The sequence below is a fragment of the Streptomyces sp. NPDC020845 genome (genome assembly GCF_044334165.1).
Taxonomy (GTDB): Bacteria; Actinomycetota; Actinomycetes; order Streptomycetales; family Streptomycetaceae; genus Streptomyces.
Genome location: NZ_JBIRSJ010000010.1, coordinates 339061 through 395754, shown reverse-complemented (window position 1 = coordinate 395754; position 56694 = coordinate 339061). Strand labels below are relative to the sequence as shown.

Below are 56694 nucleotides of genomic sequence, written 5' to 3'. Positions count from 1 at the left end.
CGCTCGATCTGACGGGACACGGCCGCGGCGACGTATGCGGACAGCCCGGACGGCCCGCTGCGTGCGCGAGCGGCTTCGGCGATGTCTCGCGGCATCGTGATCGAGTACTTTTGAGTAGGCTCGCTCATGCTCTCTATGCTACCGCGCATGCTCCTGGCTGAGCCGAGTCCCCGCTCCACGGGCGCCTTCGACGGGGAGAAGCTGCCCGGTGAGCAGCCGACCCGCGTCACGGCTTCTTCGGCTTGCCGTCCGCGTACAGCCAGACGTCGAAGAGGTCCTTGAGGTCCTTGCCCGACTTCTTCTCGCACAGCGCGATGAACTGCGCGGTGTCGACGTTGCCGTGGCGGTGGTCCCGGGTCCAGGCGCGCAGGATGGCGAAGAAGGTCTTGTCCCCGACGGCCTCGCGCACCTTGTGCAGCACCATCGCCCCGCGGCCGTAGACGGGCGGGTCCGAGACCCGGCCGGCGCTGGGCGGGGCGGCGGGCGGGAAGTCCCAGATGCCCTCGCTCTCGTCGTCCGTGCCGTCGTAGAAGTCGTCGAAGATCTCCTGGGCGGTGCGGCCGGCACCGTCATGGCCTTCCTCCCACAGCCACTCCGCGTAGGTGGCGAACCCCTCGTTGAGCCACATGTCCTTCCAGGTCCGGGGCGTCACGGAGTTGCCGAACCACTGGTGGGCGAGTTCGTGCACGATCAGCGGCTCGCTGGGCGGGGACGGGTAGAGCGGTTTGGTCTGGGTCTCCAGGGCGTAGCCGAGGTCGGGCAGGTCGGCGACGATCGCGCCGGTGGAGGAGAAGGGGTACGGGCCGAAGGTCCGGGTCTCCCAGTCGATGACGTCGGTGACCTGGTCGGGGACGTCGGCGGCCCGGTCGGCCAGTTCGGGTTCTACGGCGACGTACTGGGGGAGCGTGCCGTCGGTGGTCGTGGTGTGGATGTCGAAGTCGTCGATGGCGACGGTGGCCAGATAGCTCGCCATGGGCTCGCCGGTGTGCCAGCGGAAGGTGGTGTGGTCGCCGTGTTCGCTGCGCTGCGTCAACTCGCCGTTGGATACGGCGGTGTAGCCCTGGGGGACGGTGATGGTGATGTCGTACGCGGCCTTGTCGGAGGGGTGGTGGTTCCCCGGGAACCAGGCCATGGAGCCGGTGGGTTCGCCGACCGCCACGGCCCCGTCGGCCGACTTGATCCAGCCCTCCTCCGAGCCGTCCGGGTCCGTGATGGTCTTCGGCTTGCCGTCGTAGACGACCGTGGTCTTGAACGTACGGCCCTTGGGGAGGGCGGCGGCGGGGGTGAGCGTCAGCTCCGTGCCGCTGCGCGCGGTCTTCGCGGGCCGGCCGTCGACCGTGGCCTCGCGCACCCGCAGTCCGGCGAGGTCCAGGTGGAAGGAGGTCAGGGCGCGGGTCGTACGGGCGGTGAGTTCGGCGGTGCCCTTGAGGCGGTGGGAGTCGGGGGCGTAGTCGAGGGTCAGACGGTAACGGGACACGTCGTAGCCGCCGTTGCCGAGCTTGGGGAAGAGCGGATCGCCGACCCCGGCGGTGCCGGGCCGTGCCCCGGAGACCCCGGGGACATGGTCGGCGGCGTCCTTGGCCCCCGCGCCACCGGTGCACGCGGCGCACAGCAGCAGGGCGAGGGCGGCGGGCAGTGGCCGCAGGGTGGGGCGAGTGCGCACGGCGGGCTCCTGTGGGGGACCGGCGGATGAACGGCGGTTGGCGGGCTACAGGGCTTCAGGGCTTCGGGGACACCGGGCTTCAGGGCTACAGGGTGATGAGGTGCGAACGGCGGTGTACGGGCGTGTACGGCTTTGCACGGTGGTGTCGCGGTGATGCACGGCGGTCTTACGGCGATGCAACGCTGCCTTACGGCGATGGTCAGGCGTTGATCGCCATTGATACCGACCTTATGCGTCGTTGTCGAAGTAAACGTCTCTGAGCTGCAGTTCACCACTTCCGGTGAAGCTCTGGCCCTCAGTTGCGGATGACAACCCTCGGTTGCGAAGCTGTTGCCGATTGTCAACCATTGGGAGCGCTCGTGGCCTTTGGTGATCAGCCCGCATATCTCCGAGTCGCCGACGACCTCCGGAAGAAGATCACCACCGGCGAGCTGCCACCGCACACCCGCCTCCCCTCCCAGGCCCGGATCCGCGAGGAGTACGGGGTCTCCGACACCGTCGCCCTCGAAGCGCGCAAGGTGCTGATGGCCGAGGGGCTGGTCGAGGGCCGATCCGGCTCCGGTACTTATGTGCGCGCGCGGCCCGTCCCGCGCCGTCTGGTCCGTACCGGCTTCCGTGACGGCGACCGGTCCAATCCGTTCCGTCAGGAGCAGGCCGACGACCGGATCATCGGCACCTGGGAGTCCAGCAGCGAGCGGGAGGAGGCCGGGCGCGAGACCGCGCTGCGGCTGTGTATCGCGCCCGGGGAGCGGGTCATGCGCACCCGGTATGTGTTCCGGGCCGCGGGGGACGCGGTGATGATCTCCACCTCCTGGGAGCCGCTTGCCCTCACCGGCCGCTCGCCCGTGATGCTGCCCGAGGAGGGGCCGCTGGCCGGGCGCGGTGTGGTCGAGCGGATGGCCGCGATCGACGTCGTGGTGGACAACGTGACGGAGGAGGTCTCCGCGCGGCCCGGCCGGGCGGAGGAGGTGCTGACGCTGGGCGGGGTGCCGGGCCACTCCGTACTCGTCATCTCGCGTACGTACTTCGCGGGCGGCCGCCCCGTGGAGACCGCCGATGTGGTGGTGCTGGCCGAGCGGTACCGCGTCGCGTACCACCTTCCGGTGCGGTGACGGGCCGGGCCCATCCGCCTGCGGGACGCGCCGTTCGCCGACGCGGGCGCCGCCGCAGACCATTCCTCGACTTCGCTATTCACAAAAGGATTTGAGCTGAATTTGAGCTCAGTGGAATTTGAGGTAGATTTGAGCTCCGTGCCTGCTACATGAAAAGCGGCACATCGTGCTCAACTCGCGTCACTCAGCCATCCGGGTTCATTCGCGGCAGCTGGGCACGAACTTTACGGAAGAGTCGCCTCTTCCCCGGTGAGTTACCGGCGATTACGGGCGGGATTAATAAGTCCCGTGCCCGGCTCGTAAAGATTCGGCGAAGGGTCCGCCAGACCCGCCTTGACTTATGCTTCTCATTGATTTTACCAGTGGTTGACCTGCGCTGATGCGCTCCAGAGTGCATCTGTTGGAGCCGGACCTCAAACTCAGCTCAAACCCGCGAGGCACCCCTTCAATTCGTATGTACGATGACGGCCGTTTGCATCAGGTACAGCTATGGGGGACGAAGGGAGTGTCAGGGACGTTGAGCAATGAACAAGGTTCCCACTCGCATTACAAAAGGTCGCTCGGAACGGTGTCGCTCACCGCGGTCGGCCTCGGTTCCATCATTGGCTCCGGCTGGCTCTTCGGTGCCGAGCGAGCCGCGTCACTGGCCGGCCCCGCCGCTATTCTCGCCTGGGTGATCGGCGCCGCGGTGGCCCTGACCATCGCCCTGACCTACTCCGAGCTCGGCTCGATGTTCCCCAAGGCCGGCGGCATGGTCCGGTACGGGCAGTACTCGCACGGCTCGCTCGCCGGCTATCTGGCCGCCTGGGCCAACTGGATCGCCATCGTCTCGGTGATCCCGGGTGAGGCCACCGCCTCCATCCAGTACATGAGCTCCTGGGACTTCGGCTGGGCGAAGCAGTTGTACGACGGGAAGGAGCTGACCGGCACCGGCGTCATCCTCGCCTCCGTCCTGCTGGTCTTCTACTTCTTCCTCAACTGGTTCGCGATCACCCTGTTCGCGAAGACCAACACCGCGATCACCGTCTTCAAGCTGGTCGTCCCGGCGCTGACCGCGGGCGCCCTGCTGCTGGCCCACTTCGACAGCGGCAACATCAGCGGCAACGGCGGCTTCACCCCCAACGGCTGGAGCTCGGTGTTCACCGCCGTCGCGGTCTCCGGCATCGTCTGGGCGTACAACGGCTTCCAGTCCCCGCTCAACATGGCGGGCGAGGCGCGCAACCCCGGCAAGTCCCTGCCCAAGGCCGTCATCAGCTCGATCCTCATCTCGCTGGTGATCTACGTCGCCCTGCAGGTCGCCTTCCTGGGCGCGGTCCCGGCCGCCGATCTGTCGCACGGCGGCTGGTCGAGCCTGTCCTTCAACTCCCCGCTCGCCGACCTGGCCACCGCCTGGGGCCTGAACTGGCTGGCGCTGCTGCTGTACGCGGACGCCTTCATCTCCCCGTCCGGCACCGGCATGATCTACGCGGCCACCACCTCCCGCATGATCCACGGCGTGCAGGAGAACGGCCATCTGCCCAAGGTCTTCGGCCGGGTCGACCCCAAGACCGGCATCCCGCGCCCGGCGCTGCTGCTCAACCTGGTGATCGCCTTCGCGTTCCTCGCGGTCTTCCGCGGCTGGGGCTCGCTCGCCGAGATCGTCTCCGTCGCGACCGTCATCTCGTACATCACCGGCCCGGTCGCCGTGATGTCGCTGCGCCGCCTCTCCCCGAACCTGCCGCGCCCGGTGAAGCTGCGTGCGATGCCGATCGTCGCGCCGGTCGCGATGGTCTTCGGCTCGCTCGTCCTGTACTGGGCCCGCTGGCCGCTGACCGGCAAGGTCATCTTCATCATGGCGATCGGTCTGCCGATCTGGGCCTGGTACGAGCTGCGCAAGCCGTGGGCCGAGCTGAAGCCCCACCTGATGGGGGGTGCCTGGATGGTGTCGTACCTGCTGGTCATGGCGACGGTCTCGTGGGCCGGCAGTAAGAAGTACGGCGGCCACGGCCATCTGGCCGACGGCTGGGACTTCGTGATCGTGGCCGTGATCGGTCTGGTCTTCTACGCCTGGGGCGTGGGCAGCGCCTGGCGCAACCCGTCCCTGGTGCAGGCCGAGCAGGAGCTGGCCGCCGAGGCCGCGGAGGCCGCGAATGAGGCCGCGGGCGAGGCGGACGACGACCGGCGCGAGAAGGCGACCGCGGGCGTCTGACACGGTGCGGGCCGGACGAGGTGCCGCCTTCGCGGGGCGACACCTCGACCGGCCACTCCGCCGATGACCGGCGGCTGGCCGGATGAGTACCTCGTTGTAAGAAGGCGTATCCGGTGCGTGAAGGTTGGGCGTAGGCTCGGGCATATGCGGATCGGGAATTCCTTACCGGAGTCACGGAGGCGTGCGCGGGGGCGCGCCAGATTGGAGGGGGCGGACCGATGAGTGACAGCAATGCCGTCCTGCCATGGCTCGTCATCCGCCAGGACGACAACGGCAATCGCTATCGCGTCGGCCGTTACGCCACCAAGACCGAGGCCCAGGAAGTGGCCGACCGGCTCGACTCGCAGAGCAAGGAGCAGCTCTACGTCGTCGAGCGGACCGCGGCCTCCCGACAGGCCCGCTGAGCGGCCCCCGGCCCTCGCTCCCGCCGCCTTTCACCGTCATCGCCCGCGCCGCATCCCGTGGGACTCCCGTAAGACCGTCCGGCAGTAGGGAGCGCGGGAGAAGGAGGGGGCACCCGCCAGGGCCTGGGGGGAGGGTCGAGGGGCAAGCATGGGCGTGCCCCGTGAGGAGAGCGCAGGGGGCACCTCCCGTGCGGAGCTACGGGGGAGCCGCCCATCGGCACGCGACGCCGCGGGCCTACTGCCGGACGGTCTAAGGTGCGGCACATGACGGTGCGCATGGTGGTGGGCGGAGCGGTGTTCGACCAGGGGCGGCTGCTGGCCGCGCGACGCAGCGCCCCGCCCGAGCTCGCCGGCCGCTGGGAGCTGCCCGGTGGCAAGGCGGAGCCGGGTGAGACGCCGCAGCAGACCCTCGTGCGCGAGCTGCGCGAGGAGCTGGGCGTCGAGGTGCGGCCGCTGGAGCGGCTGCCCGGCGAGTGGACCCTCAAGCCGGGGTACGTCCTGCAAGTGTGGACCGCGGAGCTGTGCTCCGGTGAGCCGCGCCCGCTGGAGGACCACGACGAGCTGCGCTGGCTGCCGCCCGACCGCGTGGACGAGGTCGACTGGCTGGACGAGGACCGTCCGGCGGTGGCCGAGGCGGTACGGCGGCTGCTGAGTGCGTAGGGCCTGCCCTGGCGGCCCGCCTCCGGTCCCGCGCTCATGTACCCGGCGAGACGGTCGACGATACCCCGCCCGGATATCGGGTATGTACTGATTAACCTCCCTGAATCCATGCATTCCGGCAGGGCTTGGACATGTCGGGGGAAGTGATCGGCGTGACGGACGGCGCAGGAGCGGCTGGTTCCGGGCCCGGCCGGCCCGGCTCCGCCGAGTGGGTCCTCCCCGCCGAGCCCGGTGCCGTCCGGGTGGTCCGTTCCCAGGTGCGCGAGGCGCTGGAGTGCTGGGGTCTTGCGCCGCTGGGCGATATGACGGTGTTGCTGGTGAGCGAGTTGGTCACCAATGCGCTGCGGCATGCCAGCGGCCCGATCGGCGTCCGCATGTACGCCCGTCGCGAACGCGCCGCGGGGGGCCCGGTCCTGCTGGTCGAGGTCTCCGACCCGCTCACCGATCCGCCGCGCGAGCGTGTGGCCACCCCGGAGGACGAGAGCGGCCGCGGCCTGCAGTTGGTGGCCCGCTCCGCGCTGCGCTGGGGCGCCCGGGCCGGCGCCACCGGGAAAACGGTGTGGTTCGAGCTGGCTCTGCCCGGTTAAGAGTGTGAGTGAGCGCTGATCTTGAGCGCTTGTCAAAAAGCCAGGACGGAACCTGAATGCGGGCTGAGATAGTGCTGTGATCGTGAAGACCGTACTCCGGATGGCCGAGGTGCTGGATACTCGCTATCTGAGAGCCGGTCGGAGCACCTGAGCCGGAGGGGACGGGCGCATGAGCGAGAAGCCAGCGGGGGCGGATATGCCCGAGGAGGCGGTTGGTTCGCAGATGTCGCCAAAGTCCCGTACATCCTCATCGTCGCGTTCGCCTATCGTGCCCGCCTTGCCTTCCTCGTCGTCATCTTCGTCTTCTGTATCCAGCTCGTCGTCTTTGCCCGTGCCATACCGATCGTCGGAATCCTCACTGTCCTCCGCCCCGTCGGTCTGGCAGAGCAGCCCGCCCGGCTCGATTTACGACTACATCCGGGTCGCCTCCTTCTCGCTGGGGCCCGACGGCCGGATCGCCCAGTGGAGCCGGCGCGCCACCGAGCTCCTTGGTCTGAGCCATGAAGAGGCCATCGGCAAGGACCCGGTGGAGGCGTTCGTACCGCCCGAGCTGCGTGAGGCAAGCCGCCGGACGGTCGCCGACATCCTCGACGGCAGGGAGTGGACCGGACTCGTCCCGTATCACAACCCGCAGGCGCCGCAGGCACATGGCATCGCCGAGGTCTATGTGATGCCGGCCGAGACCGAGCACGGTGAGCGGTCCGCGCTGTGTATCGCCGTGGATGTGACGGCTCTACGGGGGTTGGAGACCGACCTCGCCGCGTCGCAGGCCGTTTTCGGTCAATCTCCGCTCGGTTTCTTTCTCTTCGGCACCGATCTGCGCATGCTTCGCGTCAATGAGCGGTTTGCCACGGTTTTCGGCCGCCCCGCCGAGGCGTATCGCGGCGCCTCCGCGTACGACCTGCTGCCGCGCGGCGAGGCCGACCGGCTCGCCGCCGCCCTGCGCCAAGTCCTCGACAGCGGGCAGTCGCTGACCGATATGCCCATTGTGGGTACCGTGCCCGGCAACCCCGAGCGGCGCCGCTGGTCCATCTCGCTGTACCGGCTGCACAGCGGCTCGGGCCGGCCCATCGGCGTCGCCGGTCTTGCCACCGATGTCACCGGCCGTCGCCGCGCCGAACAGGAAGCCGCGGGCGTACGCCGCAACCTGGCGCTGCTCAATGAGGCGGGGGCCCGAATAGGTACCTCCCTCGACCTGGAGACCACCGCGCGCGAGCTGCTGGACGTGGCCGTACCGCAGTTCTGCGACCTGGCCTCCGTGGACCTCTACCAGGGGCTGCTCGTCGGCGACGAGACCCCGCCCGGACTGGCCGACGGCAGCGCCGAGCTGCGCCGGGTGGCCTTCGCCAGCGCCGTCTCGGCCGGGCCGGTCGGCTTCGGCGACAGCTATCTGTCCAGTGGCGGACCCGGTGGCGACGGAGCCGACGGCGCCACCAAGCCCGTCCAGGTCGGCGAGGTGCACCGCTACCCCTTCAACTCGCCCAGCGCCGTGGCCCTGCGAACCGCCCGCGCCCGCGTCATCCCCGGCCGGGACGGCGGCGAGAGCCTGGAGATGGGCACCATGCTCCAGTCCACCCTGGTGGTGCCGATGGTCGCGCGCGACACGGTCGTCGGCCTCGCCCAGTTCTCCCGCACCAAGGGCAGCGAGCCGTTCGGCGAGCGGGACACCGCCCTGGCCGTGGAGCTGGCCGCCCGCGCGGCCGTCTCCATCGACAACGCCCGCCTCTACCGCAGAGAGCACGAGCGTGCGCTGATACTCCAGCGCAGCCTGCTACCGCCCGGCGACCCGGAGGCCGCCGGGCTCGATATCGCCTGCCGCTATCTGCCGGGCAACACGGCGACCGAGGTGGGCGGCGACTGGTTCGACGTCATCGAACTGCCCGGCCACCGCACGGCCCTGGTGGTCGGCGATGTGATGGGCCGCGGTCTGCGCGCCGCCGTCGCCATGGGCGAGCTGCGCACCGCCGTACGGACCCTCGCCATGCTCGACCTGGAGCCCGCCGAGGTCCTGTCCGCGCTGGACGAGATCGCCGCCGGGCTCGGGGCGCCCGGCGGATCGCACGCCGGAGGCCGGGCGGGCTCGCGCGCCCTCGCCCGCGGCAAGGCCGCCGACGGCTCCTCCGACCTGTCTGGCCTGGCTGAGGTTTACCTGGCCACCTGCGTCTACGCCGTCTACGACCCGGTCACCCGTCGCTGTACGTTCGCCAACGCCGGTCACCCGCCCCCCGTCCTCGTCGAACCGGGCGAATCCGCCCTGCTGATGGAGGTCCCGCCCGGGATGCCGCTGGGCGTCGGCGGCGAACCGTTCGAGGAGATCGAGGTCGAACTCCCCGACGGGGCGCTGCTGGCCCTCTACACCGACGGCCTGGTCGAGTCCCGCGACCACACCCTCGACGAGGGGCTGCAGGCCCTGCGCGCGTCCCTCAACACCCCGGACAGCGTGGTGTCCCTGGAGGACGTCTGCGACCACGTGCTGTCCACCCTGGACACCCACCACGGCGAGGACGACATCGCCCTGCTGATGGCCAGGATGCAGGGTCTGTCGGCGGAGTCGGTCGGGGACTGGCAGCTGCCCAGCGAGCCCAAGTCGGTCGGCCGCGCCCGTGAACTGGCCCGGCAGCAGCTGGAGTCCTGGGGCATGGACGAACTGGTGGACACCACCGAGCTGCTGGTGAGCGAGCTGGTCACCAACGCCCTGCGGTACGGCGAGGGCGAGATCCGGCTGCGTCTGCTGCTGGACCGCACGCTGGTCTGCGAGGTCTGGGACAGCGGCCTGGTCCAGCCCCGGCGCCGCCGCGCCCGCGACACCGACGAGGGCGGGCGCGGGCTGCAGCTGGTCGGCCTGCTCAGCGCGGGCTGGGGCAGCCGGCGCACGCCGCACGGCAAGACGGTCTGGTTCGAGCTGGCGCTGCCCAACGGGCAGTCGTCCGGCCCGGACTCGGTGGAGGCGCTGCTGAGCATGTGGTGACGGGCCGGGCACCTCTTTTTGTGGCTCGGTTCTCCCCCAGCTACCGCTGGGAGGTGCCCCTGCCCGGGCCCGGCCCGTCCGCAAACAATCAGGACTCGCGGCGGCGGATCTTGTTGCCCAGCCAGACCAGCGGGTCGTACTTACGGTCCACCGCCCGCTCCTTGAGCGGGATCAGCGCATTGTCCGTGATCTTGATCCCCTCCGGGCAGACCTCGGTGCAGCACTTGGTGATGTTGCAGTAGCCCAGACCGTGCTCCTCCTGGGCCGTGCGCTTGCGGTCGAGACCGGTCTCTGCCGCCCCGTCCAGCGGATGCATATCCAGTTCGGCGACCCGCATCAGGAACCGGGGCCCGGCGAAGACCTGTTTGTTCTCCTCGAAGTCGCGCACCACATGACAGGTGTCCTGGCACAGGAAGCACTCGATGCACTTGCGGAACTCCTGGGACCGCCCCACGTCCTCCTGCCACATCCGGTACTCGCCCGGCCCCAGGCCCTCCGGCGGTACGAAGGACGGCACCTCGCGCGCCTTCTCGTAGTTGAACGACACATCGGTCACCAGGTCCCGTACGACCGGAAAGGCGCGCAGCGGGGTGATGGTGAGCGTCTCGTCGCGGCCGAAAACCGACATCCGGGTCATGCACATGAGCCGGGGCCGCCCGTTGATCTCGGCGCTGCAGGAGCCGCACTTGCCCGCCTTGCAGTTCCAGCGGACCGCCAGGTCCGGGGCCTGGGTCGCCTGGATCCGGTGGACGATGTCCAGAACGACCTCCCCCTCGTTGACCTCGACGTGGAAGTCCTTCAGACCGCCGCCTTCCACATCGCCCCGCCACACCTTGAAGTGGGCCTCGTACGCGCTCACTGGCTCAGCTCCTCGTCCGTCAGGTACTTCGCCAGCTCGTCCTTCTCGAACAGGCCGAGCAGATCGGGCCGGATGGGCGGGGTCAGGCGGCGCTCCAGCCGGATCTGGCCCTGGCGCGCGTCCGGCGCGGCCGGCTCGCCGGAGGGGTCGGCGAGTCGGCACACCAGGTTGACCGGCCGCCACTCGCGGTCCATCTCCGGATAGTCGTCGCGGGTGTGCCCGCCGCGGCTCTCGGTCCGCTCCAGCGCGGCGCGCGCCACGCACTCGCTGACCAGCAGCATGTTGCGCAGATCGATGGCCAGGTGCCAGCCCGGGTTGAACTGCCGGTGCCCCTCCACCCCGGCGCGCCGCGCCCGCACCCGCAGGGCGGCCAGGCGGTGCAGCGCCTCCTCCATCTCGCCGGCCTTCCTGATGATGCCGACCAGGTCGTTCATGGTCTGCTGGAGCTCCTGGTGGAGCGTGTACGGATTCTCGGCCGGAACCGTGGACTGAGGTGCCCGGCTCGAGGGGTCGCCGCCCTCCGCGCTGAACGGGCGCAGCGCCTCGGCCGCCGCCAGGTCGATCTGCGCGTCGTCCGGTGTCGGTCGCCGCTCCGCCGTGGCAGTCTCCGCGGCCGTCTCGTCCGCGTACCGGGCCGCGTGCAGCCCCGCGCGCCGGCCGAAGACCAGCAGGTCGGAGAGGGAGTTGCCGCCCAGCCGGTTGGAGCCGTGCATCCCGCCCGCGACCTCGCCGGCGGCGAACAGCCCTGGCACTCCGGTCGCGGCCGTGGTGTCCGGGTCGACGTCCACGCCGCCCATCACGTAGTGGCAGGTCGGGCCGACCTCCATGGGCTCGGCGGTGATGTCGACGTCCGCCAGCTCCTTGAACTGGTGGTGCATGGAGGGCAGCCGCCGCTTGATGACCTCGGCGGGCATCCGGGTGGAGACATCGAGGAAGACCCCGCCGTGCGGGGAGCCGCGGCCCGCCTTGACCTCGGAGTTGATGGCGCGGGCGACCTCGTCGCGGGGGAGCAGTTCGGGCGGGCGGCGGTTGTGGTCCGGGTCCTCGTACCAGCGGTCGCCCTCGTCCTCGGTCTGGGCGTACTTCTCCTTGAACACATCCGGGATGTAGTCGAACATGAAGCGCTTGCCCTCGCTGTTGCGCAGCACCCCGCCGTCGCCGCGCACCGACTCGGTCACCAGGATGCCCTTGACCGAGGGCGGCCAGACCATACCGGTCGGGTGGAACTGCACGAACTCCATGTTCACCAGCGGCGCCCCGGCCAGCAGCGCCAGTGCGTGGCCGTCGCCGGTGTACTCCCATGAGTTGGACGTCACCTTGAAGGATTTGCCGATGCCGCCGGTGGCCAGCACCACCGCGGGGGCCTCGATGGTGAAGAAGCGGCCGGACTCGCGCTCGTAGCCGAAGACCCCGGCGACCCGCTCGCCCGCCTCGTCCTTCAGGACACGGGTGACCGTGCACTCCTGGAAGACCTTCAGCCGCGCCTCGTAGTCGCCGAACTCGGCCTTGTCCTCCTGCTGCAGGGAGACGATCTTCTGCTGGAGGGTGCGGATCAGCTCCAGGCCGGTGCGGTCGCCGACATGGGCGAGGCGCGGATACTCATGGCCGCCGAAGTTCCGCTGGGAGATCTTTCCGTCGGCGGTGCGGTCGAAGAGCGCACCCCAGGTCTCCAGCTCCCAGACCCGGTCCGGGGCCTCCTGCGCGTGCAGCTCCGCCATCCGCCAGTGGTTGAGGAACTTTCCGCCGCGCATGGTGTCTCTGAAGTGCACCTGCCAGTTGTCACCCTCGTTGACATTGCCCATGCTGGCGGCGATGCCGCCCTCGGCCATCACGGTGTGGGCCTTGCCGAAGAGCGATTTGCAGATGACGGCGCAGCGCTTGCCCTGTTCGCGCGCTTCGATCGCGGCCCGTAGCCCGGCGCCGCCGGCGCCGATCACGACCACGTCCCACGACTGCCGTTCGACTTGGGTCATCTTGTTGGGCACCTCTCCTAGAAAAAGCGCGGGTCGTCGAAGGCGCCGCTGGCCACCAGATAGACGTAGAAGTCGGCCACGGCGACGCTCACCAGCGACGCCCAGGCCAGCTGCATATGGCGGGCGTTGAGCTTGCTGACCCAGCCCCATAGGCGGTAGCGCACCGGATGCCGGGAGAAGTGCTTGAGCCGGCCGCCGACGATATGCCGGCAGGAGTGGCAGGAGAGGGTGTACGCCCAGATCAGCGCGATGTTGACGAGCAGCACCAGGGTGCCGAGGCCCATATGGCCCCACCGGCCGTGCTCGTCGCGGAAGCCGAGCACCGTGTCGTAGCTGAGGATCCCGGCGACGATCACCGCGAAGTAGAAGAAGTAGCGGTGGATGTTCTGCAGGATCAGCGGGAAGCGGGTCTCGCCGGAGTACTTGGCGCGTGGCTCGGGGACCGCGCAGGCCGGGGGCGAGGCCCAGAAGCCCCGGTAATACGCCTTGCGGTAGTAGTAGCAGGTCAGCCGGAAGCCCAGCGGGAAGATCAGGATCAGCAGGGCGGGGGACAGGCCCCACCACGCGCCGAAGATCTCCCAGTTCGCGCCGCCCTTCATGGGCACGCAGTTCTGCGCGACGCAGGGCGAGTAGAACGGCGAGACATACGGCTCGGCGTAGTAGTCGTCTCCGGAGAAGGCCCGCCAGGTCGAGTAGACGACGAAGGCGAAAAGACCGGCGGCGGTCGCCGCGGGCGAGAGCCACCAGCGGTCGGTGCGCAGATGGCGGGCCGGGACGGCGGCGCGCGACGGCGCGTGTACGCCGTGCGTGGCGGGGTCTTTTCCGGAGGCCGTACGGGCCTGGGGGTCGGTGCCTGTGGCCAAAGGGGACTCCGTGGTGGAGTGTGCGGGTGGGTGATGGGGCGGCACTCACGCGGCGTGAGGGCGGGACACCTCGGGGAGAGCGCCATGCGTCAGCTGCCGGGTCGCCTCGTGGCGCGTCGCCCGCTGGGGCCTGGCGCCGGGTGCCGGGTCGCCCCGTGGGGCGGGTCCGCCTGGTGGGGCGGGTCCGCCTGGTGGGGCGGGGCGCCGGTTACGCCGCGTGCGCGCCTCAGGGCGCGTGGCGGTCGCGCGCGCCGAGCCCCTCGTCGTCGACGTCCAACCAGAGCGCGCTGTTGTACGGCGCGTCGGGGACCAGCACCATCTCGGGGCTCGACCGCTCGCCGGGGGTGGTCGCGCGCAGCAGGGCCAGGCTTTCGCGCAGATGGTCCGCGTCGGTACGGACGCGACGTATCTCCAGGCCCCCGGGGCCGACTGCCTGTTCCAGCCGGTGGACGGAGCGGACCAGATCGTCGAGACAGCGCTGGACGGCCGTCAAGTCGTCGTTCAAGGACATGACTTGCCCTCACTTCCGCGGTTGCGGTTGGCGACGCTCATGCGACAGCGAGTGTTACGCGTCATGGTCGCGGTTGGGAAGGGATCTGTCGGGATTGGCGCGGCCACCGGAGCGAAGGCACCTTCGCGCGCGGGGGTACGCGCCCACCGGATTGACCCGCTCGGGTGATCCTTTCCCCTCCATGGCCGTCTCGGCGTGCTGTTTCCTGAACCGTCGCTTTGAGTGAGGAGTATATGCGATGAGCGTCACAATATGCCAAATATGCACAATTCCGGCTCGCCCGGCCCGTCCGGCCGAGCAGGCCCACCCCGGAGGTACCGCGCCATGTCCATCGCCAAGCGCCGCCGTGTCGTGCTGCTCGCCGCGGGAGTGCTGCTGCCGCTGCCCTGGGCGAGCGGATGCAGCTCCGGCGGCGACGACAGCTCGCCCGCCGCCGCCCGACGGGACGTGGGCACGGCCGCCCGCGACCGGGTGGCCGATACGGGGACGCTGCGCTGGGCCCTGGACGCGGCGCCAGGGACGTTCAACGCCTTCCAGACCAACGCCGACAGCGGCACCCAGCGGATCGCCGGCGCCGTCCTGCCGTCCCTGTTCACCCTGGACGGCCAAGGCCGCCCGCAGCGCAACTCCGACTATCTCCAGGCCGCCGACGTGGTGGACCGCGAGCCCAAGCAGGTCGTGCGCTACAAGCTCAACCCGAAGGCCGTGTGGACCGACGGGCGCACGATCGGCGCCGAGGACTTCACCGCCCAGTGGAAGGCGCTGCGCGGTGCGGACGGCGCGTACTGGACGGCCCGCAACGCCGGGTACGACCGCATCGCCAAGGTCGAGCCCGGCGACGGGGAGCACGAGGTCGAGGTCACCTTCGCCAAGCCGTACGCGGACTGGCGCTCGCTGTTCACCCCGCTCTACCCGAAGAGCGTGATGAGCGACCCGACGGCCTTCAACGACGGGCGGCGCCGGGGGCTCGCGGTCAGCGCGGGACCGTTCATGATGCGCAGCATCACGGGTGGTACGAAGAGCGTCACGCTGGTGCGCAACCCCCGCTGGTGGGGTGACCGGGCCCGGCTCGACAAGCTGGTCTTCAAGGCCGTACCGGTCAAGGACAGGCCCGCCGCGCTGCTGGCCGGGAAGCTCGATCTGGCCGAGGTCGACCGGGCCATGGCCGAGCGGATCCAGGACGCGGCCGAGGTGCCCAAGAAGAAGGGCAAGACGGAGGGGAAGGCACAGAAGGCGGAGAACGGGAAGCGGGGGACGGACAAACAGGCGGCGGCCGAGCCGTCGGCCCAGCACGGGGCCGAGGCCGGGACGGACCTGGCGGCGGGCGGCCGGAACGCGGCCGACGCGATGCGCGCCTGGGCGGAGGAGAACTCCTCCAAGGAGGCGCGGGCCGAGAAGGCGGCCCTGCGCAGGCTTGTCGTGCGCAAGGCCCTGGAGCCCGCGTACACCCAGCTCGCCCTGAACGGCGCCAAGGGCCCGCTCGCCGACGAGCGGGTGCGCCGCGCCGTGGCCCGCGCGATCGACCGCAAGGACCTCGCGAAGCTGGTGCTGGGGCCCCTGGGGCTGCCCGCCAAGCCGCTCGGCAACCATCTGCTGATGGCCGGCCAGCAGGGCTACAAGGACCACAGCGGCGCCCTCGGCGGCAAGGACACCCACGCCGCCCAGGCCCTGCTCGCCGACGCCGGCTGGCGCGCCGCCCCGGCCTCGGCCCGGCAGAAGGCGCTCGGCGCCAAGACGGACGACCAGGGCCACGACGCCGCCCGGGACGGCGGGAAGCGCGACGGTGGCCGGGGCGCGGGCCCCGACGCGGGCGACGCGGGCCGCTCCGGGCGCGCCCCAGCGGCCGTGGTGCGCAAGCACGGCCAGCCGCTCGAGCTGCGCTTCGTGGTGCCGACCGGCGCCGGCACCGCCCCGCTGGGCAAGGTCAGCGCGCGCATCGCGCGGATGCTGGAGGCGATCGGCGTCCGCGCCAAGATCACCAAGGTTTCGGGCAGCGGCTACTTCAAGGACCACATCGCCTCCGGCAACTACGACCTCGCCCTCTACTCCTGGCCCGCCAGCGCCTACCCCGCCACCGACGCCCGCCCGATCTACGCCAAGCCGCAGCCCGCCGCCGACGGCTCGCTGGTCGTCGAGCAGAACTACACCCGGGTGGGCACGGACCAGATCGACCAGCTCTTCGACGAGGCCGTCGCCGAGCTTGACTCCGGCTCCTCCCGGACCCTGGTCAGCCGCGCGGACGCGCGGATCTGGGCGGCGGCCGGGTCCATCCCGCTCTACCAGCGCCCCCAACTGGTCGCGGCCGGAAAGACGGTGGTCAACGCGGGCGCCTTCGGCTTCGCCACCCCGCGCTACCAGGACATCGGCTTCCGCAAGTAACCCTCAGGACTGTCTCAACTCCCTTGTCCGGTACGCCGGTCGACGCGAAGTATGGTGCGTGATCACGACACCGGACACGCGGGGGAAGACGACATGAAGCGTGGATTGACCACGGCGGTCGCGGCCGTAGCGATCATGACGGGGGCCGCGGGCTGTACGTCGGGCGGCTCCGATGATGCCGCCCGCGGCGGCTCTCAGAACACTGCGGCCAAAGGGCAGAACATCGCGGCCCAAAAGGCGTGCGCCGACGGCACGTACACCTGGCTGAACGTCTCCCGGCGCCCGGCGGTGACCGATATGGCGGTCGCCACCAAGGTCAAGAGGGGCGGCAAGGTCAGTACCGATGGTGTCGAGACGGTGGCCCGCTACACCGTGTCCGTCCGGACACAGGGCGCGACCCTGCCCGAGAAGCAGTCGATCCGCAGTCTGGCCCAGCAGGCGAAGCCGGTCGTCCCCCTGGCCGACCGTATCGGGCAAACGACCGCGTACGACAAGGACAAGGACTCCTCCTACGGCGAGGCCGGCCTACCTGGCCGCTATGTCATGGCCCGCGCGTACGACCTGGTCGAGGCCGATTTCCGCTATGCCTGCGGGGACGAGACGGTCAGCTCCGGCCACGTGGTGACCTGGGACGACGCCGCAATCGAGATCATCCTGGCGTGCGGCGAGAAGCTGGACAAGAAGGCGAGCGGCGGCGCGCGCGAGGCCGCCAGGCTGGGCTGCCGCGAGGGCGACCGCGCGCGGGCCTGAGTCCGATCCCCCCCGGCCCGGGTACGGGCGGGGCGGGCGTTACCGCCCCGTCCACGTACCATGGGGTGAGGCCGTGGCGTGATCTGCCCGGCAGGCGGGCGTGCCGGACCCGGCGCGCCGCCATCCACGATTCCGGGAGAAGCGCCGCAGTGCCCACGCGCCACGACATCCGTAACGTTGCCATCGTCGCCCACGTCGACCACGGCAAGACGACCCTCGTCGATGCCATGCTCAAGCAGGCCGGCGCGTTCGCCGCCCACCAGCACGTGGACGACCGGGTCATGGACTCCAACGACCTGGAGCGCGAGAAGGGCATCACCATTCTCGCCAAGAACACCGCCGTCAAGTACCACCCGGCGGACGGCGGGGACCCCGTCACCATCAACATCATCGACACCCCCGGCCACGCCGACTTCGGCGGTGAGGTCGAGCGCGGTCTGTCCATGGTCGACGCGGTGGTGCTGCTGGTGGACGCCTCCGAGGGCCCGCTGCCGCAGACCCGCTTCGTGCTGCGCAAGGCGCTGCAGGCCAAGCTGCCGGTCATCCTGTGCATCAACAAGACCGACCGCCCGGACGCCCGGATCGACGAGGTCGTCAACGAGACGTACGACCTCTTCCTGGATCTGGACGCGACCGAGGAGCAGATCGAGTTCCCGATCGTCTACGCCTGCGCCCGCGACGGCGTGGCCTCGCTGAACAAGCCGGAGGACGGCACCGTCCCGGCCGACAGTGACAATCTGCAGCCGTTCTTCTCCACCCTCCTGGAGACGATCCCGGCCCCCGAGTACGACGCCAGCGCCCCCCTCCAGGCCCATGTCACCAACCTGGACGCGGACAACTTCCTCGGCCGTATCGCGCTGCTCCGCGTCGAGCAGGGCGAGCTGAAGAAGGGGCAGACCGTCGCCTGGATCAAGCGTGACGGCTCGGTCTCCAACGTCCGGATCACCGAGCTGCTGATGACCGAGGCGCTGACCCGTAAGCCCGCCGAGGTCGCCGGGCCCGGCGACATCTGCGCGGTCGCGGGCATCCCGGAGATCATGATCGGCGAGACCCTGGCCGACCCCGAGAACCCGATCGCCCTCCCGCTGATCACGGTCGACGAGCCGGCCATCTCGATGACCATCGGGACCAACACCTCGCCGCTGGTCGGCCGGGGCCCCGGCGGCAAGGGCGCGGACAAGTCGGCCGTGAAGGACCGCAAGGTCACCGCGCGCCTGGTCAAGGACCGCCTGGAGCGCGAGCTGATCGGCAATGTCTCGCTGCGCGTGCTGCCCACCGACCGCCCGGACGCCTGGGAGGTCCAGGGCCGGGGCGAGCTGGCGCTGGCGATCCTGGTGGAGACCATGCGCCGGGAGGGCTTCGAGCTGACCGTCGGCAAGCCGCAGGTGGTCACCCGGGAGATCGAGGGCAAGGTCCACGAGCCGATCGAGCGCATCACCATCGATGTGCCCGAGGAGCACATGGGTGCGGTCACTCAGCTCATGGGCACCCGCAAGGGCCGGATGGACAATATGTCCAACCACGGCTCCGGGTGGGTCCGTATGGAGTTCATCGTGCCCTCCCGCGGTCTCATCGGCTTCCGTACGGAATTCCTGACCCAGACCCGGGGCACCGGTATCGCGCACTCCATCCACGAGGGCCATGAGCCCTGGTTCGGCGAGCTCAAGACCCGTAACAACGGCTCGCTGGTGGCCGACCGCTCGGGCGTGGTGACCGCCTTCGCGATGACCAACCTCCAGGAGCGCGGCACGCTGTTCGTCTCCCCGGGCACCGAGGTGTACGAGGGCATGATCGTCGGCGAGAACTCCCGCTCCGACGACATGGACGTGAACATCACCAAGGAGAAGAAGCTCACCAATATGCGGTCCTCGACGGCGGATGTGACCGAGTCCCTGGTCCCGCCGCGGATGCTCTCGCTGGAGCAGTCCCTGGAGTTCTGCCGCGACGACGAGTGCGTCGAGGTGACCCCGGAGACGGTCCGTATCCGCAAGCTGGTGCTGGACCAGAAGGACCGCGCCAGGACGGCCGCCCGCGCGAAGCGCTAACGCAAAAGCACCAGCAAAAGTAATACCGGCCGATTACCTGGAGTAATCGGCCGGTAAGGCGTCCTGCATATGCCAACAGCCCGGAATTCCTGCCCATGGAGGGCGGGATCCGGGCTCTTGTCATGTCAGCAAGATGTCAGTCAAGCTCTTATTCGGCGATCATCGTCCGATTATCGGTGACTGCGCTCCGCATGATGTGTTAACAGTCCGTTTCGCGTGTGTCTGTCTGCGGCAGTTTTGTCCGGATTTCGAAGCTCCGCGCGTAGATCTCGTGACCAAAGCGAGACCCTTTAAGTGTGGTTTACGGGACTGTCGTGCTCAATTATGGGGTCCGTTGGGCTCGGGTCGATGGGTCACGCGCTGTGGGGAGCGCCGGCCTGCGAGCACACGGGGGGGTTCCGGTCCCTTTCGCTGTCAGGGGTGTCAGCGTGTCTCCGGCGGCCCCTTTTTTTCGTAGTGACAGTGGACTCCTGAGGAGGCAAACCCATGCGCGGTGCGATGAGCGCCAAGTGGGTCGCGATGGCGGCGGTTGTGGCGCTGGCCGCAACCGCCTGTGGCGGCGGCGACGACGGTGACAGCGGCAGCAAGGACATGAACAAGGGGACGGCGGACCCGAAGGGGATCCTGACCGCCCAGCTGAGCGAGCCGCAGAACCCGCTGCAGCCGGCGAACGCCAAGGAGAGCCAGGGCAGCCGCGTCATCCGCGCGGTGTTCTCCCAGCTGGTGGGCTATGAGCCGGGCACCGGCAAGCTCACCTACGTCAACGCCGAGTCCGTCACCCCGAACAAGGACTCCTCGGTCTGGACCGTCAAGCTCAAGCCGGGCTGGAAGTTCCACAACGGCGAGGCCGTGACCGCCCAGTCCTACGTGGACTCCTGGAACTGGTCGGCCAACGTCAAGAACAACCAGACCAACTCCAGCTGGTTCCAGGACATCAAGGGTTACGCGGATGTCCACCCGGACAAGGGTGACCCCAAGTCGGACAAGATGTCCGGCCTGAAGGTCATCAACGACAACGAGTTCAAGATCGAGCTGTCCAGCTCGGTCTCGTACTTCGCCTACAAGCTCGGCTACGACGTCTGGTCCCCGCTGCCCAAGGAGTTCTTCAAGGACCCCAAGGCCGCCGGTGAGCACCCGATCGGCAACGGTCCCTACAAGTTCGTCTCCTGGGACCACAAGAAGATGATCAAGGTCCGGTCGTTCGCCGGCTACCAGGGCCCGGACAAGCCCAAGAACGGCGGCATCGACTTCGTCAACTACACCACCGCCGACGCCGCCTACTCCGCCCTGCGCTCCGACACCCTCGACTGGATCGAGCAGATCCCCACCACCGCGCTCACCAACTACAAGAGCGACCTGGGCGCCCGCGCGATCGACCAGGAGTACTCGGCGGTCCAGTCGATCGTCCCGGCCTTCTACACCAAGCAGTTCAAGGACATCGACCCCAAGGTCATCCAGGGTCTGTCGATGGCGATCGACCGTGACACGATCACCAAGACCGTGCTGCACGGCTCGCGCACCCCGGCCGACAGCTATGTCGCCCGCGGCGTGCTCGGCTACAAGGCGGGCGCGCTCAAGGAGCAGGTCACCTACGACCCGAAGAAGGCCAAGGAACTGGTCAAGGAGGGTGGCGGCGTCCCGGGCAACAAGATCTCCATCCAGTACAACGCCGACCAGCCGCACAAGGAATGGGTCGACGCGGTCTGCAACAGCATCCGCAAGGCCCTCAGCATCGAGTGCGTGGGCGACTCCAAGCCGGACTTCCAGGCCGACCTGAACGCCCGTGACAAGCACCAGGTCAAGTCGATGTACCGCGGTGGCTGGGTGCTCGACTACCCGGTCAACTCCAACTTCATGCGTGACCTGTACGGCTCCACCGCCGCCGGTAACACCAGCGGCTACTCCAACAAGGAGTTCGACGAGCTCTCCTCGAAGGCCGACAAGGCCGCCACGCTGGACGAGACCGTCAAGCTGTACCAGCAGGCAGAGCAGGTCCTCGCCAAGGACATGCCGGCGATCCCGCTGTGGTTCTACAAGGTCAACAGCGGCCAGTCCAAGAACGTCCTCGGGAAGATCCCGTACGGCCAGGACGGTGACCCCATCTTCACCAACGTCCAGGTGAAGAAGAAGTAAGCATCGGGACCGCCGGCCGGTGTCGCCGCTCCCCCTCACCCCGGGGAGCGGCGACACCGGCTCGCAGGCGTCAAGGCCCCGCCCCTTGTCCCCCCACCCGGTGGCTGTAGACGAGACGAGGCCTTCGCCGCCCCCCAACGGCATGGAGGCATAATGGGGCGCTACGTCCTCAGACGACTGCTCCAGATGATCCCGGTGTTCATCGGGACAACTCTGTTGATTTTCCTTATGGTCCACGTTCTCCCCGGCGACCCCATCAGGGCGATGTGGGGCGACAAGGCCGCGGACCCCGCGCAGGTCGTGCAGCTGCGCCACAAGTTCGGACTCGACAAGCCCCTGTGGCGGCAGTACGTCGACTACATGGGCAACCTGTTCCAGGGCGACTTCGGTGAGACGTTCGGCGGCCGCCCGGTCCTCGACGAGATCACCCAGGCGTTCCCGGTGACCCTCCGCCTCGCGGGGGTGGCCCTCGCCATCGAGATGATCATCGGCATCGGGCTCGGCGCCTGGGCCGGGCTCAAGGCCGGCAAGGCCGTGGACACCGGCGTGCTGATCTTCACCCTCATCGTCATCGCGATGCCGGTGTTCGTCCTCGGCTACCTCGCCCGGTTCCTCTTCGCGGACGAACTCCAGTGGCTGCCGCCCAACGTCCAGGACTCCACCAACCTGGAGCAACTGCTGCTGCCAGGCTTCGTCCTCGGGATGCTGTCCATGGCGTATGTGGCCCGGCTGACCCGCACCACCTTCGCGGAGAACCTGCGCGCCGACTACATGCGCACCGCGCTCGCCAAGGGCCTGCCGCGCCGCCGTATCGTCGGCGTCCACCTGCTGCGCAACTCGCTCATTCCGGTGATCACCTTCCTCGGCACCGACGTGGGCAGCCTCGTCGGCGGCGCGGTCGTGACCGAGGGCATCTTCAACGTCCAGGGTGTCGGGAACCTGCTGTACACCGCTCTCGTGCAGCGCGAGGGCGTCACGATCGTCGGCATCGTCACTGTCCTCGTTCTCATCATCCTGTTGATCAACCTGCTGGTCGACCTGCTGTACGCGGTCCTGGACCCGAGGATCCGTTATGCCTGACGTGACCAAGACCAAGCCCGAGAAGGGCACGACGCTCGACGCCGCGCCCGCGCATACCCGCGCGGACGCCGTCCTGGCCGCCGGGCCCGCGCCTCAGGGCAAGCCGCGCTCCCTGTGGGGCGACGCCTGGTACGAGCTGCGCCACCGCCCGATGTTCTGGGTCTCGGCGGTCCTGCTGGTGCTGCTGCTCCTGATCGCCGCCTTCCCCGGTGTTTTCACCGGCGCCGACCCGCGCGACGGCGATCTGACCAAGCACTTCCTGACCAAGCCGGAGCTGACGCACTTCTTCCAGGCGGACTGGTTCGGCTACGACGGCCAGGGGCGTTCGATCTACGCGCGTGTCATCTACGGCACCCGCGCCTCGATCCTGGTCGGTGTCGGCACCACCCTCGCCGTCACGATCGTCGGCGGGGTGCTCGGCATGCTGGCGGGCTACTTCGGCGGGTGGATCGACACGATCATCTCCCGGGTCACCGACATCTTCTTCGGCCTGCCGTTCCTGCTCGGCACCATGGTCGTGATGAACGCCTTCACCGAGCGCAAGGTGTACGTCGTCATCGGCGCCCTGGCGTTCCTCGGCTGGACCACCATCGCACGCGTCACGCGCAGCTCGGTGATCACCGCCAAGCAGGCGGACTACGTGGTGGCGGCGCGCGCCCTCGGCGCCGGTACGCCCAGGATCCTGCTGCGCCATGTGCTGCCGAACGCGATCGCCCCGACGATCGTCGTCGCGACGATCGCCCTCGGTGCGTACATCTCCGCCGAGGCCACGCTGTCCTACCTGGGCCTGGGCCTCGCCGATCCGACGGTCTCCTGGGGCGTCGACATCTCGTCGGCCAAGGACGCCATCCGCGACAACCCGCATGTGATGCTGTTCCCGGCCGGGATGCTGAGCCTGACGGTCTTCGCGTTCATCATGCTCGGCGACGCGGTGCGCGACGCCCTCGACCCCAAGCTGCGCTGAGGAGGGCGTACGTGACCACCATCGAAAAGACCGCGAGCGCCCCCGCCGGGCAGCGTGAGGCCGACGACGGCACCCCGCTGCTGGAAGTCCGCGACCTGCATGTGGAGTTCCACACCCGGGACGGCATCGCCAAGGCCGTCAACGGCGTCAACTACAGCGTCAGCGCGGGCGAAACTCTGGCCGTGCTCGGCGAGTCCGGCTCGGGCAAGTCGGTGACCGCCCAGGCCATCATGGGCATCCTCGACATGCCGCCCGGGAAGATCCCGCAGGGCGAGATCCTGTTCCGCGGCGAGGACATGCTCACCATGTCCAACGAGGAGCGCCGCAAGATCCGCGGCCGGAGGATCGCCATGATCTTCCAGGACGCGCTCTCCTCGCTGAACCCGGTGCTCTCCGTCGGCTACCAGCTCGGCGAGATGTTCCGGGTCCACCAGGGCCTGTCCAAGAAGGCAGCCAAGGCCAAGGCCATCGAGCTGATGGACCGGGTGCGCATCCCGGCCGCCAAGGAGCGGGTGGGCGACTATCCGCACCAGTTCTCCGGCGGTATGCGCCAGCGCATCATGATCGCCATGGCGCTGGCCCTGGAGCCCGACCTGATCATCGCCGACGAGCCCACCACCGCGCTGGACGTCACCGTCCAGGCCCAGGTCATGGACCTGCTCGCGGAGCTCCAGCGCGAGTACAACATGGGCCTGATCCTCATCACCCACGACCTCGGCGTCGTCGCCGACGTCGCCGACAAGATCGCGGTGATGTACGCGGGCCGGATCGTCGAGACCGCCCCGGTCCACGAGCTCTACAAGCGCCCGGCCCACCCGTACACCCAGGGCCTGCTGGAGTCGATCCCGCGCCTGGACCGCAAGGGCCAGGAGCTCTACGCGATCAAGGGCCTGCCGCCCAACCTGCTCAACACCCCGACCGGCTGCGCCTTCAACCCGCGCTGCCCCAAGGCGCAGGACATCTGCCGCACCGACGTCCCTGTGCTGGAGCCGGTCACCGAGCAGGACGGCACCCCGCTGCCGGGCCGCGGCAGCGCGTGCCACTTCTGGAAGGAGACGATCCATGGCTGACACCGAGAAGACCCCCGAGGCCGTGGACGCCACCCCCAACGTCACCGAGGTCGAGGTCGTCGAGGCCGCCACCGAGGAAGCGGCCGTCGCGGCCATCGACGCACCCGTCGAGCGCGGTGAGCCCATCCTCCAGGTACGGAACCTGGTCAAGCACTTCCCGCTGACCCAGGGCATCCTCTTCAAGCGCCAGATCGGCGCGGTCAAGGCCGTCGACGGCGTCTCCTTCGACCTCTACCAGGGCGAAACCCTCGGCATCGTCGGCGAGTCCGGCTGCGGCAAGTCGACCGTCGCCAAGTTGCTGATGACCCTGGAGACCGCGACCGCGGGCGAGGTCTTCTACAAGGGTCAGGACATCACCAGGCTGTCCGGCCGTGCCCTCAAGGCCGTCCGGCGCAACATCCAGATGGTGTTCCAGGACCCGTACACCTCGCTGAACCCCCGTATGACGGTGGGCGACATCATCGGTGAGCCCTTCGAGATCCACCCCGAGGTGGCCCCGAAGGGCGACCGCCGCCGCAAGGTCCAAGACCTCCTGGACGTCGTCGGCCTCAACCCCGAGTACATCAACCGCTATCCGCATCAGTTCTCCGGCGGTCAGCGCCAGCGCATCGGCATCGCGCGCGGGCTGGCCCTCAACCCGGAGATCATCATCTGCGACGAGCCGGTCTCCGCGCTGGATGTGTCGGTGCAGGCACAGGTCATCAACCTGATGGAGAAGCTGCAGGACGAGTTCAACCTCTCCTACCTCTTCATCGCCCACGACCTGTCCATCGTGCGCCACATCTCCGACCGCGTCGGCGTGATGTACCTGGGCAAGGTGGCCGAGATCGGCACCGACACCGAGATCTACGACCACCCCACCCACCCGTACACCCAGGCTCTGCTCTCCGCGGTCCCGGTCCCCGACCCGGAATCCCGCGAGGGCCGCGAGCGCATCATCCTCGCCGGCGACGTCCCCTCCCCGGCCAACCCGCCCAGTGGCTGCCGCTTCCGCACCCGCTGCTGGAAGGCCGAGGACCGCTGCGCGAAGGAGGCCCCCCTCCTCGCCATCCCCGAGCGCTTCGCGGGCTCGGACTCGCCTGCGGCGCACGAGTCGGCGTGCCACTTCGCGGAGGAGAAGGACGTGGTCCACGCGTAGGGTTTTCTTCTTGGCCACGACGAGGGCCGCCTGGACTGTGCTGACGGTCCCGGCGGCCCTCGTGGTTGTTCAGGACCCGGCCACCTCACGGCAGGCCGCGTCCAAGGTGCCCATGGGGACGGTGCTGTCGATTGCCCGGAGCGCCTGCTCATCGGGTGGCGGCATGGGGAACAGCGGCTTGTCGACGTCGGCCAACGGGCCGCGTTGGCTCCGGAGGCCCGGAGGGCGAAGGACCCACGCGACGACCCGGAGGTCGTCATAGCCGCGACCCCGGCCGCGCTCCGCTCGTTCCCGCGGGCGGCGAAGGCTGGGGAGTCCGACCGGATGATCTAGTGCCCGATGACGGTCACTTCATGACGCAGACCTTGTGGCCCTCAATCCAGACCTTGTACGTCTTGCCGTTATGGGTGACCGTCTTGGTCTTGGACGACATCTCCTTGCAGTGTTTGCCCGTCATGGTGGGCGAAGGCGTGGGCGATGGGGTCGCGGAAGCGGTACTCGTGGAGGTCACTGCCGCTCCACTGGCCAGCAGGGCCGCCGCAGCACCGGTGGCCAAGGTGCGTACGATCGAGTTCCGCATCACTGTCACCTTCTCAGATCGACTCTGAACTGCCTTTATTTCAATTCTTCGCTCGCTCTCGGCGAGGACGCACGTCGATCACGCGCGCGGCTGAGCGGCATTCGGCGTGTGGCCCGCGCACAGGCGCCCGCGTCATACCTCGGCGGGCGGCGCACCGACCGTGCTCGTGGCCGCACCGATTCGGCGCCGCTCCGCCCGCATCCGGAGGAGTTCCGCCGTGGCCTGGTCGGCGGGCAGAAACGCCTCCAGGTGGAGTTCGGCGAGGGTGATGTCCGTCGCGGTGGCGAAGGAGGTCAGCGTGGTGATCAGGCGTAGCTCACCGTCCGCCGACGCCAGCCGCATGGGGACGGAGAAGCCGAGGTGGTCGGGGCCGATGGGGGACTGGGGGACGTAGGCGGCCAGTTCGTCGGTGAACGCGTCGAGGCGGGGGTCCGGGCTGCGTCGGGCCCGGGCGCGGAGGTTTTCGATGACGTGACGGCCCCACTCGGGGAGGTTGCGGACGCGGTGGGCCATCCCGTCCGGGTGGAGCATGAGCCGGAGCATATTGACCGGGGGCACGAGCAGTTCGGGGTCCGCGTCCTCGGTGAAGACCTCGACGGCGTCGTTGGCCGCCACCACGCGTCCGTACGGCGCGATGACGAGCGCCGGGTAGGGCAGATGGCCGTGCAGGATCTGCTCGAGGGCGGTACGGACCGGCCGTAGTGCGGACTCGTCCAGGCCCGACTCGGCGAACACGGGGGCGTAACCGGCCTTGCCGAGCAGGTCGTTTCGCTCCCGTAGGGACAGGCGGAGCGATTCGGCGAGCCGGATGAGGATCGCGCGGCCCGGCTGGGAGCGGCCGCTTTCGATAAAGCTCAGGTGGCGTTGGGTGGTGTCGGCCAGCGCGGCCAGTTCGAGCTGGCTGAGCCGGCGCGCCCGGCGCCAGCGTCTCAGCTCGGCGCCGACACCCGTTTGCTCGATTCTGCTGCTCACCCTCGTAGTTGTATCCGGAGGTGGTGGCAGGCGGCGATTCCCTCCAGGGAATTGCCGCACGGCGGGCCGCCTCGCAGGATCGCTCGGCACAACCACCGAACGACTGCGAAAGGCCGTTTTATGAAGAGCTACCACCTTGTTCCGGGCCACGGCCTCGCCGGGCTGACCGTCCAGGACCGGGACGAGCCCGAGCCGGGACGTGGACAGGTCGTGGTCAGGATGCGCGCGAACTCGATCGGTTTCCGCGATCTGATGGTGCTGGCCGACAACTATCCGCTGCCGATCACGCCCGGCGTGGTGCCTGGCTGTGAGGGAGTCGGGGAGGTCGTGGCCGTCGGCGAGGACGTGGGGCGGGTGAAGGTGGGCGACCGGGTGGCCGCCGCCGTCTTTCCGCGCTGGCACGACGGCCCGTTCCTGCGCGAGAACGCCGCACAGCTCGGCACCATGATCGACGGCATGTTGACCGAGTACGCGGTGCTGAGCGAGGACGGCGTCGTGCCCATCCCGGAGCATCTGTCGTACGAGGAGGCCGCGACGCTGCCGCTGGCGGCGGTGACCGCCTGGAACGCCCTGACCACGGGCGCCGCGCCGCGCCCCGGCTCGACCGTGCTGACCCTCGGCTCGGGAGCCGTCTCGCTGTTCACCTTGCGGTTCGCGAAGCTGGCCGGCGCCCGGGTGATCGTGACCACGTCCAGCGCGGCCAAGGCCGAGCGGCTGAGGGCGCTCGGGGCCGACGAGGTGATCAACTACCGGGAGAGCCCGCAGTGGTGGCAGGACGTACGCGCCCTGACCGATGACCACGGCGTCGATCGGGTCGTCGATCCGTCGGGCCCACTGGAGCAGTCGCTGAAGTCCGTCGCGGTCAGCGGCGAGGTGGCGCTCGTCGGCCGCTGGCTGTCCGGGGCCGAGGGAGCCAAGCCCCTCGACCCTGCGGTCCTGTTCGGCGCGGGCGCGGTGCTGCGGCGGGTCGCCACGGGGAGCCGGGCCCATTTCACCGAGCTGAACCGGGCGGTCGCGGCGCATCGGGTGCGTCCGGTGATCGACCGGGTGTTCCCGTTCGACGAGGTGCCGGATGCCTTCCGGTACGTCCAGTCGGGCGGCGGCTTCGGGAAGGTCGTCATCAGCCACGGCTGACCCCGGCAGACGGAGGCGAGTCACCCTCCGAGGGCAGAAGTCTCGGGGAAGAAGCCGGCGCCCTGGACGTACGCCATCGCCTCGGTCCACTTCGGGTCGCCGAAGAAGAGGTGCGTCACCTCGGTCACGGACGTGCCGCCGGCCGCGACGGCCCTGCGGTGCGTGGCCTCGGCGTCCTCGACGTAGAGGCGCAGGAAGGCGGGCGTCGGCGGCCAGCCGGGCGGAGCGTCGAACGGCATGACGATCGAGTCGCCGATCCGTATCTCCGCGTGTCCGATCCGCCCGTCCTCCCCCCAACCGTCAGCGCAGCGTACGGAAGAACGCCCGTACGTCGCCGATCAGCAGCTCCGGCACCTCCATCGCCGCGAAGTGCCCGCCCGCGTCGAACTCCGACCAGTGGGTGATCGTGTGGTGTGGCTCGGTGAGGCGGCGGATGGCGCCGTCTCCGTGGAAGACCGCCACACCCGTGGGGATCTTGGAGCGCTCCGGGGGTGTGGTCCACACCGACGCCGCCTCCTTGTAGAGCCGGGCGGCAGATCCGGCCGTATTGGTGAACCAGTAGATCGAGACGTTGGTCAGCACGGCGTCGCGGTCGAGCGCGTCCGGCTTGTCGCCGTGGGCGGCGAACCAGTCGAGGTTCCAGGCGAGTTGGCCGGCGGGGGAGTCGGCGAGGCCGTAGGCCAGGGTCTGGGGGCGGGTGCCCTGGATGGCGGCGTAGCCGGACAGGTCGCGGCGCCAGCGCTGGGTCCCGGCCAGGCGGGTCTGCTCCGTGGGGGTGAGTCCTTCCAGTTGGGCGGGGTCGCCGGAGGGGATCGTCACCAGCGCGTTGACGTGCACGCCGATGACCTCGGACGGGGCCACCCGCGCCACCTCGGGGGAGATGAGCGAGCCGAAGTCGCCGCCCTGCGTCCCGTAGCGCTCGTAGCCCAGGCGCCGCATCAGCTCGTGCCAGGCGGTGGCGATGCGACGGATGCCCCAGCCGGGCTCGCGGGTCGGGCCGGAGAAGGCGAAGCCGGGGAGGGAGGGGATGACGAGGTGGAAGGCGTCCGTTGGGTCGTCGCCGTGGGCGCGGGGGTCGGTCAGCGGGCCGATGATCTCCGTGAACTCGGCGACCGAGCCGGGCCAGCCGTGGGTGATCAGCAGCGGCAGGGCGGCCGGCTCGGGGGAGCGGATGTGGAGAAAGTGCACCCGCTGCCCGTCGATGTCCGTGGTGAACTGCGGAAACGCGTTGAGCCGAGCCTCCTGCGCCCGCCAGTCGAACTCCCCGGCCCAGTAGTCGGCCACCTCGCGTACGTAGTCGAGCGAAACGCCGTAGGACCAGCCGACGCCGGGCAGCTCATCGGACCAGCGGGTGCGGGTCAGGCGCTCACGCAGGTCGTCGACGTCGGGTTGGGGGATGGCGATGCGGTAGGGGTGGATGGCGGGGCGGGCGCCGTGCGTGGTGTCGTTCATGGGGCGCACGGTAGAGCTGGTTGCGGTCAGAGAGTGTCCCCATCGCTCCGGTGTCAGCGCTGACGTGGTCTAACGGCGGCAGCACGACGGGCTTCGGGCCGGATCCACGGTGTCGACGTGGATCGCGCCTGCGGTTCGTAGTGCCTTCTCCACTTTCTGTTCCATGCCGGGCCGTATCTCTTGGACGAGAATGTGCAGATGGTTGTCTTCGTCGCGGTGTGAGGAATAGCCGTGGCGGACGCTGCATCCCGCTATGGCCGCCAGCAGCGACAGGTAGAACGACCTGTCCCCTTCGACGTCCGGGTCGAAGACCGCGGCGATGTCGGACAGTCCACCGACGTCGACCTTGCGCACGGCGATCCCCTCGTCCGTGGCGGTGGCGATGCGAACGGACGTGGTGCTGCTCATCGTGCACGAAGACCCCGAGGCGTGCGCGGCTCGCACCCGGCCCGCGCCCGCCGACGCCGAGGTGATGGTGTTGCCGCCGTGGTCGACCAGCGCCACCTCGAAGTCCCCGACCAACCAGAACCGGTTGTCATCCGCCGGTATGGCGAACGCGCCGTAGCTGTTGAGCAGATGCTCCGGTCCGTCGGGCGTGAGCCATCCGACGTGGGATTCGCGTGCCGCCCAGCGGGCGGTGACGAGGATGCCGCGCGCCGTGGCGTAGCCCGTCAGTTCGGTTTCGTCGGCGCCACCGGCATGCCAGAGCCCCAGCGGTTCGAGGTCGTGGGTGAAATGTGCCACGACTCCTCGCCGGCCGTCAGCGACGACCAGCCCGTGCTCGGTGACGGTCAGAGTCGGGTCGCCGCCGATCGCGCGGGTGAAGGGGTGCTCGCCGGTCGCCGCGAGACCGGGCACCGCCTGGCCGAGGTCGTCCAGGGTCACTTCACGCTCCCACCGGCCCGGCTGCCCGACGGCCAGTCGGCACACCCCGTCGGCGGAAGGGAGGACCGCCGCCAGCCGGCCGTCGCCGAGCCCGGCCACTCGTAGGACCGGCCCCTCATGGGTAGCGACCGAGGACATGTCGCTCAGCCGGAACTCCTGGAGGCGATGGCCGGCCCAGATACGGTCGGCGCCCGTATCGACCGCCAGCGGGGTCCTCCGGCCCAGGGGGTGTTCGGCCGTCGACTCGCCGATCACCGCGGAGTCGCGGAGGACACGAACGGTGCCTGTTTCCTCGCATGCCTGGACCACCAGCGTGCCGTCGGTCCAGATCTCCATGAGCCCTCCGTGCCGTCCTGCTCGATGCCGGGTTTGAGCCTACTGGGGCCCACCGACAGTCCCCTCGATGAGGCTCACCCCGCCCCCTCCGAACACGGATGGCTGTCGCGCGGATGCGGAACGTCATCTCATGGGATGTCATATGGGCCTAAGGCGGAACTCGGACCCACCCTCGGGAGGCACCCATGCGCATCGCCGCGCGCGCTCGGTGCCTTCGGTGTGGATCGCGGGCCGTCTGTGTGCCGGTGGGCCCCGCCCTGCCGGTTCTCGGCCTGCTGGTCCTGGCCCTCGCCGCGACCGGCTGCGGCGGCGGCGACGCGCCCAAGGGCGTCGTACGGTCCTCCTGGGGCGACCCGCCGAACCCGCTGGAGCCGGCCAATATCAATGACGTCCAGGGCGGCAAGGTCCTGGACATGATCTTCCGGGGGCTCAAGCGGTACGACCCCGTGACCGGTGAGGCCAGGAACGCGCTCGCCGACCGGATCCAGTCGGCCGACCAGCGGACCTTCACCGTCACCATCAAGGACGGCTGGCGGTTCGGCAACGGCGAGAAGGTCACCGCCAAGTCCTTCGTGGACGCCTGGAACTACGGCGCGCTGCTCGACAACAAGCAGCGCAACGCGTACTTCTTCGAGTACATCCAGGGCTACGACAAGGTCCACCCGGCCACCGGCCGCCCCACCGCGAAGACGCTGTCCGGACTGCGGGTCAAGAGTGAGCGGACCTTCACGGTGAAGCTCACGCAGAAGTTCTCCAGCTGGCCCAAGACGCTCGGCTACAACGCCTACGCGCCGCTGCCCCGCGCCTTCTTCGACGACCACGCCGCCTGGCTGCGCAAACCCGTCGGCAACGGCCCGTACGAGGTGGTCTCGTACGCCAAGGGCTCGGTGATGAAGCTGCGCGCCCGCGACGGCTACCCGGGCCCCGACAAGCCCCGCAACAAGGGCGTCGAGTTGCGCGTCTACACCGACAGCAACACCGCCTACACCGATCTGCAGGCGGGCAATCTCGACCTGGTGGACGATGTGCCCGCCGCCCAGCTGAAGTTCGTCCGCTCCGACCTCGGGAACCGGTACATCAACCAGCCCGCGGGCATCATCCAGACCCTCACCTTCCCGATGTACGACCGCCGCTGGCGGGGGCCGGGCTCGGCGAAGCTGCGGCGCGGTATCTCCATGGCGATCAACCGCCCGCAGATCACCGACCGGATCTTCCACGGCACCCGGACCCCGGCCACCGACTGGACCTCCCCGGTGCTGCGCCACCAGGGCGGCTACCGGCCGGGCCTGTGCGGCGACGCCTGCTCCTTCGACCCGGTACGGGCCAGGGCGCTGATCAAGGCGGGCGGCGGGCTGCCCGGCGGCCGGATGACCATCACCTACAACGCCGACACCGGTTCCCACAAGGACTGGGTCGACGCGGTCTGCAACAGCGTCAACAACGTGCTGCGCAGCGACCGGGCCTGCGTCGGCAGACCGGTGGGCACCTTCGCCGACTACCGCAACAAGATGACCAACAAGCGGATGACCGGGCCGTTCAGGGCCGGCTGGCAGATGGACTACCCGCTGATCCAGAACTTCCTGCAGCCGCTGTACTACACCGACGCCTCCTCCAACGACGGCCACTGGAGCGACACCGCCTTCGACCGGCTCGTCGACCGGGCCAACGGTGAGTCGGGAGACGGAGCGGCCATCGCGGCCTTCCAGGACGCCGAGAAGATCCTCGCCACGCAGATGCCCGCCATCCCGCTGTGGTACCAGAACGGCAGCGCGGGCTACTCGCCGCGGCTCGCCGATGTGGCCCTCAACCAGTTCAGCGTCCCGGTCTACGACCGGATCAAGGTCGGCTGAGCCATGGGCCGTCATGCGCTCCGGCGGCTGCTCCAGATGATCCCCGTGTTCCTGGGCACGACCTTCCTGATCTTCTTCATGGTGTACGCGCTGGGCGACCCCGTCGCAGCCCTCTTCGGCGACCGGGCCCCCGACCCGGCCACCGCCGCGCGCATCCGCAAGGACCTCTACCTCGACGAGCCGCTGTGGCGGCAGTACGCGCACTACATGGGGCAGGTCTTCAGCGGCCACTTCGGCACCGCCTTCGACGGCCGGCCCGTCACCGACCTGATGGCCGACGCCTTCCCCGTCACCCTCCGGCTGACCGTCGTCGCCGTGCTCTTCGAGATGGCCCTCGGGCTCACCCTCGGCGTCGCGACCGGGCTGCGGCGGGGGCGCGGCCTGGACACCTCGGTGCTGCTGCTGACCCTGGTCGTGGTCTCCGTCCCGACCTTCGTCAGCGGCTCGGTGCTGCAGTACGTGATCGGGGTGAAGTGGGGCTGGACCACGCCCTCGGTCGCGCCGGACGCGCCTTTGGGCCAACTGGTGCTGCCGGGCGTCGTGCTGGGCCTGGTCTCCCTCGCGTACACCACCCGGCTCACCCGTACCTCCATCGTGGAGAACGCCCACGCCGACTATGTGCGCACCGCCGTCGCCAAGGGGCTGCCGCGCCGCCGGGTGATCGTCCGCCATCTGCTGCGCAACTCCCTGATCCCCGTGGTGACCTTCCTCGGCACCGATATCGGCGCGCTCATGGGCGGTGCCATCGTCACCGAGCGGATCTTCAACATCCATGGCGTGGGATACCAGCTCTACCAGGGCATCCTGCGCCAGAACTCCCCAACGGTCGTCGGCTTTGTGACCATCCTCGTGATCGTCTTCCTGCTGGCGAACCTGCTTGTCGACCTCCTCTACGCCGTGCTCGACCCGAGGATCCGGTATGCCTGAGCCGTTTGACACCCCCCAAGCCATCGCCCCGGCCGGCGGCGGCGCACAGGCCCTGGCCGCGACCGACACCCAGGCGCTGCGGGGCGCCCCCGCGCCCACACCCGTGGTGCCCGCGGGCAGACGCGGCCCGGGGCGCCCCGCGGGGCGGGCCGCGGCGCCCCGCGGGCTGTGGTCCGACGCCTGGCGGGACCTGCGCCGCAATCCGGTCTTCGTGGTCTCCGCCCTGGTCATCGTCTTCCTCGTACTGATCGCGATCTGGCCGGAGCTGATCACGGACGGCAATCCGTACCGCGGCGATCTGTCCAAGGCGCAGGACGGCCCGGCGCCCGGCCACCCCTTCGGCTACGACCTCCAGGGCCGCGACGTCTACACCCGCACCGTCTACGGGGCCCGCGCCTCCATCGCCGTCGGCATCTGCGCCACCGCGGGCGCGGCCCTGCTCGGCAGCGTGCTGGGCGGGCTGGCCGGGTACTACGGCGGCTGGTGGGACGCGCTGTTGTCACGGATCGCCGATGTCTTCTTCGGCATCCCGATCCTGCTGGGCGGGCTGGTCTTCCTGTCCGTGGTCACCAGCGGGTCGGTGTGGCCGGTGGTCGGCTTCATCGTGCTGCTGGGCTGGCCACAGATCTCCCGTATCGCGCGCGGGGCCGTGCTGACCGCCAAACGGCACGACTACGTCCAGGCGGCGCGGGCGCTCGGCGCGAGCGACACCCGGACGCTGCTGCGGCATATCGCGCCCAATGCCGTGGCCCCCGTGATCGTCGTCGCCACCATCGCGCTCGGCACCTACATCTCGCTGGAGGCCACGCTGTCCTTCCTCGGCGTGGGGCTCAAACCGCCGACCGTCTCCTGGGGGATCGACATCTCCTCCGCCTCCACCCAGATCCGCAACGCCCCGCACATGCTGCTCTGGCCGGCCGGGGCGCTGAGCATCACCGTGCTGGCGTTCATCATGCTCGGCGACGCGGTGCGCGACGCGCTCGATCCGAAGCTGCGCTGAGGAGCGGGGAATGAGCGCACCATCCGGGTCGCAGCCCGCCGTGCCGCGGCTGCTGGACGTACGGGACCTGCGGGTCGAATTCCGCACCAGGGACGGCGTCACCGAGGCCGTGAGCGGGGTCAGCTACGGGGTGGACGCGGGCCGGACGCTCGCGGTGCTGGGTGAGTCGGGCTCGGGCAAGTCGGTGACCGCCCAGGCGATCATGGGCATCCTGGACTCGCCGCCCGCCTTTGTGACCGGCGGGCGGATCCTCTTCCAGGGGCGGGACCTGCTGGAGCTGGGCGAGGAGGAGCGCCGCCGGGTGCGCGGCGCCCGCATGGCGATGATCTTCCAGGACGCGCTCTCCGCGCTGAACCCCGTGGTGTCGGTGGGCGCCCAACTCGCCGAGATGTACGAGGTCCACCAGGGACTGTCGCGCCGCGCCGCGCGTGCCAGGGCCGTCGAGCTGATGGACCGGGTGCGCATTCCGGCGGCGAGGGAGCGGGTGGGCGACTATCCGCACCAGTTCTCCGGCGGTATGCGCCAGCGGATCATGATCGCCATGGCGCTGGCGCTGGAGCCGGACCTGATCATCGCGGACGAGCCGACGACCGCGCTGGATGTCACCGTCCAGGCCCAGGTGATGGACCTGCTCGCGGAGTTGCGGCGCGAGTACGACATGGGTCTGATCCTGATCACCCATGACCTGGGTGTGGTCGCCGATGTCGCCGACACCATCGTGGTGATGTACGCGGGCCGGATCGTCGAGACCGCGCCCGTACGCGACCTCTACCGCCGCCCGGCCCACCCGTACACCCGGGGGCTGCTGGACTCGGTGCCGCGACTCGACGGTGGGGGTGCGGACAGGGGCCGGGAGCTGTACGCGATCAAGGGCCTGCCGCCCGGTCCGGCGGACCTCCCGCCCGGCTGCCCCTTCACCCCGCGCTGCCCGCGCGCCCAGGACATCTGTCGCACCGAACGGCCGCCGCTGTACGTGGTGACGTACGGGGACGCGGCGTACGGGGACGCGGCGTACGGGGACGCGGCGTACGGGGACGCGCCCGCGAAGCGGACCAGCGCCTGCCACTTCTGGAAGGACGAGCTCGATGCCCGCGATGCCATCGCAGCCCCCTGAACACGCTCGCGAACCGGTATTGGAGGTGCGCGACCTGGCCAAGCTCTATCCGCTCACCCAGGGCGTCGTCTTCAAGCGCCAGGTCGGCGCGGTCAAGGCCGTCGACGGCGTCTCCTTCGAGCTGCGGCGCGGCGAAACCCTGGGCGTCGTCGGCGAGTCCGGCTGCGGCAAGTCCACCCTCGCCCGGCTGCTGGTCAACCTGGAGCGGCCGACCGCGGGGGAGATCCGCTACCGGGGCGAGGACATCACCAAGCTGTCCGGGCGGGCGCTGAAGGCCGTCCGGCGGAATATCCAGATGGTGTTCCAGGACCCGTACACCTCGCTGAATCCGCGGATGACGGTGGGCGACATCATCGGTGAGCCCTTCGAGATCCATCCGGAGGTGGCTCCGAAGGGGGACCGTCGCCGCAAGGTGCAGGAGCTGCTGGATGTGGTCGGCCTCAATCCTGAGTACATCAACCGCTATCCGCATCAGTTCTCCGGCGGTCAGCGCCAGCGCATCGGCATCGCGCGCGGGCTGGCCCTCAACCCGGAGATCATCATCTGCGACGAGCCGGTCTCCGCGCTGGATGTGTCGGTGCAGGCCCAGGTCGTCAATCTGCTGGCGCGGCTCCAGGAGGAGTTCGCCCTCTCCTACCTCTTCATCGCCCACGATCTGTCCGTCGTCCGCCATATCTCCGACCGGGTGGCGGTGATGTATCTGGGCCGCTTCGCCGAGCTCGGCACCGACACCGAGATCTACGACCACCCGACCCATCCGTACACCCAGGCATTGCTGTCCGCGGTCCCGGTGCCCGATCCCGAGCCCCGCGAGGGCCGTGAGCGCATCCTCCTGGCCGGTGACGTCCCCTCCCCGGCCAACCCGCCCTCCGGGTGCCGCTTCCGCACCCGCTGCTGGAGGGCCGAGGACCGCTGCGCGGTGGAAGTGCCCCGGCTCGTGGTGCCCCCGGCCTTTCAAGCTCCGGGCGGCCCGGCCGCACACCCCTCGGCCTGCCACTTCGCCGCAGAACGGCTGCCCGCGCCCAGCGGCTGACGACCCACCCTCCTGACCCCGCGCCGGGCACCTACGATCCCTCCATGCCATCGAACGATCTCCACCGCGCCACGGCCTTCCGGCTCTCCTTCGCGCGCCGCCAGGCCGCCGAGGTGAGGGAGGTGCCCGGCGGCTTCCTGGTGCTGGACGACGACTATGCCCGCTCCCACGAACACAACCAACTCCACCTCGACGGGTCGGTGTCCCCCGCAGAGGTCCCCGACCTCGCCGAGGCGTCCATGGCCGCCCTGCCCCACCGCCACCTCACCATCCACGACGACGCCCTGGGCGCCGCCTGCGCGCCTTACCTCACCCGGGTCGGCTATGGCCACGGCACCGAGCTCGTCATGACCCACACGGGCCCCACACCACCCGCCGCCCCGGCCCGCGCCGAGCCCCTGGACCTGCCGGCACTCGCCCCCGCGCTCGCCCGGCAACAGCGCCGCTGGATGCCGCACGCCGACGACGAGACGATCCGCCAGCTCGTAGAGCGGCGCACCGCCCGGCTGCGCGGGGCCGAGCGGGTGCAGTTCCTCGGCGTGTACGCCGCGGGCGGCGACCTGGCCTCCTGGGCCGACCTCTACCTGGCCTCCGCGGACGGCATCGCCCAGGTCGAGGACCTGGTCACCGCCGACCCTCACACCCGCCACGGCCACGCGGACACCCTCCTGGCCGACGCCCTCCACCGCTCCGCCGCCGCGGGCTGCACCCTCCGCTTCCTGGTCGCGGACGGCGACGACTGGCCCCGCCGTTGGTACGCTCGCCGGGGTTTCACGGTGGTGGGGCGCGTGCACACCTTCACTCGCTACACCGCATAGCCGGGCACGGACGGCCAGCGGACTGTCAGCACCACCGACTCCTCCTCCGCGAACCAGGAGTGGTCGACTCCGCGCCCCCATACGACGTAATCGCCCTGCTCTTCCAGGAGAACGCTGCGGCCGGGCAGCTCGACGCGGAAGCGGCCGCTGATGAGGACCAGGAGCGCGGTCCGCTCCTCGCCGCGCACCCACTCGGCTCGTTCGTCACCCGGAGGGTGCACACCCCACTTGATCTCCACGGCATCGCTGTGTCGGGGATCGTCGGCGTCCTTGAAGTGTCCGAGGATCCACCCCCGGTCCAGTGCGGCGTCCTTGCCCGCGTTGCCCACGTACACGCTGTTGTTCACGCGCTCGGACGCTACCAGTCCTGGGGCTCGGCACCCCGTACTGCCGCTCTCAGACGGTCGCCACCAGCAGCTGCTCCGCGCTCGACGGCCGGAGCCCGTCCGTCCGGTCGGCGAAGTAGCGCTGGGCGAGGTCGGCCGCCGATACGTGCCGGGCCTGGCCGAAACCGGATTCACGGGCCAGCGCCAGCATCTCCGGCGGGGCGAAGTGGCTGAGGAAAGGCGTCCCGGCCGCGCGCGCGAATTTCTCTGTCGCCTCTTGCCGGGGACGCTCCTCCGCTTCCATGAGTTCCAGGGGCAGCATGAACGTCATGGCCAGCGTGGAGCCGGGGGCCAGCGCCGCGATCTGGCGGAGGGTGTCCGTGATCGCATCCCGGGTGAGGTACATGGCGACGCCGGTGGAGGCCACGACGGCCGGCCGGGCTGTGTCGAAGCCGGCGGCGGTCAGCCGCTCCCACCAGGACCCGCCCGCCTCGAAGTCGACCGGCACGAGCCTCAGCCACTCCGGGACGGCGAAGCCGAGCTCGATCAGGCGCTGCCGCTTCCAGGCCTGGGGTCCGGACTGGTCGACCTCGAATACCCGCAGGCGGGAGGCGATCTCAGGGCTGCGCTGGGCGAAGGTGTCCAGGCCGGCGCCGAGGATGACGTACTGGCTGACGCCGTGGTCGGCCTCTGCCGCGACCAGGTCCTCGATGAAGCGGGCTCGGGCCACAATGGATGCCCGGTTGCGGCTTGTAGCGTGCGGATCCATGTCCGGGCGGTGGCGCCAGCCGTCGTCCGGGGCGGCCAGGCGCAGGCCGATCTCGTCTTCGAGTACATGCGGCGCGGGGTCGGCCTGGGCGTGCAGGGCCCGCCACAGGGCGACCCGCACCGCCGTGCTCTCCGCCGCGGCGGTTGGCTCATCAGGGGTGCTGTTCTCGCTCATCGGTTACCGCCGCTGGGTCAGACTGAACACGTTGCCGGAGTCGTCGCGGAAGACGGCCTCGATGCCGTAGGGCCGCTCGGCGGGCTTCTGGAGGAAGACCACGCCCCGTTCGCTGAGCTCGGCATACGTCTTGTGGCAGTCGTCGGCAGCCAGTACGCCGGCGCCGAGCGCACCCTTGGCGACCAGGGCCCGGATCTGCTCGGCGCTGTCGGGCGCGTGGCCCATGCGGCAGTCAGCGAGGATGAACACGACCTCCGGCTGGCTCGGCGGGCTGACGGTGAGCCATCGGAAGCCCTGGCCGGAGCCCTCGAACTCCTCTCCCATGACGATGTCGTTGTGTACCTGGAAGCCGAGCTTGTCGACGTAGAAGCTCTTCGCCGAGTCCTGGTCGAGGACGTAGATGGTGGTGTGCGTGAGCCTGGTGATCATGTCCACTCTTCCGTCTGTTCCTGTGCGGTGTGGACTTTCACGCTAGGGCCGACGCCGGGCGGGCCGCTTATCCGCGATTGCTGGGATCGGGCACGGGCCGCGCCCAGGCCATTACGAAGCATCCCGGGATCGTCGGTGGGCCACCGCGGGCGGTCATGCGCCGCCGGTAGACAGAGGGCGAGCAGCCGACCAGCTCGGTGAAACGGCGGGAGAACGAGCCGAGGCTGCTGAAGCCAACGACCATGCAGATCTCGGTGACGGTGAGGTTGGCCGAGGCCAGGAGGTCCTTGGCGCGCTCCACCCGCCGTCGGCTGAGATAGCCGCCCGGTGTCTCGCCGAACGCTGTCCGGAACTGACGCGCGAAGTGGTACCGGGAGAACCCGGCTTCGGCGGCCATCGCCGCCAGGTCGAGCGGCTCGGCGTAGCGCGCGTCCATGAGGTCGCGCGCTCGCCGCAGATGGACCAGGGTCTCCACGTCGGCGAAGCTACCACTCGTGCCGCACGTGACTGGTGCCCTCAGGCCTTGTGGATGTCCTCCGCCGCGATCAGCGCCGGGTCGAGGATGACGTCCTGCTCGCGGGCCGCGACGCTGGGGGCCTCGGGGAAGTGGCAGGCGGACAGATGGCCCTCGTGGTTGCCTTCGAGGCGGATCAGCGGGGGCTCCTCCCGCGCGCACTTGTCCTGGGCCTTCCAGCAGCGGGTGCGGAAGCGGCAGCCGGAGGGCGGGTTGATGGGGGAGGGGACGTCGCCGGCGAGGCGGATGCGCTCGCGGCGCGCGGTGCCGCTCGACTCGGGGGCCCCGGCTCCGCCGTCGTCCAACTCCTCGTCCAGCAGGACGGCCTCGGGGACCGCGGAGAGCAGGGCGTGGGTGTAGGGGTGACGCGGGCGGTGGTAGATGGAGTCGCGGTCGCCGACCTCGACGATCTTGCCGAGGTACATGACCGCGACGCGCTGCGAGAAGTGGCGCACGACGGCGAGGTCATGGGCGATGAAGAGGAAGGCGATGCCCAGCTCGCGGCGGAGCTCCTGGAGAAGGTTGACGACCTGGGCCTGGATGGAGACATCGAGCGCGGAGACCGGTTCGTCGGCGATGATGAGCTTGGGTTCGAGGGCGAGCGCGCGGGCGACGCCGATGCGCTGGCGCTGGCCGCCGGAGAACTCATGGGGGAAGCGGTTGTAGTGCTCGGGGTTCAGGCCCACGGTCTCCAGCAGCTCGCGCACCCGGGCCTCGCGGCCGCCCGGCGGCTCGATGCCGTTGATCTCCATCGGCCCGGAGATGATCGAGCCCACCGTCTGCCGGGGGTTCAGCGAGGAGTACGGGTCCTGGAAGATCATCTGGATCTCGGAGCGGATCGGCGCCAGCTGTTTGCGGTCCGCGTGGGTGATGTCCTGGCCCTGGTAGCTGATGGTCCCCGCGGTGGGCTCCAGGAGCCGGGTCAGCAGGCGGCCGGTGGTGGACTTGCCGCAGCCGGACTCGCCGACCAGGCCGAAGCTCTCGCCCGCCCGCACGGTCAGATCGATGCCGTCCACCGCCTGGACGGCCCCGACCTTCCGTCTGAAGGGGAAGCCGCCCATGATCGGGAAGTGCTTGGTCAGCTTCTCCGCGACCAGGAGGGGTTCCCCGGACGCGGCCGACGCGTTGCTGCTCATGGTCCGTCTCTCCTAGGCCAGCCGGGGCTTGATCTGCTCGATGAAGATGGTCTGCTTGCGGTCGGCGGCCAGATGGCAGGCCGCGCCCCGCCCGTCGGGCAGCGAGGGGCGCTCGGTGGCGCACCGGTCGCCGTCGACCTCCTGGGTGTGGGCGCAGCGCGGGTGGAAGGGGCAGCCGGGCGGTGGGGACAGCAGGCTGGGCGGGGCGCCGGGGATGGGGCTCAGCGGCTCGTCGACGGCGGAGTTCAGCCGCGGCATGGAGCCCAGCAGCCCCCAGGTGTACGGATGCTGGGGGGACCGGAGCACTTCGCGGACCGTGCCGCGCTCCACGGCCCGGCCGGCGTACATGACCAGCAGATCGTCGGCGGTGTTGGCGACCACGCCCAGGTCATGGGTGATGAGGATGATCGCGGAGCCGAACTCCTGCTGGAGATCCTTGAGCAGGTCGAGGATCTGGGCCTGGACGGTGACGTCCAGGGCGGTGGTCGGCTCGTCGGCGATGAGCAGGTCGGGATCGCAGACCAGGGCCATGGCGATCATCGCGCGCTGCCGCATACCGCCGGAGAACTGGTGCGGATAGTCGCGCACCCGCAGCTTGGCGTTGGGGATGCCGACCTTCTCCAGCATCTCGATGGCGCGCTCCCACGCCTCGCGCCTGGAGGCCCCGGTGTGCTTGCGGTAGGGCTCGGCGATCTGGCGGCCGACGGTGTAGTAGGGCGAGAGGGCGGTGAGCGAGTCCTGGAAGATCATCGCCATCTTGTTGCCGCGCAGCTTCTCCAGGGAGCGCTCGGGCGCCCGGGTCAGCTCCTGGCCGTCGAGCGCGATCTCGCCGCGGATCTCGGTGTTGCGCGGATCGTGCAGGCCGAGGACGGCGAGGTTGGTGACGGACTTGCCGGAGCCGGACTCGCCGACGATGCCGAGGGTGCGCCCGCGCTCGAGGTTGAAGGACAGCCCGTCCACGGCCTTGACGACGCCGTCCTCGGTGGCGAAGCGCACATACAGGTCTCGCACGGACAGAAAGGCGTCGCCTGTGGCGGGGGCCGGGGCGGCCTCGGACTTGGTCAGGGTGGTCACGTCGGTCGTACTCCTAAGACTTGTCCCGTATGTGTGTACGGGGGCGGCCGGTGTGCGGTCGTGTCGTTCCGGCGTGGGCCTTGGGCCGCTCGGGTGCGGGTCGGGTCTCATCCGGGGTTGCCACGGTGCAGGGTCCGGCGTTTCGCCGAGCAGAGGCCGTCCGTTCCCGGGGAAGGGTGTTCCGGCGGGGTTCGGCTGCCGCGCGGGTCCGGCCCGAGGGCGCGGACTTCGGTGCGGTTGACTCGGACAGGGCTTCTTGCAGCCCTTCGGCGAAGAGGATCTGGGCGGTGCGGGCGCGGGTGTGGTCCAGGCGGGCGGTGGTGGGGTCGTCGGGGTCGGCGAGGGTGGTGAATGCGGCCGGGGAGGCCGAGACGAGGTCACGGTCGCCGCGCAGCCCGCAGCCGCCTTCGGCCGGGTCACAGTCATGGGTGCGCTGCCGCAGGGACTTGGGTACGCGTCGGCCGCACAGGCACTGCTGGGACAGGGCGGTGGTGAAGGTCGGGGCGCGCAGGAGCCGTCCGCCGGTGGCGGTGCACTCGGCGGCCAGTTGGGTGATCAGCCGCCCGGGGGTGGTGGCCGAGCAGGCACGGCCCCACAAGCGGAACCAGGTGCGGATGTCGCAGTCCTCGACGGTCAGGCTCGGGCCGTGGGCGGCGACCAGTACGGCGGCGATGCGTCTCGCGCGGTGGTGTTTGGCTTCGGCTTCGCGGGCGGCGGCCATCGCGTGCCGGGCTCGCAGGGTGCGGTAGCTGGTGCTGAGCTGGTCGTGGCGGTAGGGCTGGGCGGGCTTCCTGGCGGTGGTGGTGCGGCGTGGTCCTGCGGGGGTGGCGGTGGCCCTGGGCGGGAGCCCGGCGGTGTGGCGGCGCTCGTCGCGGGCCTGTTGGCGGCGGGAGGGCCGGTACTGGGCGGGGTTGGTCGAACGGCGGGAGCGGTCCAGGGCGCGCTGGCGGCGTTTGGCTTTGCGCCGCCGTACCGTCAGGGCATGCTGCTCGGCTTCGGTGAGGGTGATCGTGTCGGCGCGGACGGGGCCGTGGTCGGGATGGCCGGTGGCGGGGAAGGAGACCACCAGCACCTGGTCCCCGTCGGTGCTGTTCGGGCCGCCGGCGAAGACCACGGTCAGTGGTCCGGTGTAGTCGAACCAGGTCGCCGCCCGGGTACGAGCACGCCCGGGGGTGTTAGCGCTGTCGCTGCCGTTGCTGGTGGGGATGCGGCCTGTGGGGCGGTGAGGCGTGGGGAGGTTGTGGGGCTGGGCGAGGACGGAGGCGCCCGGGGGCAAGGCCGCGGTCTGCGTGGGGGTGGTGATGTGGCCGGGCAGTGCGGGGTGCCGGAAGGCGTTCAGGTGGCCGGTCAGGGTTCCGTGCAGACGGAATGTCTCCCATTTTCGCTCCACTGTGTGGGAGCGGGCCCGGCCGGGGATACGGGTGTACTCCCACCAGCTGCCGGTGCGCGGGCGTCCGGCCCGCTGCCCGGAAGCGTCAGGGTGCAGGCTCCGGGCCACACCGGCCCACACCTCATCAGCCTGATGCATCGCCAGAGCCTTGGAAACATGGTCGCCCAGCCGGCCTGAGCGCTCCACATGAGCGTAGGCGCGCTGCTCCAGCCCGGTACGGGACAGGCCCAGTTCCGCCCGCCACGCCATCGCATCGCTCTCGCGGCGCACGTCACCGGCCCAGTAGGCGTCCACCACTGCCCGGGCGTCGCGCTGAAGAGCCCGCTTGACCTGCCACATCGCCGCGAACAGCAACTCCATCCGGCGCCGGGCCGCCGGGTCGTCCACCACCAGCGGCAGCCGGATCACCGACACCGCGGCATCCTTCTCCCGCCGCCACGGCTCGGCCTTGTTCGACCCTCGAAACCGCCGACCCTCCCCCGAAGCAGAAACAGGCTGCTGTCGCGGCGGCATCTTCATCTTCCCTCCTCTCCGCGGGCCAGCGTCAGGTATAACCACGGCTCGTCAGTTCGAGTTACGGTCTGATGTGTGCATCTTTGTGTGGTCTCCTGCTCCAGTTCCGAACCGCGGGCCTGGACCGGCCTGTCCGGCCCACAGTTGAAGATGCTGATCACCCGGCTGTGGCACCGCCGCCCCGACCGCGGCCGGGGACGCCCATGGCCTCTGGCCTATGCCGACCGGGTGCCGCTGGTCACACTGGCCTGCCGCACCAACTTGACCATGCTGCAACTGGGCTTCCTGATCGGGACCTCCGACTCCGCCGTCCACCGCGCGATCGCTGACTTCGCACCCCACCTGGCGGCCTTGCTCGACCCGTCGCCCACCGACCGGCGCGAGCTGTGGCTGGTGGACGGCACGCTGATCCCCGTTCACCACAGGAAGGGCACCGCGAAGTCCAAGAACTGCCTGCGCGCCTGAGTGTTGTGCCGGGCCAGGTACCGGCGCGTGGTCGCGGTCGGCAGGGCACGGCCCGGCAAACACCACGCCACCCACACCGGGACAGGACATCTCATCTGGCATTACGGGACATCTCCTAGGCGAGGCGCACGCGCGGGTCGATGACGGCGTACAGCGCGTCGACGATGATGTTGGCGATGACGATCGCCGTGCAGCTGAAGAGCATCACGCCCATCAGCATCGGGAGGTCCTTCTCGGTCACCGACTCCACGGCGAGCCGGCCCAGGCCGTGCAGGGTGAAGGTGAACTCCGTGATCATCGCGCCGCCGAACAGCGAGCCCAGGTCGATGCCGACGATGGTGATGATCGGGGCGATCGCGCCGCGCCAGGCGTAGCGGAAGAAGACCGTACGCCCTGACATCCCCTTGGCCCGTGCGGTGCGCACATGCTCCTCGTTGAGCTGCTCGACCATCTGGGAGCGCGTCATACGGCTGTAGTTGGCGATGAAGATGATGGAGAGCACCAGCCAGGGCAGCAGCAGCCCGCTGAACCACTTGGCCGGATTCTCGGTGATCGGCGTGTACTCGGGCCGGTCGATCAGGCCCCAGGTGTCGACCAGCAGCCACAGCGCGATGACGCCGACGAAGTAGATCTGCAGCGAGTTGCCTATCAGCGACAGGGAGCTGAAGAACTTGTCGGTGAAGGTGCCGCGCTTGGCCGCCGCGATCATGCCGATGGACACCCCGATGATCAGGAACACGGCGGCGCCGCCGACGGCGAGCGAGAGCGTCGTGGGGTAGCGGTCCAGGATGGTCTCCCAGACCGGCTGGGAGTTGCGGAAGGAGTAGCCGAAGCAGGGGGCCGGGCAGTGGCCGATCTCGAAGTCCCGGCCGGCGAAGATGCCGACCAGATAGTGCCAGTACTGGAGCGGGACGGGCTCGTCGAGGCCCAGGTTCTTGTTGATGAGGGCGATGGCGTCCGGGCCGCAGTTCTTGCCGCAGGCCAGCTGCGCCGGCTCGGAGGGCAGCGCGAAGAAGAGGAAGAACGTGATCGCGCTGATCAGGAGGATGATGACGATCGCGCCGAGAGAGCGGCGTACGAGGAAACGAAGCATGGCGTCGCGGGTCTTCCGGTACGGGCGCCTTGGGCGACCAGGGCGGATCGGACGGGCGGCGCTGTCCGCCACCCGCGGAGGGTGGCGGACAGCGTGCCCTGGGGGCTGATGGGGTAACCGACTGCTACTTCACATACACCGCGGTCGGGTCGGCAGTTCCATACACCGAGTGGTACTTGATGCCACCGAGGCCCGAACCCCAGATGTTCCACTGGCGGTTGTAGAAGAGCGGGACGGCCGGCACATCGTCGGTGAGGATCTTGTTGGCCAGCGTGACCCACTCACCCGACGCCTTCTCCACGTCCGTGATCTTCAGGATGCGGGCGATCTCGGAGTCGACCGTGCTGTTCTTGAGGTGCCAGTAGTTCTGCGAGCCATCGGCGACGTTCTTGCTGTCGAACAGCGGCGGGACCACGGTCGAGCCGACCGGCCAGTCGGCGCCCCAGGAGGCGCGGTAGATGTCGAAGCCGTTGTCGACCTTGGCGATCTCGGTGGTGTAGTTGTTGGAGTCGATCTCCTTCTTCTCCACCTTGAACCCGGCCGCCTCCAGAGCCTTGACGACGACCACGGAGACGTTCTGGTACTCCGTGGTGTTGGGGTAGGCGTAGACGATCTCCTGCCCCTCCTTGCCCGCCTCCTTCAGCAGCTCCTTGGCCTTCTTGGTGTCGCCGCCCTCGTTCCCCTTCTTCGTCTTGCCGAAGGGATCGAAGTTCTTCCACCCGGCGAGCGAGGGAGCCAGCAGGTTGCCCGCCACCTGCCCGGCCCGCTTGCCGCCGAACTGGCCGAGGATCTGGTCGTTGGGCATGGCGTAGGCGAGCGCCTGCCGGACCTTCTTGTCCTTGATCCGGTCCATGTTGATCGCCATGTAGTCGACGTACGGCTGCACCTCCAGGAAGGTGCGCGACTTGGCGCCCGCGTCCTTGGCGACTTCCTGGGCGGCCTCAACCGTGACCGCGTTGGTGAAGCTCATCGCCTGCTTGTCGCTGCCCCGCTCGGCCAGCAGCCGGCGGGCGGAGTCGGGCTCCTGGATGCCGAAGCGGATGTCGAACTTGTCCGGGTACTGGTGGCGGACCGCGTCCGTCTGCGGGTCCCACTTGTCGTTGCGCACCAGGGTCAGCGACTTGCCCGGGTTCAGCTTTTCGATCTTGTACGGGCCGGAGGAGACCGGGTGGTTGGTGTACTTGTCGGCGGTGTCCTTCTTGCCGTCGGAGGGCACCGCGCCGACGTTCGGCATGGCTACCGCGTAGGGGGTGTCCGCGTGCGGCGCCTTGAAGTGGAAGACGATCGTCTTGTCGTTCGGGGTGTCGAGCACGTCCTTGGGCAGGTGCTTGCCCTTGTACGGGCCGTCCGGCAGCGCCTTGCGGAAGCTCTGGCCGTCGCCCGAGAGCCACTGCGGGATGTACAGCGGACCGTCGGTGGCCCACTTGGCGTAGAGCCGCTCGATGGACTGCCGGACATCGGCGGAGGTGATCGGGGACCCGTCCTCGAACTTGAGGTTGTCCTTGAGCGTGTACGTCCAGGTCTTACCGCCGTCCGAGGACTTGCCGGTGTCGGTGGCGAGGTCGCCGACCAGCTTCACCTGGCCCTTGTCGTCGACCTTGTAGGTGGTCAGCGACCGGTTGTAGAGCATCTGGACGGTCAGCATGTCGGCGTAGTAGATCTGTGCCGGGTCGAGATAGGTGAAGGCGTCACGCTGCAGGACGTTGACCGTCCCGCCCTTCTTGGCGCCGGGCACGTCGGCCGCCGGCCCGGTGGAGTCGGTCGCGGTGCCGAGCGAGTAGTTCTCGGCCCTGGCCTTGTCGGGCTTGTTCTCGACGGGATCCTCCTCGTTGCCCCCGCCGCTGCTGCAGGCCGAGAGCACGAGGGCCCCGATCGCCAGAGAGACGGCCGCGAGCCGCCCTCTGCCCCGTGTGGATGAGGTCATGTGTCGTTGCACCTGCCTAGCGCTTAGTCTTCGGATCGAATGCGTCCCGGACCGAGTCCCCGAGCAGGTTGAAGGCCACCACGAAGATCACCATGGCCACGCCCGGGAAGAACATGTACGTGATGTCGTTCTGGTAGTGCCTGGCGCCGGTGGCGAACATCCGGCCCCAGTCGGGGGTCGGCTCGACGAGCCCGACTCCCAGGAAGGAGAGCCCGGCCTCGGCGGTCACGAAGGTCGGCAGCATCAGCGTCGACTGCACCAGGATCGGCGTCCACAGATTGGGCAGCAGCTCCTTGCGGATGATCCTCCACGGGGAGGCGCCGGTCACCTTCGCGGCCTCCACGAACTCCCGCTCGCGCAGGCTGAGTACCTGTCCGCGCAGCAGCCGCGCCAGGCCCATCCAGCCCAGCGCCCACTGGACCAGGATCAGGGTGATGACCCGTAGATAGGTCGGCGTCTCCTTCTCCGGATTGACGAAGAGCGAGTAGACGACGGGCGTGAAGGCCACGAACGAGAGCTGGGCCGGGAAGGCGAGCAGCAGATCGATGAAGCGGCCGAGGAAGTAGTCGGTCTTGCCGCCCATATAGCCGGCCGTGACGCCGACGAGGATGCCGGTGAGGGTGCACAGGAGGGTGACGGCGACCGCGATCAGCAGCGAGGTCCGTATGCCGTACAGGAGTTGGGTGAACACATCCCGGCCGAGCTGGGGCTGGAGGCCGAACCAGAACTCGCCGTCGATGCCCCCGTTGGGCTTGATGGGGTAGTAGAACTCGTTGAGCAGCCCGGGCCTGTCGAGTCCGTAAGTGGTGTACGGGTTCTTGCCGTACAGCCAGGCGATCACGGGCGCGAGTAAGGCGATCAGAAAGAAGAAGATCACGACGTAGGCCGAAATCACGCCTGTCTTGTCGCGTTTGAAACGCCGCCACATTAACTGGCCGGGCGACCGGCCCACCAACGGCGTGCCGTCCTTGCCGACTTCTGCCGTCGGGACGGCATCCGGGCCGGGCGCGTTCGCCCCGGGCGCGGCGGCCTGGGAAGGACTCGTCATCGCGTAGCGCCCCCCGCACTGATCGCTGTGTCTGTTTCGCGCTGGTCTACTCGCGTCATGTCGTTCCCGTCCGCCGGTGGTCGTGCGCGGTTCGGGATGAGCGGACTTTCGCAACCGATTAACAGCTCAGTCAAGGGGCCAGCGGAAGCGGAAGGGGTGCTCGCGGCAACCTTGAGCGAACATTTTGCAGATCGAGGTCCCGGCGTGCTTGACAGAGATCACTGGATGGCGACAAAGAGTGAGCAAGGCACATCAAACGCGTTAACACGCAAGCAACTTGGCTGACGCGATACCGATATACGGACGCGTCAGGCTGAACTGCGTACGGCCGTGCGGGTGCCGTAGACCGGCCGGGGCGCGCCATGTCGCCCCGGCCGGTCACTTGTGTCGGCACATTGCTGACGCCGGGACGGTTGATCAGGGGCCGGGGCGGGGCAAACCTACAGCCATGGGGCAGGGACGGATACTCAACCGCGGCGCGCGCACCTTCGGGGCGCTGGTATGCGCTGTTCTCGGGCTGGTCTCACTGGCGTGGATCGTCCGGGACTTCAACAAGGCCGACGAGGCCAGCCATGTCTGGTGGACCTGGGCCGGGATACCGTACCGGCTCCCGGACAGCATCTTCGGCACATCCCTCGCCGATCCGCTCCTGCTCGCCGTGTACGTGGCCGCCGGAATCGCGGCGCTGCGGTCGTCGGCCGCCGCCGGGGCGCTGGGCTCGGCCGCCGTCGCCACGGTCGCGCTGCGCCTGCCCAGCCTGTGGAATCTGCACGCCGACTGGATGCAGGGCATCCCCGACGGGCTGAAGACCCGCGCGCAGCTGAGCTCGTGGGCGGCGGTCGTGCTCGGGGGCGTTCTGCTGGCGGTCGTGGCCGCTGCCCGGCGCCCGGCCGATGGGACCGCCCCCGACTACGCTGTCGCGCCCGCCGACAGCCCGCCCGGCCGGCCGAGGCCCGGGGTCGCTGTGACGGCGGCGCTGTTCCTGGGGGCCGTCGCGGTCGTCGAGGGCGCCTGGCAGATCTACTGGGCCCAGAAGCGGGGCTGGGACATCTACGAGCACCAGCTCACCGGCAAATACATGCTCACCACGCTGCTCTCGCCGCCCGGGGCATGGGCGGCCTGGACGGTGATCGCGCTGGCGCTGACGGCCGCCTTCGCGGCGCTCGGCCGGGCGCCGCTGGCCCGGCCGCTGGGGATGACGGCGGCCGCCCTGGTGCTGGGCGACGGGGTCACCGCGATCTCCGCGTACATCAAGTTCGACTACCTCGAGCACTTCGACGACCTGCCGACCGTGGGCGTGCTCTCCGTGCTGACCGGGTTCCTCGAGGGGATCGTCGGGCTGGTCGCGCTGATCGTGCTGGCGCAGCCCGCCGACCCCGCGGACGACCCTCCGCTCGCCGGATGGGGCCAGCCCGCGGCTCAGCCGTACGGGGGCTACGGCGGGTACGGAGGCTACGGCGGCGCGGCGGGCGGCGGTTACGGGCCGGCGGATGGTGGCTATGGGCCGGCGGGCGGAGCGGGCGGTGGCTACGGCTACACCCCGCCGCCTCCCACTCCGCCCACGGCGCCGCCCGGCCCGCCGCCCGCGACCCCGCCCGCCGCCCCGCCGCCGCCCTCCTCGCCGCCGCCCGGCTGGTAGGCAGGCCCCGCTCAGCTCATGCCGAGCGAGCGCCTGAGGAAGTCCACCTGGAGCAGGAGCAGGTTCTCGGCGACCTGTTCCTGCGGGGTCATATGGGTCACTCCGGACAGCGGCAGCACCTCGTGCGGGCGGCCGGCCGCGAGAAGGGCCGAGGAGAGTCGCAGGGTGTGCGCGGCGACCACATTGTCGTCGGCCAGGCCATGGATGATCATCATCGGGCGGTGCGGTTCCGCCGCGCCGTACAGCCCCTCGTCGGTGACCAGCGAGTTGGCGGCGTAGACCTCCGGCTGCTCGTCGGGGTGGCCGAGATACCGCTCGGTGTAGTGGGTGTCGTACAGCCGCTGATCGGTCACCGGAGCGCCCACGACGCCCGCGTGGAAGACATCGGGGCGGCGCAGCACCGCGAGCCCCGCCAGAAGGCCGCCGTAGGACCAGCCGCGGATGGCGACCCGGGAGAGGTCGAGCGGATAGCGCTCGGCCAGCGCCGCCAGCGCGTCGACCTGGTCCTGAAGGCTCACGCCCGCCAGGTCGTCGCGGACCGCCTTCTCCCAGGCGGGGGAGCGGCCGGGGGTGCCGCGGCCGTCGGCGACGATCACTGCGAAGCCCTGGTCGGCGAACCACTGCGAGGTCAGATGGGCGTTGTGGGAGGCCAGCACGCGCTGGCCGTGCGGGCCGCCGTAGGGGTCCATGAGGACGGGCAGCGGCCCGTCGTCCGCGGTGTGGCCGGCCGGCAGCAGCACGGCGCAGGGGATATGGCGCTCGCCCGCGTGGACCAGTTGCGGGCGGGCGGCGATGACGGGCCGCTCGGCGTACGAGGCGATCTCGGCGAGGCGGTCGGCCGAGCCGTCGGCGGTGAGCCCGAACACCTCCACCGCCGCGCCGGGCCGGTCCGGTTCCGCGCACGCCAGGACGATCACCTCGCTGCCGCGCACCGCGGACCGTACGGCGGGGCCGGGCCGCTTGTCGACCGCCTCCCAGCCGCCCTGGTCGCCGCTGCCGCGGTACCACGCGCGGAAGACCCCGATATCGCCGGGCTGTTCGGGCAGTTCGGCGTCCGCGCCCGGCGAGGCGGAGAAGAGCACGTCCTCCTCGCCGATGTCGAGGACCGCCCGGACGTGCAGCGCGCCCGAGGTCAGCTTGCGGTCGCCGACCATCAGCACCCGGGCGCCGCCCTCGTCCGCGATGCGCACGAGCCGCCCGTCCGGCGTCCACCCCGGTACACCAGGGAAAAGATCAAGCCAGACCGCGTCCTCGTCCACATGGACGGTACGGGTGCGCCCGGTGGTGGTGTCCACGGCCAGATAGACCTGGCTGCGCTGGTCGCGGGCCTGGACCAGCAGCAGCGGCGGGCCGTAGGAGGACCAGTGCACCCGCGCGAGATACGGATGGCGCCGCCGGTCCCATTCGATCTCGGTGCGGGACCCGTCCAGGCCCAGCAGCACCAGCCGCACCTCGGCGTTTTCGGTGCCCGCGGCCGGGTACGCGACCTCGGCGGGCTCCCGGTCGGGGTGCGCGGGGTCGGCGATCCACCAGCGCCGTACGGGTGCGTCGTCGACCCGGGCGACCAGCAGCGCATCGCTGTCCGGCGACCACCAGAAGCCGCGCGAGCGGTCCATCTCCTCGGCCGCGATGAACTCCGCGAGCCCATAGGTGACCGTCTCGCCCTCCGGTTCGGCCAGCGCCCGGTCGCCGCCTCCCTCGGTATCCGTGACGCGCAGCGCGCCCTGCGCCACATAGGCGATGCGGCGTCCGTCCGGAGACGGGCGCGGGTCGATCACCGGCCCGGGCACGGGGAGTTCGCGGGTTACGCCGGCGCGCAACTCGGAGGCGAACAGCCGGCCCGAGAGTGCGAAAGCAGCCAATTCGGCAGTCAAGTCGGTGGCGTAGCCGATGACGCCCCCCGAGCCCTCCCTGCTGCGCTCGCGGCGCGCCCGCTCCTCGGCGGACAACTGCTCGTCGGCGCCGCCGAGCAGGGCGGCCGGATCGGCGGCCGGGTACTCCCGCCGCTCGGTCAGGTCGTGCACCCACAGGAGGTTGGCGCGGTCGGTGCCGGAGCGCGAGCGCAGGAACACCACCCGCGAGTCGTCGGGCGCCACGACGAAGGCGCGCGGCGCCCCGAGGGTGAAGCGCTGGGTGCGGGCGTGCTGCCGAGGGAACGAGAGCTGTCCGGTCATAGGCCGAGCCTACGACCTGGGGCGTACCGCCCCGGCCCGTTGCCGCGGGCATGTTCCGCCCGCGACGGCCGCGGAGATCAACTCGCCGAATGTGGCGAGAATCAGGCCAGATGACGAGGCCAATGGTGCGAACAGGCATGCGCCCCTGTCATGCTCCCGTGCACCGAGTCGTGCGCGCGGGCCCATAGTTATGATCGATTGCGCATAGTGGGTAGGCCCCCTGTGGCATGAATATGTTGTCCGTTCGAGCGCGTGTACCTGGAGGTGAGCCGCTGTGGCGCTCTCGATTTCGTTGGTCGTGCTGCTGCTGATCATCGTCTTCATGCTCGTCCAGAAGGCTGGGCTGAAGTCGGGGCACGCGGTCCTCTGTGTGCTGCTCGGCTTCTACCTCGCCAGTTCGTCGATCGCCCCGACGATCGACGACCTCACGACGAACGTGGCGAACATGATCGGGGACGTGGATCTCTGATGCATGGCTGACCCGCGGCTCCGGCCGCGGGGCTCGTAGGCTGTGCTCATGACCCCGGTCCTTCCCGCCCGTCGCCTGCTCCTGGTACATGCACATCCGGACGACGAGTCGATCAACAACGGCGCGACCATGGCCAAGTACGCCGCCGAGGGTGCGCAGGTCACACTGGTGACCTGCACGCTCGGCGAAGAGGGCGAGATCATCCCGCCCGCCCTGGCGCACTTGGCCGCCGACCGCGACGATGCGCTCGGCCCGCACCGGATCGGCGAACTCGCCGTGGCGATGAAGGCGTTGGGGGTCAGCGATCACCGCTTCCTGGGCGGTGCAGGACGGTACCGCGACTCCGGGATGATGGGCGCCCCGCAGAACGCCCGCCCGGAGTGCTTCTGGCGGGCGGAGGTGGACGACGCCGCCGCCCACCTGGTCGAGGTGGTCCGCGAGGTGCGCCCGCAGGTCCTGGTCACCTACGACCCGCACGGGGGCTACGGCCACCCCGACCACATCCAGGCGCACCGCGTCGCCATGCGCGCGGCGGAGCTCGCCGCGGAACCGGCCTACCGCCGGGACCTGGGCGATCCGCACCAGATCGGCAAGATCTACTGGAACTGCGTCCCGCGCTCGGAGCTCGAGGAGGGCTTCGCCCGGCTGCGCGCCCAGGGCGATGGGGCCCCCTTCCCGGGGATCGCCTCGGCCGGCGATGTGCCCGGCGTGGTCGACGACGCGCGGGTGACGGCGACGGTGGACGGTGCCGCATACGCCGAGGCGAAGGCGGAGGCCATGCGCGCCCACGCCACCCAGATCACGGTCGACGGGCCCTTCTTCGCACTCTCGAACGATCTGGGGCAGCCGCTGTCCGCCATGGAGCACTACCTGCTCATCAGAGGGCAGGCGGTCGCCGCTTCCGGCTCGGACCGGGGCCGTGAGGACGATCTGTTCGCGGGGGTGTCGGCGTGACGGCCGCGCGCCTGGGGGCGTATGCGCTGCTCGGCGTGGTGGGGGTGCTGGTCGCCGCCGCGGGCGCGCTGGTCCAAGCGGCCTGGTTCCCCGGTGGGTTGCTGCTCGCGCTGCTCGCGATCGGCGCGCTGTGCTACGGCGGGGCCAAGGCGACCGACACCCGGGCGGGCGGGGTGGTGCCCGCCGGGGCGTGGGTGGTCTCCGTGTTGTTTCTCACCGTGAGCCGTCCCGAGGGGGACTTTCTTTTTGGCGCCGGAGCGGGCTCCTATGCTTTTCTTCTGGGCGGAATGTTCGCCGGTGTGATGTGCGCCACGATGCCGAAGGTGTCGCAACCGGGCAGCGGCCCGGCCCGACTTGGTAAGTGACGTCACGTTTTCGCCTGGGCGTCCGCCAGGACGACAGACCGTGCCCGCCGGTGTGCGGGATGTGCTGTTACAGCGGTCGTCAAGTGCCTGCCCGCGGGGCCCAGTAAGGTGGTGCCGCCGCCGAGCCGCCCGCGCGAGTCTGACGGGCGGCGGAGCTAACTGGGAGAACCTGCTTTGAGCCGTGAATCTGACAGTTCGTCCTCCGGGACCCGCAAGGGCAGTGGCGCCGCCGCCTACCCGCCCGGCACCCCGCCGTACGGATCCCGCCAGTACCCCTCGCCGAACCCGGCACAGGAGGCCCAGGGCTCCGGTGACGGCGAGGCGCGTGCCGCGGCCAAGCCGGAGGAACCCAAGACCGAGACCACGCTGACGACCCGGATCCGGATCAACATCCCCGGGTCGCGGCCCATCCCGCCGGTGGTCATGCGCACCCCGGTCGGCGAGGAGGGCGTGCCGAACCAGCGCTCCGCCGACGACCCCGAGGGCGCCGACGGCCCGGCCCGGCCCGACGCCGCCCCGGCGGGCCCGGGCGCGGCCGGACCGGCGCGGGGGGAACACGGGGAGCCCCCGGCGAACAAGCCGGAGAAGAAGAAGGAGGACCGGACCAGCGACTGGTTCGCGCCTCGTAAGGGCAAGGGCAACACGTCGACGGGGAGCACGCCGCAGCCCCCGGTGCCGCCGGCCGCCACGCCACCCGCCCCCGGGCCCGCCACGGCCGAGCCGTTCGCCGCCGAGCCCTTCGGGGCCGGGGCGTTCGCGCCCGAGGCCTCCGCCGCGCCCTCGGCCGCGGAGACCACGCAGCCGTTCCCGGCTCCCGACTTCTCCGCCCCGGAGAGCCCGTTCTCCGCTCCGGAGACCACGCAGCAGTTCCCCGCCCCGTCGCTGGGCGGCGGGGCGGGTGCCGACCTGCCGTACTTCACCGACACCCCGCAGAGCGGCTTCCCCGGGGTGGCGGAGCCCAGCGGCCCGACGACCGGCCCGGTCACCGGCGAGATGCGGCTGCCCACACGGACCCCGGGCGTCACCCAGCCGCCGCTCGGCGGCGGCGCCGGGCTCGCCGGGCAGCCGCCCACCCCGCCGAACGGCTCGCCGCTGTCCGGCAGCCTCGGCGCCACCACCGGCGCGAGCCCCGTGCCGTCGGCCGGGCCGTTCGACGGCCTCGGTGGCAAGCCGGGACTGGACTCCGCGGCGACCCCGCCGCTGTTCCGCGACCCCGACCCGACCCCGGGCGGGGGCGTGCCGGCCGAGCATGTCTCCGGAGAGACGCTGGTCAGCGGCATCCCCGTCGTCCCGCCCGCCGAGAACCGGCCCGGCTCGCCCTTCCCGCCCCCCGGGACCGGCTCCGCCGCACCCGCCCCGTCCGATGAGGCCGGCGCTCCGGCGAGCAGCCCCAAGCCGCCCGCCGCCCCGGCGGCCGCCCGCCCCAAGAAGAAGGGGCGCTCCAAGCTGGTTCTGGCGGTCGGCGCGCTCGTCTTCGTCGGCGGCGTCGCGTACGGCGCGGGCCTGGTGATGAACCACGCCGACGTCCCGAACGGCACCACCGTCCTGGGCGTCGACATCGGCGGCACCTCCAAGGAGACGGCCGTCCAGAAGCTGGACACCGCGCTGGAGGGCCGTACCACCGCGCCGCTGAAGGTGTCCGTGGACGGCCAGCAAAAGCAGATCAAGCCGTCCGTCGCGGGCCTGACGCTGGACACCGAGGCCACGGTCCGCGGCGTCGCCGGCCGCGACTACAACCCGATCACCGTGATCGGCTCACTGTTCGGCGGCACCCACCAGGCCGATCCCGTCGTCACGGTCGACGAGGAGAAGCTCAAGGACGCGCTGGAACGGCTGGCGGGCACCTCGGGCACGGCGCGCGAGGGCACCATCGAGTTCAAGCCCGGCAAGGCCGTCGCGGTGTACGGCAAGGCGGGCAAGGCGCTGGACGTCGACAAGGCGGTCGCGGCGGTGGACGAGGCGTTCCGGCAGCGGGCGGCCACGGGTGAGAACAAGGTCATCACCCTGCCCGTCGTCACCAAGCAGCCGCAGATCAGCAACGCCGAGGTCGACCGGAAGATGCGGACCTTCGCCCAGCCCGCGATGTCGGACTTTGTCAAGGTCCAGACGGACCCGGCGCACTCGCTGCCGCTGAGCCCGCAGAACTCCCTGTGGAAGGTCCTGTCCATGCGGGTGGTGGACGGCAAGCTGGTGGAGCACTACGACCTGAAGGCCCTGAAGGAGCTGTACGGCGGCTTCTTCGACGGCGTGCTGATCCAGCGCGGCAACGGCAGCAAGCAGCCCGTCGCCCCGACGGACGTCGCGGTGGCGCTGGGCCAGGCGCTGAAGGGCAAGACCCCGGCCGAGCGGATCGGCATCATCGAGACCAACGGCAACTGAGCGAAGCGCGTACGGCCCCCGTCCGGCACCGGGCGGGGGCCGACGTATGCCCGGCACAGGGTGCGCGGGCGCGGCTTGGTGTGCCCGGCCCGGACCATGACATCTGTCATGCCGAGACCACGACCGCTGACACTGCCGGGACGAGCCGCGCTGGGCGAAGCTTGGGCCATGACCGCTCAGTCCGCTCCCGGCACGGCCGCCGGATCCGGCCGCGCCGAGGCGTCGGCGTCCGCGCCCGTGGTCGCCTTCGGAAAGGTGCACAAGAGCTACGGCAGCGTGCGCGCCGTGGCCGACCTGGACCTCACGCTGCACCAGGGCGAGACCGTCGCGCTGCTCGGGCCCAACGGGGCGGGGAAGTCCTCGACCCTCGATCTGCTGCTGGGGCTGCGCACCCCGACTCCGGCCTGGTCC

Annotated in this window: 50 protein-coding genes and 1 pseudogene (2 of these 51 cut by a window edge); 28 read left to right on the top strand and 23 right to left on the bottom strand. The window is 70.0% G+C overall.

Annotated elements, in window-relative coordinates:
- Both ACH4U7_RS27845 and ACH4U7_RS27840 read right to left on the bottom strand, forming a co-directional pair.
- Window positions 1–128: the start of a CopG family transcriptional regulator gene (locus ACH4U7_RS27845; RefSeq protein ID WP_398530547.1), read on the bottom strand. 136 nt of this gene lie to the left of the window's left edge; 128 of the gene's 264 nt are visible here — the first part of the coding sequence; its start codon is at window positions 126–128; its stop codon lies beyond the left edge, outside the window.
- Window positions 129–226: 98 nt separating this feature from the next.
- Complete coding sequence (locus tag ACH4U7_RS27840) at window positions 227–1663, bottom strand: M1 family metallopeptidase (protein ID WP_398530546.1); 1437 nt, start codon at window positions 1661–1663, stop codon at window positions 227–229.
- A 359-nt stretch (window positions 1664–2022) separates the two neighbouring features.
- Here ACH4U7_RS27840 and ACH4U7_RS27835 point away from each other — a divergent pair, with 359 nt between their 5' ends.
- The 6 genes from ACH4U7_RS27835 to ACH4U7_RS27810 all read left to right on the top strand — a co-directional run bounded on the left by ACH4U7_RS27835 (window position 2023) and on the right by ACH4U7_RS27810 (window position 9582).
- Entirely contained in the window at window positions 2023–2775 is a 753-nt protein-coding gene (locus ACH4U7_RS27835) for a GntR family transcriptional regulator (protein WP_398530545.1), read from the top strand.
- 517 nt (window positions 2776–3292) lie between these two features.
- Entirely contained in the window at window positions 3293–4963 is a 1671-nt protein-coding gene (locus tag ACH4U7_RS27830; protein WP_398530544.1) for an APC family permease, read from the top strand.
- Between the two features lie 218 nt (window positions 4964–5181).
- Window positions 5182–5367 carry an SPOR domain-containing protein gene (locus ACH4U7_RS27825; protein ID WP_014176736.1) on the top strand — a complete coding sequence of 62 codons (186 nt, stop codon included), beginning with the start codon at window positions 5182–5184 and terminating at the stop codon, window positions 5365–5367.
- Between the two features lie 264 nt (window positions 5368–5631).
- Window positions 5632–6027: a (deoxy)nucleoside triphosphate pyrophosphohydrolase gene (locus tag ACH4U7_RS27820; RefSeq protein ID WP_043486881.1), complete on the top strand. Its 396-nt coding sequence runs from the start codon at window positions 5632–5634 to the stop codon at window positions 6025–6027.
- A 131-nt stretch (window positions 6028–6158) separates the two neighbouring features.
- Window positions 6159–6614: an ATP-binding protein gene (locus ACH4U7_RS27815; RefSeq protein WP_398530543.1), complete on the top strand. Its 456-nt coding sequence runs from the start codon at window positions 6159–6161 to the stop codon at window positions 6612–6614.
- Between the two features lie 169 nt (window positions 6615–6783).
- On the top strand, window positions 6784–9582 hold the full coding sequence (locus ACH4U7_RS27810) for a SpoIIE family protein phosphatase (RefSeq protein ID WP_398530542.1): 2799 nt from the start codon (window positions 6784–6786) through the stop codon (window positions 9580–9582).
- Window positions 9583–9670: 88 nt separating this feature from the next.
- On the opposite strand, the gene ACH4U7_RS27805 is transcribed toward ACH4U7_RS27810, so the two are convergent.
- The 4 genes from ACH4U7_RS27805 to ACH4U7_RS27790 form a co-directional block, all read right to left on the bottom strand.
- Entirely contained in the window at window positions 9671–10441 is a 771-nt protein-coding gene (locus ACH4U7_RS27805) for a succinate dehydrogenase/fumarate reductase iron-sulfur subunit (protein ID WP_398530541.1), read from the bottom strand.
- Window positions 10438–12414 (bottom strand): fumarate reductase/succinate dehydrogenase flavoprotein subunit, encoded by a 1977-nt coding sequence (locus ACH4U7_RS27800; RefSeq protein WP_398530540.1) that lies wholly within the window; start codon window positions 12412–12414, stop codon window positions 10438–10440. The genes ACH4U7_RS27805 and ACH4U7_RS27800 overlap by 4 nt, the downstream gene beginning before the upstream one ends.
- 17 nt (window positions 12415–12431) lie before the next feature.
- Complete coding sequence (locus ACH4U7_RS27795) at window positions 12432–13277, bottom strand: hypothetical protein (protein ID WP_385620423.1); 846 nt, start codon at window positions 13275–13277, stop codon at window positions 12432–12434.
- Window positions 13278–13503: 226 nt separating this feature from the next.
- Entirely contained in the window at window positions 13504–13788 is a 285-nt protein-coding gene (locus ACH4U7_RS27790) for a hypothetical protein (RefSeq protein ID WP_398530539.1), read from the bottom strand.
- Between the two features lie 324 nt (window positions 13789–14112).
- On the opposite strand from ACH4U7_RS27790, the gene ACH4U7_RS27785 reads away from it, so the two are divergent.
- The 8 genes from ACH4U7_RS27785 (at window position 14113) to ACH4U7_RS27750 (ending at window position 25347) form a co-directional block, all read left to right on the top strand.
- A complete protein-coding gene (locus ACH4U7_RS27785) occupies window positions 14113–16167 on the top strand; it encodes an ABC transporter family substrate-binding protein (RefSeq protein ID WP_398530538.1) in 2055 nt (684 codons plus the stop codon).
- 93 nt (window positions 16168–16260) lie between these two features.
- On the top strand, window positions 16261–16917 hold the full coding sequence (locus tag ACH4U7_RS27780) for a hypothetical protein (protein ID WP_398530537.1): 657 nt from the start codon (window positions 16261–16263) through the stop codon (window positions 16915–16917).
- A 149-nt stretch (window positions 16918–17066) separates the two neighbouring features.
- On the top strand, window positions 17067–18962 hold the full coding sequence (gene typA / locus ACH4U7_RS27775; protein ID WP_398530536.1) for a translational GTPase TypA: 1896 nt from the start codon (window positions 17067–17069) through the stop codon (window positions 18960–18962).
- A 486-nt stretch (window positions 18963–19448) separates the two neighbouring features.
- Entirely contained in the window at window positions 19449–21095 is a 1647-nt protein-coding gene (locus ACH4U7_RS27770) for an ABC transporter substrate-binding protein (RefSeq protein WP_398530535.1), read from the top strand.
- Between the two features lie 153 nt (window positions 21096–21248).
- Window positions 21249–22175, top strand: coding sequence for an ABC transporter permease (locus tag ACH4U7_RS27765; protein WP_398530534.1), 927 nt, complete (start codon window positions 21249–21251; stop codon window positions 22173–22175).
- A complete protein-coding gene (locus ACH4U7_RS27760; RefSeq protein ID WP_398530533.1) occupies window positions 22168–23139 on the top strand; it encodes an ABC transporter permease in 972 nt (323 codons plus the stop codon). The genes ACH4U7_RS27765 and ACH4U7_RS27760 overlap by 8 nt, the downstream gene beginning before the upstream one ends.
- An 11-nt stretch (window positions 23140–23150) precedes the next feature.
- A complete protein-coding gene (locus ACH4U7_RS27755; protein ID WP_398530532.1) occupies window positions 23151–24209 on the top strand; it encodes an ABC transporter ATP-binding protein in 1059 nt (352 codons plus the stop codon).
- Window positions 24202–25347, top strand: coding sequence for an ABC transporter ATP-binding protein (locus tag ACH4U7_RS27750; protein ID WP_398530531.1), 1146 nt, complete (start codon window positions 24202–24204; stop codon window positions 25345–25347). The genes ACH4U7_RS27755 and ACH4U7_RS27750 overlap by 8 nt, the downstream gene beginning before the upstream one ends.
- Window positions 25348–25416: 69 nt before the next feature.
- On the opposite strand, the gene ACH4U7_RS27745 is transcribed toward ACH4U7_RS27750, so the two are convergent.
- The 3 genes from ACH4U7_RS27745 to ACH4U7_RS27735 form a co-directional block, all read right to left on the bottom strand.
- Window positions 25417–25542, bottom strand: a complete 126-nt coding sequence (locus ACH4U7_RS27745; protein WP_398530530.1) for a hypothetical protein — start codon at window positions 25540–25542, stop codon at window positions 25417–25419.
- A 151-nt stretch (window positions 25543–25693) separates the two neighbouring features.
- Complete coding sequence (locus ACH4U7_RS27740; protein WP_398530529.1) at window positions 25694–25927, bottom strand: hypothetical protein; 234 nt, start codon at window positions 25925–25927, stop codon at window positions 25694–25696.
- Window positions 25928–26059: 132 nt separating this feature from the next.
- The gene (locus tag ACH4U7_RS27735) at window positions 26060–26899 is read right to left on the bottom strand and encodes a helix-turn-helix domain-containing protein (protein WP_398530528.1); all 840 of its coding nucleotides are present in this window, start codon (window positions 26897–26899) and stop codon (window positions 26060–26062) included.
- Window positions 26900–27019: 120 nt separating this feature from the next.
- Between ACH4U7_RS27735 and ACH4U7_RS27730 the strand changes: the two genes are divergently transcribed.
- Window positions 27020–28033 carry an NAD(P)-dependent alcohol dehydrogenase gene (locus tag ACH4U7_RS27730; protein ID WP_398530527.1) on the top strand — a complete coding sequence of 338 codons (1014 nt, stop codon included), beginning with the start codon at window positions 27020–27022 and terminating at the stop codon, window positions 28031–28033.
- 20 nt (window positions 28034–28053) lie between these two features.
- On the opposite strand, the gene ACH4U7_RS27725 is transcribed toward ACH4U7_RS27730, so the two are convergent.
- From ACH4U7_RS27725 to ACH4U7_RS27715, 3 genes are all read right to left on the bottom strand, one after another.
- A complete protein-coding gene (locus ACH4U7_RS27725) occupies window positions 28054–28272 on the bottom strand; it encodes a hypothetical protein (RefSeq protein WP_398530526.1) in 219 nt (72 codons plus the stop codon).
- 61 nt (window positions 28273–28333) lie between these two features.
- Window positions 28334–29485: an epoxide hydrolase family protein gene (locus ACH4U7_RS27720; protein WP_398530525.1), complete on the bottom strand. Its 1152-nt coding sequence runs from the start codon at window positions 29483–29485 to the stop codon at window positions 28334–28336.
- Window positions 29486–29554: 69 nt separating this feature from the next.
- On the bottom strand, window positions 29555–30706 hold the full coding sequence (locus tag ACH4U7_RS27715) for a hypothetical protein (protein WP_398530524.1): 1152 nt from the start codon (window positions 30704–30706) through the stop codon (window positions 29555–29557).
- Between the two features lie 185 nt (window positions 30707–30891).
- Here ACH4U7_RS27715 and ACH4U7_RS27710 point away from each other — a divergent pair, with 185 nt between their 5' ends.
- Genes ACH4U7_RS27710 through ACH4U7_RS27685 form a run of 6 tightly spaced genes read left to right on the top strand, consistent with a single transcriptional unit; the run spans window position 30892 to window position 37448 of the window.
- Window positions 30892–32556, top strand: a complete 1665-nt coding sequence (locus ACH4U7_RS27710; protein ID WP_398530523.1) for an ABC transporter substrate-binding protein — start codon at window positions 30892–30894, stop codon at window positions 32554–32556.
- Window positions 32557–32559: 3 nt separating this feature from the next.
- Entirely contained in the window at window positions 32560–33483 is a 924-nt protein-coding gene (locus ACH4U7_RS27705; RefSeq protein ID WP_398530522.1) for an ABC transporter permease, read from the top strand.
- Complete coding sequence (locus ACH4U7_RS27700) at window positions 33476–34483, top strand: ABC transporter permease (protein WP_385620482.1); 1008 nt, start codon at window positions 33476–33478, stop codon at window positions 34481–34483. The genes ACH4U7_RS27705 and ACH4U7_RS27700 overlap by 8 nt, the downstream gene beginning before the upstream one ends.
- 10 nt (window positions 34484–34493) lie before the next feature.
- The gene (locus tag ACH4U7_RS27695) at window positions 34494–35597 is read left to right on the top strand and encodes an ABC transporter ATP-binding protein (protein ID WP_398530521.1); all 1104 of its coding nucleotides are present in this window, start codon (window positions 34494–34496) and stop codon (window positions 35595–35597) included.
- The gene (locus ACH4U7_RS27690; RefSeq protein WP_398530520.1) at window positions 35569–36630 is read left to right on the top strand and encodes an ABC transporter ATP-binding protein; all 1062 of its coding nucleotides are present in this window, start codon (window positions 35569–35571) and stop codon (window positions 36628–36630) included. The genes ACH4U7_RS27695 and ACH4U7_RS27690 overlap by 29 nt, the downstream gene beginning before the upstream one ends.
- Window positions 36631–36674: 44 nt before the next feature.
- Window positions 36675–37448, top strand: a complete 774-nt coding sequence (locus ACH4U7_RS27685; protein WP_398530519.1) for a GNAT family N-acetyltransferase — start codon at window positions 36675–36677, stop codon at window positions 37446–37448.
- On the opposite strand, the gene ACH4U7_RS27680 is transcribed toward ACH4U7_RS27685, so the two are convergent.
- The 7 genes from ACH4U7_RS27680 to ACH4U7_RS27650 all read right to left on the bottom strand — a co-directional run bounded on the left by ACH4U7_RS27680 (window position 37436) and on the right by ACH4U7_RS27650 (window position 43779).
- Window positions 37436–37795, bottom strand: coding sequence for a signal peptidase I (locus tag ACH4U7_RS27680; RefSeq protein ID WP_398530518.1), 360 nt, complete (start codon window positions 37793–37795; stop codon window positions 37436–37438). The genes ACH4U7_RS27685 and ACH4U7_RS27680 overlap by 13 nt on opposite strands.
- Before the next feature lie 49 nt (window positions 37796–37844).
- Window positions 37845–38717 (bottom strand): class I SAM-dependent methyltransferase, encoded by an 873-nt coding sequence (locus tag ACH4U7_RS27675; RefSeq protein ID WP_398530517.1) that lies wholly within the window; start codon window positions 38715–38717, stop codon window positions 37845–37847.
- A 3-nt stretch (window positions 38718–38720) separates the two neighbouring features.
- On the bottom strand, window positions 38721–39146 hold the full coding sequence (locus ACH4U7_RS27670; RefSeq protein ID WP_398530516.1) for a VOC family protein: 426 nt from the start codon (window positions 39144–39146) through the stop codon (window positions 38721–38723).
- Between the two features lie 67 nt (window positions 39147–39213).
- Window positions 39214–39621 (bottom strand): helix-turn-helix domain-containing protein, encoded by a 408-nt coding sequence (locus tag ACH4U7_RS27665; protein WP_398530515.1) that lies wholly within the window; start codon window positions 39619–39621, stop codon window positions 39214–39216.
- Window positions 39622–39662: 41 nt separating this feature from the next.
- Window positions 39663–40796 (bottom strand): ABC transporter ATP-binding protein, encoded by a 1134-nt coding sequence (locus ACH4U7_RS27660; protein WP_398530514.1) that lies wholly within the window; start codon window positions 40794–40796, stop codon window positions 39663–39665.
- A 12-nt stretch (window positions 40797–40808) separates the two neighbouring features.
- On the bottom strand, window positions 40809–41870 hold the full coding sequence (locus ACH4U7_RS27655) for an ABC transporter ATP-binding protein (protein ID WP_398530513.1): 1062 nt from the start codon (window positions 41868–41870) through the stop codon (window positions 40809–40811).
- A 13-nt stretch (window positions 41871–41883) separates the two neighbouring features.
- Window positions 41884–43779, bottom strand: a complete 1896-nt coding sequence (locus ACH4U7_RS27650) for a transposase (RefSeq protein WP_398530512.1) — start codon at window positions 43777–43779, stop codon at window positions 41884–41886.
- A gap of 69 nt (window positions 43780–43848) precedes the next feature.
- Between ACH4U7_RS27650 and ACH4U7_RS27645 the strand changes: the two genes are divergently transcribed.
- Complete coding sequence (locus tag ACH4U7_RS27645; protein WP_398530511.1) at window positions 43849–44238, top strand: hypothetical protein; 390 nt, start codon at window positions 43849–43851, stop codon at window positions 44236–44238.
- A 115-nt stretch (window positions 44239–44353) separates the two neighbouring features.
- Here ACH4U7_RS27645 and ACH4U7_RS27640 read toward each other — a convergent pair whose 3' ends face one another.
- The 3 genes from ACH4U7_RS27640 to ACH4U7_RS27630 all read right to left on the bottom strand — a co-directional run bounded on the left by ACH4U7_RS27640 (window position 44354) and on the right by ACH4U7_RS27630 (window position 48303).
- The gene (locus ACH4U7_RS27640) at window positions 44354–45331 is read right to left on the bottom strand and encodes an ABC transporter permease (RefSeq protein ID WP_089505001.1); all 978 of its coding nucleotides are present in this window, start codon (window positions 45329–45331) and stop codon (window positions 44354–44356) included.
- Between the two features lie 124 nt (window positions 45332–45455).
- Window positions 45456–47255, bottom strand: coding sequence for an ABC transporter substrate-binding protein (locus tag ACH4U7_RS27635; protein WP_398530510.1), 1800 nt, complete (start codon window positions 47253–47255; stop codon window positions 45456–45458).
- 16 nt (window positions 47256–47271) lie between these two features.
- Complete coding sequence (locus ACH4U7_RS27630) at window positions 47272–48303, bottom strand: ABC transporter permease (RefSeq protein ID WP_398530509.1); 1032 nt, start codon at window positions 48301–48303, stop codon at window positions 47272–47274.
- Window positions 48304–48751: 448 nt separating this feature from the next.
- Between ACH4U7_RS27630 and ACH4U7_RS27625 the strand changes: the two genes are divergently transcribed.
- Window positions 48752–49942 carry a hypothetical protein gene (locus ACH4U7_RS27625; protein WP_398530508.1) on the top strand — a complete coding sequence of 397 codons (1191 nt, stop codon included), beginning with the start codon at window positions 48752–48754 and terminating at the stop codon, window positions 49940–49942.
- An 11-nt stretch (window positions 49943–49953) separates the two neighbouring features.
- Here ACH4U7_RS27625 and ACH4U7_RS27620 read toward each other — a convergent pair whose 3' ends face one another.
- A complete protein-coding gene (locus ACH4U7_RS27620; protein ID WP_398530507.1) occupies window positions 49954–52116 on the bottom strand; it encodes a prolyl oligopeptidase family serine peptidase in 2163 nt (720 codons plus the stop codon).
- 274 nt (window positions 52117–52390) lie between these two features.
- Here ACH4U7_RS27620 and ACH4U7_RS27615 point away from each other — a divergent pair, with 274 nt between their 5' ends.
- The 5 genes and pseudogenes from ACH4U7_RS27615 to ACH4U7_RS27595 form a co-directional block, all read left to right on the top strand.
- A complete protein-coding gene (locus ACH4U7_RS27615; RefSeq protein ID WP_014176694.1) occupies window positions 52391–52585 on the top strand; it encodes a hypothetical protein in 195 nt (64 codons plus the stop codon).
- A 48-nt stretch (window positions 52586–52633) separates the two neighbouring features.
- Window positions 52634–53539 carry an N-acetyl-1-D-myo-inositol-2-amino-2-deoxy-alpha-D-glucopyranoside deacetylase gene (mshB, locus tag ACH4U7_RS27610; RefSeq protein ID WP_398530506.1) on the top strand — a complete coding sequence of 302 codons (906 nt, stop codon included), beginning with the start codon at window positions 52634–52636 and terminating at the stop codon, window positions 53537–53539.
- Entirely contained in the window at window positions 53536–53904 is a 369-nt protein-coding gene (locus ACH4U7_RS27605) for a DUF6113 family protein (protein ID WP_398530505.1), read from the top strand. The genes mshB and ACH4U7_RS27605 overlap by 4 nt, the downstream gene beginning before the upstream one ends.
- A 174-nt stretch (window positions 53905–54078) precedes the next feature.
- A complete protein-coding gene (locus ACH4U7_RS27600) occupies window positions 54079–56283 on the top strand; it encodes a peptidoglycan binding domain-containing protein (protein WP_398530504.1) in 2205 nt (734 codons plus the stop codon).
- Window positions 56284–56520: 237 nt separating this feature from the next.
- A pseudogene (locus ACH4U7_RS27595) lies at window positions 56521–56694 on the top strand (ABC transporter ATP-binding protein) (its annotated part continues 587 nt past the right edge of the window); the annotation flags it as partial.

Coding starts and splice junctions, on each gene's coding strand:
- ACH4U7_RS27810 (WP_398530542.1), top strand. CDS start 6,784: ATGAGCGAGAAGCCAGCGGGGGCGGATATGCCCGAGGAGGCGGTTGGT.
- ACH4U7_RS27630 (WP_398530509.1), bottom strand. CDS start 48,303: ATGACGAGTCCTTCCCAGGCCGCCGCGCCCGGGGCGAACGCGCCCGGC.
- ACH4U7_RS27725 (WP_398530526.1), bottom strand. CDS start 28,272: ATGCCGTTCGACGCTCCGCCCGGCTGGCCGCCGACGCCCGCCTTCCTG.
- ACH4U7_RS27740 (WP_398530529.1), bottom strand. CDS start 25,927: ATGCGGAACTCGATCGTACGCACCTTGGCCACCGGTGCTGCGGCGGCC.
- ACH4U7_RS27800 (WP_398530540.1), bottom strand. CDS start 12,414: ATGACCCAAGTCGAACGGCAGTCGTGGGACGTGGTCGTGATCGGCGCC.
- ACH4U7_RS27820 (WP_043486881.1), top strand. CDS start 5,632: ATGACGGTGCGCATGGTGGTGGGCGGAGCGGTGTTCGACCAGGGGCGG.
- ACH4U7_RS27700 (WP_385620482.1), top strand. CDS start 33,476: ATGCCTGAGCCGTTTGACACCCCCCAAGCCATCGCCCCGGCCGGCGGC.
- ACH4U7_RS27640 (WP_089505001.1), bottom strand. CDS start 45,331: ATGCTTCGTTTCCTCGTACGCCGCTCTCTCGGCGCGATCGTCATCATC.
- ACH4U7_RS27815 (WP_398530543.1), top strand. CDS start 6,159: ATGTCGGGGGAAGTGATCGGCGTGACGGACGGCGCAGGAGCGGCTGGT.
- ACH4U7_RS27660 (WP_398530514.1), bottom strand. CDS start 40,796: ATGAGCAGCAACGCGTCGGCCGCGTCCGGGGAACCCCTCCTGGTCGCG.
- ACH4U7_RS27780 (WP_398530537.1), top strand. CDS start 16,261: ATGAAGCGTGGATTGACCACGGCGGTCGCGGCCGTAGCGATCATGACG.
- ACH4U7_RS27765 (WP_398530534.1), top strand. CDS start 21,249: ATGGGGCGCTACGTCCTCAGACGACTGCTCCAGATGATCCCGGTGTTC.
- ACH4U7_RS27760 (WP_398530533.1), top strand. CDS start 22,168: ATGCCTGACGTGACCAAGACCAAGCCCGAGAAGGGCACGACGCTCGAC.
- ACH4U7_RS27790 (WP_398530539.1), bottom strand. CDS start 13,788: ATGTCCTTGAACGACGACTTGACGGCCGTCCAGCGCTGTCTCGACGAT.
- ACH4U7_RS27620 (WP_398530507.1), bottom strand. CDS start 52,116: ATGACCGGACAGCTCTCGTTCCCTCGGCAGCACGCCCGCACCCAGCGC.
- mshB (WP_398530506.1), top strand. CDS start 52,634: ATGACCCCGGTCCTTCCCGCCCGTCGCCTGCTCCTGGTACATGCACAT.
- ACH4U7_RS27690 (WP_398530520.1), top strand. CDS start 35,569: ATGCCCGCGATGCCATCGCAGCCCCCTGAACACGCTCGCGAACCGGTA.
- ACH4U7_RS27625 (WP_398530508.1), top strand. CDS start 48,752: ATGGGGCAGGGACGGATACTCAACCGCGGCGCGCGCACCTTCGGGGCG.
- ACH4U7_RS27730 (WP_398530527.1), top strand. CDS start 27,020: ATGAAGAGCTACCACCTTGTTCCGGGCCACGGCCTCGCCGGGCTGACC.
- ACH4U7_RS27715 (WP_398530524.1), bottom strand. CDS start 30,706: ATGGAGATCTGGACCGACGGCACGCTGGTGGTCCAGGCATGCGAGGAA.
- ACH4U7_RS27650 (WP_398530512.1), bottom strand. CDS start 43,779: ATGAAGATGCCGCCGCGACAGCAGCCTGTTTCTGCTTCGGGGGAGGGT.
- ACH4U7_RS27635 (WP_398530510.1), bottom strand. CDS start 47,255: ATGACCTCATCCACACGGGGCAGAGGGCGGCTCGCGGCCGTCTCTCTG.
- ACH4U7_RS27705 (WP_398530522.1), top strand. CDS start 32,560: ATGGGCCGTCATGCGCTCCGGCGGCTGCTCCAGATGATCCCCGTGTTC.
- ACH4U7_RS27695 (WP_398530521.1), top strand. CDS start 34,494: ATGAGCGCACCATCCGGGTCGCAGCCCGCCGTGCCGCGGCTGCTGGAC.
- ACH4U7_RS27710 (WP_398530523.1), top strand. CDS start 30,892: ATGCGCATCGCCGCGCGCGCTCGGTGCCTTCGGTGTGGATCGCGGGCC.
- ACH4U7_RS27770 (WP_398530535.1), top strand. CDS start 19,449: ATGCGCGGTGCGATGAGCGCCAAGTGGGTCGCGATGGCGGCGGTTGTG.
- ACH4U7_RS27685 (WP_398530519.1), top strand. CDS start 36,675: ATGCCATCGAACGATCTCCACCGCGCCACGGCCTTCCGGCTCTCCTTC.
- ACH4U7_RS27750 (WP_398530531.1), top strand. CDS start 24,202: ATGGCTGACACCGAGAAGACCCCCGAGGCCGTGGACGCCACCCCCAAC.
- ACH4U7_RS27825 (WP_014176736.1), top strand. CDS start 5,182: ATGAGTGACAGCAATGCCGTCCTGCCATGGCTCGTCATCCGCCAGGAC.
- ACH4U7_RS27675 (WP_398530517.1), bottom strand. CDS start 38,717: ATGAGCGAGAACAGCACCCCTGATGAGCCAACCGCCGCGGCGGAGAGC.
- ACH4U7_RS27785 (WP_398530538.1), top strand. CDS start 14,113: ATGTCCATCGCCAAGCGCCGCCGTGTCGTGCTGCTCGCCGCGGGAGTG.
- ACH4U7_RS27670 (WP_398530516.1), bottom strand. CDS start 39,146: ATGATCACCAGGCTCACGCACACCACCATCTACGTCCTCGACCAGGAC.
- ACH4U7_RS27720 (WP_398530525.1), bottom strand. CDS start 29,485: ATGAACGACACCACGCACGGCGCCCGCCCCGCCATCCACCCCTACCGC.